Source organism: Luteococcus sanguinis (assembly GCF_039527675.1).
In the GTDB taxonomy this organism is placed as follows: Bacteria; Actinomycetota; Actinomycetes; order Propionibacteriales; family Propionibacteriaceae; genus Luteococcus; species Luteococcus sanguinis.
Genome location: NZ_BAAAKI010000003.1, coordinates 148,928 through 206,598, shown reverse-complemented (window position 1 = coordinate 206,598; position 57,671 = coordinate 148,928). Strand labels below are relative to the sequence as shown.

Annotated in this window: 45 protein-coding genes, 1 tRNA gene and 3 pseudogenes; 16 read left to right on the top strand and 33 right to left on the bottom strand. The window is 67.2% G+C overall.

Translation table 11 applies throughout. From position 1 onward, the window contains the following. Nucleotides 1–133: 133 nt before the first annotated feature. From ABD089_RS03240 to ABD089_RS03190, 11 genes are all read right to left on the bottom strand, one after another. On the bottom strand, nt 134–1,786 hold the full coding sequence (locus tag ABD089_RS03240; protein WP_343884766.1) for an ABC-F family ATP-binding cassette domain-containing protein: 1,653 nt from the start codon (nt 1,784–1,786) through the stop codon (nt 134–136). Nucleotides 1,787–1,966: 180 nt separating this feature from the next. After that, nucleotides 1,967–2,140: a methionine/alanine import family NSS transporter small subunit gene (locus ABD089_RS03235; RefSeq protein ID WP_343884765.1), complete on the bottom strand. Its 174-nt coding sequence runs from the start codon at nt 2,138–2,140 to the stop codon at nt 1,967–1,969. Next, on the bottom strand, nt 2,137–3,828 hold the full coding sequence (locus tag ABD089_RS03230) for a sodium-dependent transporter (RefSeq protein WP_343884764.1): 1,692 nt from the start codon (nt 3,826–3,828) through the stop codon (nt 2,137–2,139). Before ABD089_RS03230 ends, ABD089_RS03235 begins: the two co-directional genes overlap by 4 nt. Nucleotides 3,829–3,900: 72 nt before the next feature. Beyond that, on the bottom strand, nt 3,901–4,272 hold the full coding sequence (locus ABD089_RS03225) for an RNA-binding S4 domain-containing protein (RefSeq protein ID WP_343884763.1): 372 nt from the start codon (nt 4,270–4,272) through the stop codon (nt 3,901–3,903). Then, on the bottom strand, nt 4,272–5,531 hold the full coding sequence (locus tag ABD089_RS03220) for a cytochrome P450 (protein WP_343884762.1): 1,260 nt from the start codon (nt 5,529–5,531) through the stop codon (nt 4,272–4,274). The genes ABD089_RS03225 and ABD089_RS03220 overlap by 1 nt, the downstream gene beginning before the upstream one ends. Then, nucleotides 5,528–6,643: a lycopene cyclase family protein gene (locus tag ABD089_RS03215; RefSeq protein WP_343884761.1), complete on the bottom strand. Its 1,116-nt coding sequence runs from the start codon at nt 6,641–6,643 to the stop codon at nt 5,528–5,530. The genes ABD089_RS03220 and ABD089_RS03215 overlap by 4 nt, the downstream gene beginning before the upstream one ends. Continuing rightward, on the bottom strand, nt 6,640–7,578 hold the full coding sequence (locus ABD089_RS03210; RefSeq protein WP_343884760.1) for a phytoene/squalene synthase family protein: 939 nt from the start codon (nt 7,576–7,578) through the stop codon (nt 6,640–6,642). The genes ABD089_RS03215 and ABD089_RS03210 overlap by 4 nt, the downstream gene beginning before the upstream one ends. Beyond that, a complete protein-coding gene (locus ABD089_RS03205; RefSeq protein ID WP_343884759.1) occupies nt 7,575–9,041 on the bottom strand; it encodes a phytoene desaturase family protein in 1,467 nt (488 codons plus the stop codon). Before ABD089_RS03205 ends, ABD089_RS03210 begins: the two co-directional genes overlap by 4 nt. Next, nucleotides 9,038–10,108: a polyprenyl synthetase family protein gene (locus ABD089_RS03200; protein WP_343884758.1), complete on the bottom strand. Its 1,071-nt coding sequence runs from the start codon at nt 10,106–10,108 to the stop codon at nt 9,038–9,040. Before ABD089_RS03200 ends, ABD089_RS03205 begins: the two co-directional genes overlap by 4 nt. An 11-nt stretch (nt 10,109–10,119) precedes the next feature. Beyond that, nucleotides 10,120–11,121 carry an isopentenyl-diphosphate Delta-isomerase gene (idi, locus tag ABD089_RS13785; protein WP_386769392.1) on the bottom strand — a complete coding sequence of 334 codons (1,002 nt, stop codon included), beginning with the start codon at nt 11,119–11,121 and terminating at the stop codon, nt 10,120–10,122. A 13-nt stretch (nt 11,122–11,134) separates the two neighbouring features. Beyond that, nucleotides 11,135–12,730 (bottom strand): FAD-dependent oxidoreductase, encoded by a 1,596-nt coding sequence (locus ABD089_RS03190; protein ID WP_343884757.1) that lies wholly within the window; start codon nt 12,728–12,730, stop codon nt 11,135–11,137. Nucleotides 12,731–12,767: 37 nt separating this feature from the next. Between ABD089_RS03190 and ABD089_RS03185 the strand changes: the two genes are divergently transcribed. The 4 genes from ABD089_RS03185 to ABD089_RS03170 all read left to right on the top strand — a co-directional run bounded on the left by ABD089_RS03185 (nt 12,768) and on the right by ABD089_RS03170 (nt 15,442). Then, a complete protein-coding gene (locus ABD089_RS03185) occupies nt 12,768–13,544 on the top strand; it encodes a class I SAM-dependent methyltransferase (protein ID WP_343884756.1) in 777 nt (258 codons plus the stop codon). Between the two features lie 73 nt (nt 13,545–13,617). Continuing rightward, nucleotides 13,618–14,241 carry a hypothetical protein gene (locus ABD089_RS03180; protein WP_343884755.1) on the top strand — a complete coding sequence of 208 codons (624 nt, stop codon included), beginning with the start codon at nt 13,618–13,620 and terminating at the stop codon, nt 14,239–14,241. Nucleotides 14,242–14,254: 13 nt separating this feature from the next. Further along, nucleotides 14,255–14,776: an OmpA family protein gene (locus ABD089_RS03175; protein ID WP_343884754.1), complete on the top strand. Its 522-nt coding sequence runs from the start codon at nt 14,255–14,257 to the stop codon at nt 14,774–14,776. 111 nt (nt 14,777–14,887) lie between these two features. Beyond that, complete coding sequence (locus tag ABD089_RS03170; protein WP_343884753.1) at nt 14,888–15,442, top strand: DUF2231 domain-containing protein; 555 nt, start codon at nt 14,888–14,890, stop codon at nt 15,440–15,442. A 95-nt stretch (nt 15,443–15,537) separates the two neighbouring features. Here ABD089_RS03170 and ABD089_RS03165 read toward each other — a convergent pair whose 3' ends face one another. The 5 genes from ABD089_RS03165 to ABD089_RS03145 all read right to left on the bottom strand — a co-directional run bounded on the left by ABD089_RS03165 (nt 15,538) and on the right by ABD089_RS03145 (nt 22,986). Beyond that, nucleotides 15,538–18,627: a glycoside hydrolase family 2 TIM barrel-domain containing protein gene (locus tag ABD089_RS03165; protein ID WP_343884752.1), complete on the bottom strand. Its 3,090-nt coding sequence runs from the start codon at nt 18,625–18,627 to the stop codon at nt 15,538–15,540. Nucleotides 18,628–18,719: 92 nt separating this feature from the next. Further along, nucleotides 18,720–19,697: a carbohydrate ABC transporter permease gene (locus tag ABD089_RS03160; protein ID WP_343884751.1), complete on the bottom strand. Its 978-nt coding sequence runs from the start codon at nt 19,695–19,697 to the stop codon at nt 18,720–18,722. Continuing rightward, a complete protein-coding gene (locus ABD089_RS03155; RefSeq protein WP_343884750.1) occupies nt 19,694–20,602 on the bottom strand; it encodes a carbohydrate ABC transporter permease in 909 nt (302 codons plus the stop codon). The genes ABD089_RS03160 and ABD089_RS03155 overlap by 4 nt, the downstream gene beginning before the upstream one ends. Continuing rightward, nucleotides 20,599–21,924, bottom strand: a complete 1,326-nt coding sequence (locus ABD089_RS03150; protein WP_343884749.1) for an ABC transporter substrate-binding protein — start codon at nt 21,922–21,924, stop codon at nt 20,599–20,601. Before ABD089_RS03150 ends, ABD089_RS03155 begins: the two co-directional genes overlap by 4 nt. A 93-nt stretch (nt 21,925–22,017) precedes the next feature. After that, on the bottom strand, nt 22,018–22,986 hold the full coding sequence (locus ABD089_RS03145; RefSeq protein ID WP_343884748.1) for a LacI family DNA-binding transcriptional regulator: 969 nt from the start codon (nt 22,984–22,986) through the stop codon (nt 22,018–22,020). A 453-nt stretch (nt 22,987–23,439) separates the two neighbouring features. Between ABD089_RS03145 and ABD089_RS13895 the strand changes: the two are divergent. The 5 genes and pseudogenes from ABD089_RS13895 to ABD089_RS03125 form a co-directional block, all read left to right on the top strand. Then, nucleotides 23,440–23,592 (top strand): annotated as a pseudogene (locus tag ABD089_RS13895) (hypothetical protein); the annotation flags it as partial. Nucleotides 23,593–23,718: 126 nt separating this feature from the next. Beyond that, nucleotides 23,719–24,482 (top strand): annotated as a pseudogene (locus ABD089_RS03140) (IS256 family transposase); the annotation flags it as partial. Nucleotides 24,483–24,645: 163 nt separating this feature from the next. Then, nucleotides 24,646–25,719: an IS630 family transposase gene (locus ABD089_RS03135; RefSeq protein WP_343884747.1), complete on the top strand. Its 1,074-nt coding sequence runs from the start codon at nt 24,646–24,648 to the stop codon at nt 25,717–25,719. Nucleotides 25,720–25,729: 10 nt separating this feature from the next. After that, nucleotides 25,730–25,999, top strand: coding sequence for a ubiquitin family protein (locus tag ABD089_RS03130; protein WP_343884746.1), 270 nt, complete (start codon nt 25,730–25,732; stop codon nt 25,997–25,999). Nucleotides 26,000–26,344: 345 nt separating this feature from the next. Beyond that, a pseudogene (locus ABD089_RS03125) lies at nt 26,345–26,563 on the top strand (transposase); the annotation flags it as partial. On the opposite strand, the gene ABD089_RS03120 reads toward ABD089_RS03125, so the two are convergent. Both ABD089_RS03120 and ABD089_RS03115 read right to left on the bottom strand, forming a co-directional pair. Then, nucleotides 26,548–26,739 carry a hypothetical protein gene (locus ABD089_RS03120; RefSeq protein WP_343884745.1) on the bottom strand — a complete coding sequence of 64 codons (192 nt, stop codon included), beginning with the start codon at nt 26,737–26,739 and terminating at the stop codon, nt 26,548–26,550. The pseudogene ABD089_RS03125 and the gene ABD089_RS03120 overlap by 16 nt on opposite strands. Nucleotides 26,740–28,293: 1,554 nt before the next feature. Further along, entirely contained in the window at nt 28,294–28,824 is a 531-nt protein-coding gene (locus tag ABD089_RS03115) for a sensor histidine kinase (protein ID WP_343884856.1), read from the bottom strand. A 1,277-nt stretch (nt 28,825–30,101) separates the two neighbouring features. Between ABD089_RS03115 and ABD089_RS03110 the strand changes: the two genes are divergently transcribed. Together ABD089_RS03110 and ABD089_RS03105 are read left to right on the top strand one after the other, a co-directional pair. Next, nucleotides 30,102–30,716, top strand: coding sequence for a hypothetical protein (locus ABD089_RS03110; protein WP_343884744.1), 615 nt, complete (start codon nt 30,102–30,104; stop codon nt 30,714–30,716). Between the two features lie 399 nt (nt 30,717–31,115). Then, on the top strand, nt 31,116–31,394 hold the full coding sequence (locus ABD089_RS03105; protein ID WP_386769402.1) for a hypothetical protein: 279 nt from the start codon (nt 31,116–31,118) through the stop codon (nt 31,392–31,394). A gap of 842 nt (nt 31,395–32,236) precedes the next feature. Here ABD089_RS03105 and ABD089_RS03100 read toward each other — a convergent pair. Beyond that, complete coding sequence (locus ABD089_RS03100; protein WP_343884742.1) at nt 32,237–32,374, bottom strand: hypothetical protein; 138 nt, start codon at nt 32,372–32,374, stop codon at nt 32,237–32,239. 164 nt (nt 32,375–32,538) lie between these two features. Next, nucleotides 32,539–32,748 (bottom strand): hypothetical protein, encoded by a 210-nt coding sequence (locus ABD089_RS03095; protein ID WP_343884741.1) that lies wholly within the window; start codon nt 32,746–32,748, stop codon nt 32,539–32,541. 134 nt (nt 32,749–32,882) lie between these two features. On the opposite strand from ABD089_RS03095, the gene ABD089_RS03090 reads away from it, so the two are divergent. Next, nucleotides 32,883–33,128, top strand: coding sequence for a hypothetical protein (locus tag ABD089_RS03090; protein ID WP_343884740.1), 246 nt, complete (start codon nt 32,883–32,885; stop codon nt 33,126–33,128). A 257-nt stretch (nt 33,129–33,385) separates the two neighbouring features. Here the strand turns inward: ABD089_RS03090 and ABD089_RS13780 are convergent, their stop codons facing one another. The 5 genes from ABD089_RS13780 to dnaG all read right to left on the bottom strand — a co-directional run bounded on the left by ABD089_RS13780 (nt 33,386) and on the right by dnaG (nt 37,474). After that, on the bottom strand, nt 33,386–33,724 hold the full coding sequence (locus tag ABD089_RS13780; RefSeq protein WP_386769404.1) for an excisionase family DNA-binding protein: 339 nt from the start codon (nt 33,722–33,724) through the stop codon (nt 33,386–33,388). A 233-nt stretch (nt 33,725–33,957) separates the two neighbouring features. Then, nucleotides 33,958–34,033 (bottom strand) — tRNA-Asn (locus ABD089_RS03085). A gap of 40 nt (nt 34,034–34,073) precedes the next feature. Further along, a complete protein-coding gene (locus ABD089_RS03080) occupies nt 34,074–34,583 on the bottom strand; it encodes a hypothetical protein (RefSeq protein WP_343884739.1) in 510 nt (169 codons plus the stop codon). A gap of 57 nt (nt 34,584–34,640) precedes the next feature. Then, on the bottom strand, nt 34,641–35,465 hold the full coding sequence (locus ABD089_RS03075; protein ID WP_343884738.1) for a sigma-70 family RNA polymerase sigma factor: 825 nt from the start codon (nt 35,463–35,465) through the stop codon (nt 34,641–34,643). A gap of 140 nt (nt 35,466–35,605) precedes the next feature. Beyond that, nucleotides 35,606–37,474, bottom strand: a complete 1,869-nt coding sequence (gene dnaG / locus ABD089_RS03070; protein ID WP_343884737.1) for a DNA primase — start codon at nt 37,472–37,474, stop codon at nt 35,606–35,608. A 56-nt stretch (nt 37,475–37,530) separates the two neighbouring features. On the opposite strand from dnaG, the gene ABD089_RS03065 reads away from it, so the two are divergent. Beyond that, nucleotides 37,531–38,289 (top strand): ABC transporter permease, encoded by a 759-nt coding sequence (locus ABD089_RS03065; protein WP_343884736.1) that lies wholly within the window; start codon nt 37,531–37,533, stop codon nt 38,287–38,289. Nucleotides 38,290–38,479: 190 nt separating this feature from the next. On the opposite strand, the gene ABD089_RS03060 is transcribed toward ABD089_RS03065, so the two are convergent. Both ABD089_RS03060 and dusB read right to left on the bottom strand, forming a co-directional pair. Beyond that, complete coding sequence (locus ABD089_RS03060; RefSeq protein WP_343884855.1) at nt 38,480–39,547, bottom strand: HD domain-containing protein; 1,068 nt, start codon at nt 39,545–39,547, stop codon at nt 38,480–38,482. A gap of 82 nt (nt 39,548–39,629) precedes the next feature. Beyond that, complete coding sequence (gene dusB, locus ABD089_RS03055; RefSeq protein WP_386769408.1) at nt 39,630–40,820, bottom strand: tRNA dihydrouridine synthase DusB; 1,191 nt, start codon at nt 40,818–40,820, stop codon at nt 39,630–39,632. A 36-nt stretch (nt 40,821–40,856) separates the two neighbouring features. On the opposite strand from dusB, the gene ABD089_RS03050 reads away from it, so the two are divergent. Both ABD089_RS03050 and ABD089_RS03045 read left to right on the top strand, forming a co-directional pair. Continuing rightward, nucleotides 40,857–41,420: an LURP-one-related/scramblase family protein gene (locus ABD089_RS03050; protein WP_343884734.1), complete on the top strand. Its 564-nt coding sequence runs from the start codon at nt 40,857–40,859 to the stop codon at nt 41,418–41,420. Between the two features lie 132 nt (nt 41,421–41,552). Continuing rightward, entirely contained in the window at nt 41,553–47,057 is a 5,505-nt protein-coding gene (locus ABD089_RS03045) for an ATP-binding protein (RefSeq protein WP_343884733.1), read from the top strand. An 826-nt stretch (nt 47,058–47,883) separates the two neighbouring features. Here ABD089_RS03045 and ABD089_RS03040 read toward each other — a convergent pair. The 6 genes from ABD089_RS03040 to ABD089_RS03015 all read right to left on the bottom strand — a co-directional run bounded on the left by ABD089_RS03040 (nt 47,884) and on the right by ABD089_RS03015 (nt 56,218). Continuing rightward, a complete protein-coding gene (locus ABD089_RS03040) occupies nt 47,884–49,347 on the bottom strand; it encodes a hypothetical protein (protein ID WP_343884732.1) in 1,464 nt (487 codons plus the stop codon). A 62-nt stretch (nt 49,348–49,409) separates the two neighbouring features. Then, complete coding sequence (locus ABD089_RS03035) at nt 49,410–50,144, bottom strand: RCC1 domain-containing protein (RefSeq protein WP_343884731.1); 735 nt, start codon at nt 50,142–50,144, stop codon at nt 49,410–49,412. A gap of 143 nt (nt 50,145–50,287) precedes the next feature. Then, the gene (locus ABD089_RS03030) at nt 50,288–51,658 is read right to left on the bottom strand and encodes a UTP--glucose-1-phosphate uridylyltransferase (protein WP_343884730.1); all 1,371 of its coding nucleotides are present in this window, start codon (nt 51,656–51,658) and stop codon (nt 50,288–50,290) included. A 47-nt stretch (nt 51,659–51,705) separates the two neighbouring features. Then, the gene (gene galK / locus ABD089_RS03025; protein ID WP_343884729.1) at nt 51,706–52,911 is read right to left on the bottom strand and encodes a galactokinase; all 1,206 of its coding nucleotides are present in this window, start codon (nt 52,909–52,911) and stop codon (nt 51,706–51,708) included. A gap of 68 nt (nt 52,912–52,979) precedes the next feature. Then, on the bottom strand, nt 52,980–54,086 hold the full coding sequence (locus ABD089_RS03020; protein ID WP_343884728.1) for an ROK family protein: 1,107 nt from the start codon (nt 54,084–54,086) through the stop codon (nt 52,980–52,982). Next, the gene (locus ABD089_RS03015) at nt 54,083–56,218 is read right to left on the bottom strand and encodes an alpha-galactosidase (protein WP_343884727.1); all 2,136 of its coding nucleotides are present in this window, start codon (nt 56,216–56,218) and stop codon (nt 54,083–54,085) included. The genes ABD089_RS03020 and ABD089_RS03015 overlap by 4 nt, the downstream gene beginning before the upstream one ends. A gap of 193 nt (nt 56,219–56,411) precedes the next feature. Here ABD089_RS03015 and ABD089_RS03010 point away from each other — a divergent pair, with 193 nt between their 5' ends. Next, the gene (locus ABD089_RS03010) at nt 56,412–57,668 is read left to right on the top strand and encodes a carboxylesterase family protein (protein WP_343884726.1); all 1,257 of its coding nucleotides are present in this window, start codon (nt 56,412–56,414) and stop codon (nt 57,666–57,668) included. Nucleotides 57,669–57,671: the final 3 nt, after the last annotated feature.

Below are 57,671 nucleotides of genomic sequence, written 5' to 3'. Positions count from 1 at the left end.
CCTGTGCTCTCGCCCACTAGATCGAGCGGGAGTTCCCGGACGTCCGTCGGCTGAACGCTCCCGACAGGTCATCAACGCACCCGGTGCACGGGTGGCGTTGGTCAGCCAACGGGCGCGTTGGCGTCGGGCTGGGTCAGCGGGAGACCTGGACGGACGCATGGTCACCGTCGCGGACGAAGGTCCAGCGGACGTTTGCACCGACGGCATCGAGCAGCGCCCGGTCGTGGCTGACCAGCAGGATCGTCCCACCGAAGGCCGCCAGCGCTGATTGGAGCTGCTCGATCGCCTCGACGTCGGCATGGTTGGTTGGCTCGTCCAGCACCAGGACGTTGACCGCGCGTCCCTGGAGCACCGCCAGCGCGGCCCGCGTCCGCTCCCCCAGGCTCAGCGAGTCGCAGGGACGCAGGACGTGCTCGGCACCCAACCCGAACTTCGCCAGCAGGGTGCGCACCTCGGCGCGATCAGCCTCGCCCAGTGCGTCGGCCACCACCTCACACAAGGGGTCGGGCCCGGCGATGATGGACCGGTCCTGGTCGAGCACCCCGACGTGGGTCCGGGAGCCCCAGGAGATCCGTCCGGACAACGGCGACGAGGTCAGCAGCGCCCGCAACAGCGTCGTCTTGCCCGAGCCATTCGGCCCCAGCAACGCCACCCGGTCGCCCCGGGCGACGTGCGTCGAGACCGGACCGACGGCGAAGCCACCCGCCCGGGCGACCACCTCGTCCAGCGTCAGCGCGACGTCCGCGGATGGCTGCGCCTCATTGATGGTGTAGCGGAGCTGCCACTGCTTGCGGAGCGCATCCGGGGCCTCCAGCCGGTCGACCGCTGCCCGCACCCGCGCGGCCTTCTGGTCAGCCTTGCCCGCCTTGTCCTCAATCATCTTCTTCAGCCCGCGGCCACCGGCATTGTTGGCCAGCTTGTCCTTAACCCCCGCACGACCGGCCTCGGCCCACTCGTTCTGCCGCTGCGCCCGTTCGACCAGCGCCTGTCGCTGCTTGTCGTAGGCCTCCTCGGCCTCCTGGGACTGCCGGATCGCCAACTCCTTGGCCGCCCGGTAGTCCGACCAGCCACCCGCGTAGTGGACGACCTTCTGCTGCGCCAGGTCCAGCTCGCAGACCCGGTTCGCCACCTCGTCGAGGGAGCGCCGGTCGTGGGAGGCGAGCAGCACCGGCGCGTCCGTGCTCTTCACGAAGTCGACCAGCAACGCCAACCCGTCCACGTCCAGGTTGTTCGTCGGCTCGTCCAGCAGCAGGACGTCGTACTGGCTGACCAGCACCGATGCCAGCGAGACACGCGCCGCCTGCCCGCCCGACAGACTGCCCAACGGGCGGTCGAGATGGACGTCCAGCCCCAGCGCCGACAGCGTGGTCGCCAACCGGACGTCCAGGTCGGCACCGCCCAGCGCGAGCCAGCGGTCGAGAGCGCGCGAGAACTCCACGTCGGCTCCGGGACACCCGTCAGCCAACGCGACCGACGCTCGTTCGTAGCGCTCGTGGGCGGCAGTGACCGACGTCCGGCGGCCGGCGTAGGCCAGCACGGTCTCGTCCGGACGCGGTGGTGACTGGGGCATCCAGCCGATCGTCGCATCGGGTGGGCTGGTCGCGATCGTCCCCGCCTCGATGGGGTGTGCGCCGGCGATCATCCGCAGCAGCGTGGACTTGCCGGCGCCATTGGGCCCGACGAGGGCGACCACGTCACCGGCGCCGACGACGAGGTCGAGCCCGGCGAACAGCGGGCGCGCGCCGAAGGACGCGGCGACGCCGGACAGGTGGAGGGATGTGGACATGGGTGGACCTCGATCGCTGGTGATGGGCATCGCGACAGGTCAGGTCCACATGCCGACGAGTGTGTCGGTCACGGCAAGCCGCAGTCAACCGGGTTTCTGCCGAAAGACACACGGAGCGCGGACGGGAGGCAATCTCCCGTCCGCGCCCCGTGGTGCGTCGTGCTCGTGGTGTTGGTGCGCTCAGGCAGTGCGGACGCGCACTGTGTCGGGCTGGACCTCCAGCGGACGACCGTCGTCGTCCAGGAGCTCCACCGAGCCCTCGGGGTTCTGCATCAGACGGACGCAGGCCCAGACCAGGCCGCCCCAGATGACGGCGATGGCCAGGACCATCATGATGATTGCGGACGTGCTCATCGCTGGACCTCCCGGAGGTCGATGGTGGTGCGGGCGTGGGTGTCGGCGACCGAGCCGGTGACGATGTTCTGCTGGGCGCGCATGTCGTCCAGGCGGTGGCGGTCGACGATCGGGTCGAGGACGGGGCCGGGGATCGGGTCGCCGTCGGAGTCGAGTGAACCCAGGTTGGAGCGCGTCGACCAGGGCAGCATGGACAGCAGGAAGGCGAGCACGATGCATCCGATCGTGACGCCGAAGCCCCAGATCCACACGAAACTCTTCGGCATGCCACCGTAGCCCTCGGTCAGGCGGGTCTGGATCTCGCCGAGCAGTGTGTAGCCCAGCACGACCGGGGCGACCGCACCGACCAGCAACTGCCAGCCGCGACCGACCTTGAAGGAGCCGGACTTGTTGAGGTGGCGACGCAGCGTTGGCAGGGCGGTGAAGCCTGCGGTCAGGGTCAGCGCACACACCAGCGAGGCACCGACGATGCCGAAGTTGTTCACGAAGGCGTCGGTGACGTCGAGCAGGTTCAGGCCGGTGGTGGTCGGGAACAGCAGCATCGAGATGAGCGCCAGCGGGATGCCGACCATCATGGTGGAGGCGACGCGGCCGGTGCCGAACTTGTCCTCGAAGGCGGCGATGATGACCTCGATGATGGAGATCATCGAGGTGAAACCGGCGAACACCAGGGATCCGAAGAACAGGACGCCGATCAGAGTGCCCATCGGGGCCTGGTTGATGATGGTCGGGAATGCGATGAAGGCCAGGCCGATGCCGGATGAGGCGACCTCGCTGACGGGTTTGCCGGCGTTCTGGGCCATGAAGCCCAGCGCCGCAAACACGCCGATGCCGCACAACAGCTCGAAGGAGCTGTTGGCGAAGCCCACGACCAGGCCGGAGCCGGTCATGTCGGCGTTCTTCTTCACGTAGGAGGCGTAGGTGACCATGATGCCGAAGCCCACCGACAGCGAGAAGAAGATCTGACCGAAGGCAGCGACCCACACGCCCGAGTTGGTCAGGGCCGACCAGTCGGGGGTGAACAGCGCGTCCAGGCCGTTCATCGCGCCCGGCAGCGTCAAGGAGACGACGACCAAGGTCAGGAACATGACGACCAGCAGCGGGATGAAGACGATCGAGGTGCCGGCGATGCCCTTCTGGACGCCGAGCGCCAGCGCGCCGATGCAGGCCACCCAGACGGCGACCAGCGGGACGACGATGCCGGGTACGAAGTGGAAGGCGACGTGCGCCTGCTCGGCCGGGATCGATTGCACGAAGGTGGTCATGAAGAAGGTGCCCGGGTCATCCCCCCACGCCTTCGAGAAGGAGTAGAAGAAGTACCGGATCGCCCACGCCAGCACCACCGCGTAGTACACGGCGATGACGCAGGAGATGAGCACGTGCCACCAGCCGATCGGCTCGGTGAGGCGGTGCAGGCGTCGCAGTGAAAGCGGCGACGACCCACGCCAGCGGTGACCGATGGCGTAGTCGAGGAAGAGCAGCGGGATGCCGGCGCACAGCAGCGCGATGACGTACGGCAGCATGAAGGCACCGCCGCCGTTGGAGTAGGCGACGTAGGGAAAGCGCCAGATGTTGCCGAGGCCGACCGCGGATCCGATGGCGGCCATGATGAACGCCATGCGACCGCTGAATGCTCCTCGGTTCGCGGCGGACGGCTCGGTTCCGGCCGCGGGTGGAGTGGTGCTCATGGAAAATCCCTTCAAGGCGTTGGGACGAACGGCGACATGCTATGACATCCGTCCACATCGTGGAATCCATGATCAGAGTTCGGTCTGGAATCCGATCAGCCGGTCGATCTCGCGGCGGTCCTTCTTCGTCGGACGTCCGGCGCCGCGGTCGCGTCGGGCGAGGGGTCCGGCGAGCAGGTACTCAGGCTTCGGCGGGGACTGATCGATGTAGCAGGTGCGCGCCACGGGCGGCCCGACGCGTTTGGCGATCACCTGGGTCACCTCGTACTTGCGCTCCCAGCCCGGTTCACGGACGGTCACGACATCACCGGGGACGATGACGTGCGCCGGCTTGACCGGGGATCCGTTGAGCCGTACGTGTCCACCGACGACCGCCTTGTTGGCCGCCGAGCGAGTCTTGAACAGCCGCACGGCCCACAGCCACGCGTCCAGTCGGGTGCTCATCACTCGACCCTACCCACGTCATGGGGCGCGCGGTCTGGCGAGTCCAACTCGACCAGCAACCCGCGCAGTTCGTAGCCGGCCACCAGTTCGTCCCAACCCAGCGTCGGTTCGGTGACCAGACGCGGTGCACGGGCCATCAGTTCGGTGAGCAGGATCTCGGCCTCGAGCAGGGCCAGAGGTTCACCGGGACACTTGTGGGCCCCGTCCCCGAAGGCCAGTCCGGTGGGTCGGACGCCGGACGGCATCGTCCGCGCCGGGCAGAGCCGCAGCGGGTCGTCGTCCAGGTCGGCATTGGTGGCGCGCACCTGGACGTCCACCAGTTCACCGGCGCCGATGACGTGCAGGGTCTGGCCGTCGGTGACGACGATCTGCTGGGTGGTGCGGCGGTAGAGGTGGCCCACGACGGGTTCCAGCCGGATCACCTCCTGCAGGATCGCCCGTCGCTCGTCCCTGCCGCCCGCGCGGTACCTGTCGGCCAAGTCGGGCGTGGTGAGCAGGTGCCAGGCGGCCATCGCGATGAATTCGCGGGTGGTCACCATGCCGGCCGTGCCGTAGGTGAGCGCCTCGATCAGGATCTCGGTGCCGGACCAGCCCTGGCCAACCAGGTGACTGATCACGTCGTCCTGGGGGTGGCGGCGCCGTTCCCGAACGGCTGGGCGGACGTCGGCGGCCCAGAAGGTCGCCAGCGGCCACAGTGCTCGGCGCGCGGCCTGCGCCCACTGGGAGCGCGTGCGCCCCAGATCCCGTCGCGAGAGGTCGAAGGGTGGCTGGTCGAAGAAGGAGACCAGCCGATGCGCCATCGCCCGCACCTGACGCTCCCGCTCGTCGGCCGTGCCGTGGCGGGTGGTATGGGTCAGGCCGACGATCTCGGCGGTGACGTCGACGGTGAAGTTGAGCGCCAGGTCATCCAGACTGAAGGGTCGGGCGCCGGTCTCGTCCAGCCACCGACGGGCTGCGCCCCGGATCTGGTCGCCGTAGCGCTCCTCGATCACGGCGGGGGCGAAGAAGCGGGCCACCTCGCTGCGCTGTTGGTCGTGCACTGCTCCATCGCTGATCAGGATCGGACGGTGCTCGAGCCGTCCCTTGGGGATGTACTCGGCGGTGAACCCCGCCTGGGTGGTCTGGTGACGCGCGCGCAGCACCTGGCGGGCGGCATCCAGGGAACGGATCCGCCACAGTCCACCCTCACGGGCGACGCGGGGTTCGATGGTCTCGTCCTCCCGAGTGGCGCGTCGGTCACCCTGGGCGGGGCAGCTCATCGTCGCTGCCCCAGTGTTGGCATCCATCCTCGGGCGGTGGCGGTGACCAGGGCGAGTCGTCCGCGCGGTGTCATCAGCGCCCATTGGCGTCCCAGCGCCGCGAGCAGGTCTGGCTGGGATGAGTGCGGGTCGAGCACGGCGCGCTGGGCCCGCTGCGGCAGGCGTCCGTAGGCGTCGAAGAGGTCGACGGTCCCCCGCCCGTCCAACTGGAGCAGGGCCTCCAAGGCAATCCTGCGCCAAGGTCGGGGGACGTCGGGCAAAGATCCGGTGGCCAGCAGGGAGCGGGCAGCGTCGTCGACTGCCGCGAGGGACGCGAAGACGCTGTATCCGGTGATCGGGTTCACCTCGGCGCCCGCGGCCCCAAACCGGTTCGGCACCTCCGCCGGGGGTGGAAGCATCGGGATGTGGACCCTTTCCACCTCTGCCCCGCGCCAGTGGCGGGCATCGACGCCGGCCCGGCTCAGCCGCACGCCCAAGCGGTGCGCGAGTTCCGTCCGCTCGATCGGCGGTCGTCCGGCCAGGCAGGTCTCCTCGGCGAGCACCCGTCCGTCCGGCAGCGGGATGACATAACAAAAGCTGGGACGCCGACCGCCCCAGCCCGATGTTCCGTCAAACGGACGCCAGTCCATCAGCACCGCATCGGCCTCGCCCTCGCCCTCCCCCAACAGCGTCCGTCCGACATCAGCGGGCAGCTTCAGGCCGTGGGCGGTCTGGATCGGGACACCAGAGGCTGCCCCGCGCAGGTTGCCCCGGCAGTCGACGACGACGCGGGCATCGAGGGTCCTCGCCTGCTCTGCGCTCAGGTGTTCGGCGCGGACGGTGGCCCCACCCAGCCCTAGCCGTGTCTGCAGCGCCTCGTTGTCCAGCACCACATAGGTTCCCGGCAATCGGTGCCGGCTGCGGGCGATCAGGTCGGTGCGGTCGCTGGACGCCCCGATCACCTCGGTACCCAACCAGCCCGGGATCTGCTCCCGCCAGCCGCCATAGGTCGGCCGCCACGGACGCTGCGGGCTGGGGTCGATCGCGAGCACCGACGCCCCTGCCGCGACCAGCCGGTGGGCCAGCGCCCGTCCGGCCGGGCCCAGCCCCAGCACCGCCACGTCGTGGGTCACGGCACCTCGCTCCCAGCGGGTTCAGCGACCACCCACGGCGCAGGCGTCGGGACGCGCACGGCACCCCCGAGCGCGGTGGCGGCCTTGCGCCAGGTGGGCAGCCGCAGCCGGCCATCGAAGACGTCGTAGTCGTTGCGCTCGATCAGGTCCAGGATCTGCGAGTAGAGCCGGTGCGCCGTCCCGACGCACCGCCGTGACGGTCCGGGCAGGTACTGCAGCCCGGTCCAGGCCGTCCGGTAGAGCTCCCGGTTGCGGGCCACCTGGAAGGCCATCATCGAGCGCCAGGCGTCGTCCACCTCGCGCCGGGACGGGTCGGCACCGAAGCGGCGCAGGTCCTCCTGCGGCAGGTAGACCCGGCCACGGTCGAGGTCCTCGTCCACATCGCGCAGGAAGTTCGTGAGCTGGAAGGCAAAGCCCAGCGCCCTGGCCGGTTCCCGGGCGGCGTCGGAGGTGGGCTGCAGCACGGGCAACATCATCTCGCCGATGACCGCGGCGGAACCCTCCATGTAGGAGCACAGGTCGTCCCAGGTCTCGTAGCGCTCAGTGTCGAGGTCCATCGACATCGCGTCGAAGAAGCGGTCGAAGCATTCCATCTCGATCCCGCTGTTCCGCACGCTCGTCCCCACCGCCGCGAGCACCGGCTCTGCGGACGCGGGGTCGGCGACCGCGGTGACGAAGCGCTCCCGGAAGTCGGAAAGCGCTGCCCGGGTCGCCGGGACGCGTTCGACGTCGCTGGTGGCCGAAGGGGCGTCGACGATGTCGTCGGCGAGCCGACACAGGGCATAGACGGCGAAGACGTGGCGCCGCTGCGCCTTGGGCAGGAGCGCGGCTCCCCAGAAGTAGGTGGTGCCGTGCTGCCAGGTGAGGCGGGCGCATTCGGCGTAGCCCTCGCGCAGCCGCCGCTCGGGGGTGGTGGTGAGGTTGGTCGTGGTCATCGCGGCCCCAACCAGTCGTGGACGCGTTCCGCGGCGAGCTTGCCGCTGATCAGCACCATCGGCACCCCGACGCCCGGCACGGTGGACGAGCCGGCGAAGAAGAGCCCGGGCACGCGCTTCTCCCGGTTGGACGGACGGAAGGGTCCGGTCTGACGGAACAGGTGGGCCAGCCCGAACGGCGTCCCGGCGGCCATCCCCAGCTCCTGCCATTCCATCGGGGTGACGAGTCGTTCGGTGACGATGTCGGTCGGGTAGCCCTCGCGGACGAGGAAGTCGAACAGCCGGGCACGCATCGGTTCGCGTTCCCGGCCCCAGTCGACCGTCCCGTCCAGGTTCGGCACCGGTTCGAGGACGTAGAGGGTGTGCGCACCATCGGCCGCGAGCTGCGGCTCCCCCAGCGACGAGATGGTGACCAGCCGCGCGGGGTCGCTCATCAACCGTCCGGCCGCCAGGTCGTCGAAACAGCCGTCCCAGGCCTGGCCGAAATGAATGTTGTGGTGCGCGACGCCCTCGGGCAGGTCGCCGCGGACACCGAGGTGCCAGACCACGGCGGACGGTGAGTAGACGGGCCTGCGCAGCACCTTGGGCAGCGGGAGGTCGGGCAGGAACTGGCGGTAGGCGGTGGGCAGGTCGAGGGTGCACACGACCGCGTCGGCAGCAACCGGTCCGTCGGTGGTCTGCACGCCGGCGATCGCACCGTCGGCGCGACGCAGCAGTTCGGTGACGGTGGTGTGGTAGCGGATCGTCGCCTGCCGGGAGACGACGTCGGCCATCCCCTGCGGGATGGCGCCCATCCCTCCCTCGGGCAGGAAGACGCCATGCATGGTGTCCATGTAGGTGATCACGGAGTAGACGCCGAGCGCCTCGACCGGGGAGAGCCCGGCGTAGAGCGCCTGGAAGGACAGCATCCGGCGCAACCGCTCGTCCGAGACGCGGGAGTTGACGATTTTCTCCAGCCGTCCGAAGGCGCCCATCCGCAACAGCTTCACCGCGGCGACGGGATGCCTTGCGAGGTCGAGGGGTGAGTCGAAGTTGGCGTCGATGAAGTTGGGCATCTCCAGCTCGTAGAGCTCGCGCAGGAAGACGGCCATCTCGCGGATCGCGGTGGCATCGTCCTCCCCCGCCAACCGGGCGACCTCGGCGGCCGTGCCTTCGACGGAGTCACGGACCAGCAACTGGGAACCGTCGGCGAACAGGCCGCGGTAGGCGGGGTCGAGGCGACGCATCGGCACCGCCTCGACCTGCGAGGAGCCAGCGGCGCGCAGAGGCGCGTCCAGCAGCTCGGGCATGGTCATCACGGTGGGTCCGAGGTCGAAGGTGAAACCGTCCTGTTCGACGCGCAACCCGCGCCCGCCGGGCCCGGACTCTCGTTCCAGGACGACGACCTGGTGCCCCTGCCCGATCAGGTGGCAGGCAGCAGACAGGCCGGACAGCCCGGCCCCGATGACGACGACGGTGCTCATGACTGCCTCCAGGCGAGACGGTGGGCGATATCGGTGAGGCCGGTCACTGCCTCGGCGGACACGATGTTCGAGTCGAGCGCGGTGCAGGCCTGCTCCACCTCGCGGGTGATCAGGTCTTCGACGGCCTCACGGACCCCGCATCCGGCCATCTCGTCGCGCAGTCTGGTCTCCTCGTCCGGGCTGAGGGATCCGGCGCAGGCGAGAAGTTGCTGTCCGTCGGTCGTGAGCCGGTCATGGGCCAGGGCGAGAAGGACGGTCGCCTTGCCGGCGGCGAGGTCGTCGTGGTCGGACTTGCCGGTGTGCTCAGGGTCGCCCCACATGCCGAGCAGGTCGTCGCGCAGCCCGAAGGCCTCTCCGGCGTGGTGGGCGTAGCGGCTCAGGGAGTCGAGCAGTTCCGGCGAAGCGTCGCCGAGCATCGCGCCCATCCGCAGTGGACCCGACACTGTGTAGGAGCCTGACTTCATTCTTGCGACTTCCAGAGCATGTTCTTGGTCGCGGCGTCCGAGCGCTGCGCCGGTGAGGTCGCGGCGCTGGCCGAGCACCAGCTCGACCATCATCTGCCGCCAGGCGGTGCGCACTTGAGCTGGCAACTCGGCCACCAACAGGGTCGCCTCGGAGTGCACCAGGTCGCCGACCAGCACCGCGATCGAGTCGCCGAAGGCCACCGGGTCGCCCTGGGCGTTGGCCGCGATGTGCGCCTCCCGGGCGATGGCGTGACTGGTGAATTGACCGCGCCGCAGTTCGGAGCGGTCCATCACGTCGTCGTGGACCAGCGCAAACAGGTGCAGGAGTTCAAAAGCGGCGCCCAGGTCGACCACCTGCTCGCGTGCCGACTCGGGGGCGCCGGCCGCGACCCAGCCCCAGTGGACCATCTCGGGACGAATGCGCTTGCCACCCCCGGACGCATGGCGGATCAGCCACGGCAGGTCACGGTCCCCGAGCACGTCGGCGTGGCGGCCGGCGAGGCCGTCCCACATCTGGGTGAGCTCGCCCAGCGCACGCTCCACGCGCTCGTCCACGGCGCGCAGGGTGTCGCCGGGAAGCACCCCCTCGTGCAGTGGGCTCATCTGCACTGGCGTCACCACGGCTGACTCCCCAGCTGTGGCACCTGCAGGACGGCCCAGGGGCTGAGCAGGAAGGGTGCAGTGCGGACGAGGCGTTGGACGTCGGACCATTCCACCCAGTCGTGCTCGGCGACCTCGTCCGGGTTGAGGTCCAGGGCATCCGGGTCGATGTCGCCCACCATCACCGGGCAGAGCTCGTGCTCGACGATGCCGGAGGCATCCACGGCGCGGTAGCGGAAGTCGGGCAGCACGACCCGTAGGTTCGTCGGGGTGGCGCCGATCTCCTGGGGGACGCGACGCAACGCCGCCTCGACGGGGGTCTCGCCGGGCAACAGGTGGCCGCAGGCGGAGTTCGTCCACACGCCGGGCCAGGTCTTCTTGTGGACGGCGCGGCGAGTCAGCAGCACCTTCCCGTCCGGTCGGCGCAGGTGGGTGGAGAAGGCGCGGTGCAGCGGGGTTTCGGCAGTGTGCACCTCCAGCCGTTGGGCGGTGCCGGCGTCGTTCCCTTCTTCGTCCACCAGGACGACGACGTCATCGGCGCGCGAAGTGCTGCCGCGCAGCTGGTCGAGCAGAGCCTGCAGGCTGCGGTGCTGCTGCTCGGTGAGGCGGTCCGCGCCGGCGCCTTGGACGATCGGCCAGCCCGCCAGCAACAGCTCGATGCCGGCGTCGGTGAGGACGACCTGGGTGGGACGTCCCCGCCCCCGCTCGCCAAGCCGGGTGACCAGGCCGCGTTCCTCGGCGGAATCGAGGACACCGGCCAGGTGCTGCGGCGACAGCGCGCAGCGGCGGGCCAGCTCGGCCGGGATCTCACCAGGGTGCGCGAACACCTGCCCCAGGACGAGGTACAGCGTGTCGGTCAGCTGGAGCCGGGACAGCTCGGGCGCGATCTCCTGGCCGAGTTGGTGGGAGGCATGGACCATCGCGCAGAAACTGGACGAACGGATCAGGTCGTCCGGGTCGAGGTCAGCCAGACCGAATCGTGCCAGGTCGGCTGCCTCGGGGGTGGTGGGGCACATGGCGGCGACAGTATCAACTTCTTGATAGATCGGCGGCCTTCTTCGCCAATGGACGAATCGCGCGCCGTGCAAGGCTGACTCCGGCCAACCTCGGGCGCGTCGGAGCTGTCCAGACCGGGGAGCCTGCCACCCCCCAGCCGCCCAGCAGTTCGTTGGCCGCCAGCACACCGGTGGTGGCCGCGCGCTCCATCAGTGCCACTGGGTAGTCACACCGAATACCGTCACCCGCCAGCACCACCCGCTGCGATGGGGTCGTGACGCCGGGACGCTCGGCCCACGGTGAGGTGCCGACCAGCGGGCAGTCTTCGCGGACCAACCACTGCTCCCCCACCACCGGTGCGTCCGCCAGCTCAGGATGCAACACGTCCTGGTGCGCCGAGAGTTCCGCCCGTAGCGCGTCGTGGTTCGCGGCCTGGTCGATTGCATAGGCGTGCAACTCCACGACGGCGCCGTCGTGCGCGTCGGCCCATTCGCGGGCGGAGCGCTCCATCTGGTGCACCATCGAGACATTGTCCAGCGGCCCGTAGCCGCTGGTGCCCAGGAAGTCGGGCGATCGGTTCGCCGGGCGACGCTCGTACCACCGGCGCCACACGGCAAAGGGCGGGCTGGTGCGCAGGCCGGCGATGCTGTCACGCCACTGTTCGTCCCCCAGCGATGGGTTGGCGGCAATGATCTTCTTCAGCGGCGCGAGGTCGGTTGCCAGCACGACGGCATCGGCGCGCAGCTCCGCTGCATCGGTGCTCACGCGCACCTGGTCGTCGTCCTCATGGACGGCCTGCACTCGAGTTCCGAGCTGGAACTCGACTCCCAAGCGTCGCAGGCGATCGGCCAGCGGGTTCCACAAGGCGGTGGTGAAGTCGTCCGCGGCGACGTCGAACAAAAGTCCCTCGGCGGAACCGACGAAGTAGGTGTGGAACATCGCCACCAACTCGCCGCCGGAGAACTCGCGCGGGTCGGCGAAGAAGCTGCGCGCGAAGACCTCCAGGGCGAGGTGGCGGGCCGCGTCCGGAAAGCGCAGTCGGTCCAGCACCTCGGCGGCCGAGACCCCGTCGAACTCCTCGAAGGTGTCGGGGAAGCGCACATCCAAAAGCCCCATCGCCGCGTCCAGGTCGACCCTGCCCAGTGCGGTCACCGGGAAGCTCGGGGAGGTCGCGACAAAGCCGACCAGGTTGAACGGCGGGGTACGAGGGATTCGGGCGAAGGAGTCGCGGGGCCCGTCCTTGAGGACGAGCGGGTAGTCGTCCACCGGCCTCAGGCATGACAGCGTCGGGTCGGCGCGGCGCAGCAGGGCACGCAGTTGGTAGTACTGGCGGAAGAAGGCGTGGAAGCCCCGGCTCATCGTGGTGCGGTCGCCGTTGGCGAGGTCGACGGCCCAGGACGATGCGCGCCCGCCAAGCTGTGGTTGGGCCTCGACGACGGTGACGCGCACTCCGCGTTCGGCCAGTTCGGTCGCAGCCGACAAGCCGGCGATGCCGCCCCCGACGACGACCACGCGCTGCCCGGACGCGCGACCCGCACCTCTGGGGCCGGGGTGGCACTCCGCGCGACGGTCGCGTCCGGGTCGCCAACCGACGGATGAGGGCTTCGGCCCCGTGAGCTTCGCTGCCATGACCGGAACCCTAGCGGGCGCGGGCAAGGAGTAGGCCATGGCAGGCTGTTCCCGCACCGTGGCACTGGCCAGAACAACAGGAGGTTCGATGGAAGCCCAGCAGGGACTGTTTGCGGGTTTTGACAAGGCGGCAGCCCGCTACGACCTGATGGTGGCGATGAACCCCGGTTACCGGCGGCACCTGCGGGCGGCGGCAGAACAGGTTCTGACCACTGTCGAGCCGACCGGCCGGGGCGGCGCCGAGCCGGTGCTGCTCGACCTGGGCTGCGGGTCGGGGTTGTCGACCCGCGAGCTGCTCAAGGCAGCCCGACGCCGGGGCCTGGCGCCTCGGATCATCGGTGTGGACGCCTCTCCCGGCATGCTCGAGCGGGCGCGCGCGAAGGACTGGCCGGCCGGGGTGGAGTTCGTCCACGGCTTTGGCGAGCGCCTGGGCGAGCTCGGACTGCCTGCCGCCGATGGTGCGTTGGCCTGTTACCTGCTGCGCAATGTGCCCGACCTGCCCGCGACGCTGTCCGGAATCCACGCCGCGCTCAAGCCAGGGGCGCGGCTGGTGGCAGAGGACTTCTCCGTCCGCGACGATCCGGGCGCTGCGCGCCGCTGGCGAATGGTGAACCGGGCGATCATCGAGCCCTTGGCAAGGGTCGTGGGCGGTGAGGTGGCGCTGTATCGCTACCTGCACTCCTCGGTGGACGAGTTCATCGGCATCGAGGAGCTGGCAGGTGAGTTCGAGCGGGCCGGGTTCGGGGAGGTCAGTTCGCGAACGGTGGACGGCTGGCAGCGCGGCATCCTGCACCTGGTGCGTGGGACGGCCTGAATCTTCCTGGTTGTCCACAGATCCGCGCCGACCCCCTGTTGGGCGCCCATCGCGGATTGGTTGTGTGGACGACATGAGACGACCTACACCCTTGGCGGCCACCGCCCTGCTGGCGCTGGCCCTTCCCCTGTCGGCCTGCGCTGCGTCGGCGCCGACGTCCGCTCCCGAACCCAGCCAGACGAGCACGAGCGCTGCTGGTGACCCAGCCGACGGCCTGGCCGAAGAGGCGAGCGCAGCACCTTCCAAGGTCAGCACCGCGTCGCCAGAACTCGGGGAGCCCGTGGTTACCCGGTCGATCACCTACCAGGGCGGGGACTTCACACTTGCCATGTACCCACTCAAGCGGATTGGGTCAACCATCGTGATGACGGCCGACCTGGGCTATGCGAAAGTCAATGAGGATTCCGCCCTGACCAATCGGGACATCCTCTCGGATTCGACCGATCGGAACTGGTCGAGATACGAGGCGCCAGACGGTTTCGCGCTCCTGGACGGATCCGGGTCGGTCATGTACCTGCCAGCTCGCTCGGGTGAGGAGGAGATGGCTGCCTTGTGTTCGCCAATGCCCTCTGGCCATGCCGAGGTTGGGGACGTCGAGACAGTGACCTGTACCTTTGCTGGCACCCCCGAGAACGTGACGATGATGTCGGTCCAGACCGAGCGCTTCGGCACCTTCAGCAATGTTCCGGTCAAGTAGACGCAACGCGGTTGTGGCACTCGGCTGCACCGCCCTGGTGCTGTGGAATGGCGCGGCCAGGGGCACCGCCGAGGAACCATCCGACGGCGCCGCCAAGGCGCACGTGATCCAGTTGAAGCCGCGCATCGTCATCTTGCAGCAGCGCAGCCGCGACGTGGCAGGTGCCGCAACGGTCACTGAAGGAACCACCTCCGTGGACGTGACATTGAACAGCAATGTGCTCTTCGCCAAGGACTCGGCGGCCATCCGGCCCGCCGCGAGAAGGCGTCTCGAAGAGATCGGCACCAAGCTCGCCGCCCGGTCCCCGGGCGCCCTGACCATCACGGGTTACACCGACGACCTGGGCACCGCCGAACACGGGCTCAAGCTCTCGAAGCAACGGGCGGAAGCTGTGCGCGCTGAGCTGGCCGACCACTTGAAGGGCATCCGGGTCACGGCGACGGGCAAGGGTGAGGCCGACCCGGTCGTCCCCAACGACCAGGAGAAGAACCGCGCCAAGAACCGGCGAGTGGAACTGCACTTCACGAAGCGGTAGGCCATGAGCAATGCCGCGCCGGCGCCACGCTCCACCCATTGGAGCGTGGCGCTCGACGTCCGCATCCGGCTGGACTGACAGGTAACCGTCCCGTGATCGAAAGGACCTCCGATGTCACTGACCAAGAAGACCGAATCTCCGCTGAGCCCGCTGCTGCTCGACCTCGAGCAGAACACCGCATTGGACGGGGGCGTCGCACTGCTCCAGCCCGCGCTGGACTCCCTGTCGTCCAAGGACGGCATCGGCGGAGTGCTTCGCGGCAAGCAGATGGGACATGCGCTGCACCCGGTCATGGTCCAGCTGCCGCTCGGCACCTTCATGAGCGCGGCACCGCTCGACGTCACCGGGGCAGACCGCTCGGGACGCTCGGCGCAGCTGCTGACCGGCGTGGGCCTGGCCAGCGTCCTCCCGTCGATCCTGACCGGACTGGCCGAGCTGGCAACCGCCTCCAGCGAGGAGAAGCGGGTGGGCATCGTCCACGCCGGCGCGAATGCCATCGGAGCCGTGCTGCAGGTCGGCGCCCTGCGACAGCGGGCACGTGGTCGTCGTCGGACCGCCGCCGCCTGTTCACTCGCGTCCGTGACGGCACTGTCAGTTGGTGGCTACCTGGGCGGCCACCTGTCGGTCGCCCGCAAGGTCGGTAGCCACGACCCGGTCTTCGGCTGAGCATGGAGGTGTGCAAGAGCTGAGCTGGCACCACCGCGCGTCGTCCTTCCGCCGCATCACAGTTGGCCCACGCGTCCATGGGTGGACAAAGGCATTCACCCAAGGGCGTGCCACTGGAGGAGCTCGTGCGCACTGGGAAACAGAGTCAGATCCACGCTGTAGACCTCGTCGTCGACTCGGTACTGCGGAAGCAGTTCGGGACCACAACTGTTGGAACCGACACCAGCGATGGCGTGGTCAAGACACAGCACCGTCTGGGCGCCCGCGACCAGGTCCGTGTAGTGGGCCACGCTTGTCAGCGCCTCTTGGTCGTGACGGGAGGCGTTGAAAGAGAAGGGCTGGCCCGCTGAGGCGTGGAGCGTGAGCCTCCCATTTGAGATCGCCATCCAGTCGCAATCGCCCCTGCTGCCGCTCTCCTGGGGTTTGATGTAGTCAACCTGAAGGTCGTCCACACTCGCCTGATAGGTACCGTGTCTGCTTGCCTGCCGCTTGTCGGGGTAGTTCTCGTGCGGCCCCAAACCGGTCCAGGTGACGTGCTCCATGTTCTGAGGCAGGAACAGGCGCAGACCAAGGCGCGGCAGTGGCGGGAAGCCCTCGGCTCGATGCGCCTCCATGAGGAAGCGAAGCCGACCCGCGGAATCGACGATCCAGGTGGCGCGTATACGCAAGATCGGTTGCACAACGGGTGCCACCAAAGACATCGAGACATTGATGACCAGCGTCGAGCCGTCCGTGTGCGCGTCACAGCTGTATACCCGTGAACTCGTCTGGTGGTAGCGAGCTCGTTCCCATTCCTGTCGGATGCGGCGGTCATTGTCGGTGGGGGCGCGCCAGATGTTGACCTCCACCGCGCGGCTGAGCAACTCGATTCCGGCCACGTCGAGCGAGCTGGGCATCCCAGTCGCCTTGTCGAAGACGTACCGGAAGTTCTCACCGGTGACCACGAACCGGCGGCCGTCCTGGGTCAGAGTTGGCGCGGGGCCGCCAGCTGTGGTTTCCAGCTGGACCGTTCGTTGGTTCCTGGGGTGGGGGGTCGCAAGTTCCATCTCTTCAAAGCCGAGCTCCTGCCCTGCCTCACGCAAGGAATCGTCGTGACGCAGGCGGTAGACGAGGCGTAGCTGACAACGTCCCGACTCTGGCACTTCGGGACGGCAGACAATCTCCGCGACCTCATGCGGTTCGAGGGGAGCGGACAGGTCGACGCTCTGTTCGGCGACGACCAGCCCGTCGCAGACCAGTTGCCAGGTGACATCGACCAGTCGCTCCAAGGACGTGAAGTCGAGATCATTACGGAGCCTCAGTGCTCCAGTTTCCTGGTCGTAGGAGACGACCCTGGCCGGACGTTGGACATTCTTGAGTTCCAGCAGGCCCACGTGGGGGCGGCGATCGGGCCAGACAAGCCCGTCGACACAGAAGTTCCCATCGTGGACTGACTCCCCGAAGTCCCCTCCGTAGAGGTACCGGGGACGCCCATCGTCGGTGTAGCCGTCGAGTACCGCGTGGTCGCACCACTCCCAGACAAAACCGCCGCACAGCTGCGGCTCGCGCAAGATGAGTTGCCAGTAGTCCTCGAGGTCCCCTGGACCGTTGCCCATGGCGTGGCAATATTCGACCAGAATCATTGGCTTGTCGGGTCGGGGATGCAGATAGGCGTCGATCTCTTCGAGCGAGGGATACATGCGGCTGAACAGGTCGATGTTCTCGTATTCGTAGCGGCGCTTGCTGTCGCGATAGTAGGCGCCTTCGTAGTGGGTCAGCCGCGTGGGATCGAAGGTCTTCATCCAGCGCAGCGCCACCTCGAAGGTACGGCCGTATGCGCATTCATTCCCGGCGGACCACGCGATGACGCTGGGTCGGTTCTTCTCGCGATGCACGCAAAGTTGCACGCGGTCGAGAGTGGCTTCGATCCACTGGGGATCGTCGGCGATGAGTTCGTTCCAGTGTTCAACGACGTTTTCCCAGTCGGGATCTGCCAGGTACCGGGACTGGGTACCGTGGCTCTCGTTGTCCGCCTCCGACATCACGATGAATCCGTACTGGTCGCAGAGCTGGTAGAAGCGTGGATCGGCGGGATAGTGAGAGGTGCGAATGGCATTGATGTTGTGCTGCTTCATCAGTTTCAGGTCCCGCAGCATGTGTTTGACGTCGACAACGGGTCCTGTCGCGGGGTCGAAGTCGTGGCGGTTCACGCCGCGGATCGTGATCGGTGAACCGTTGAGGGTGACCACGCCGTCATGGACTGCGATCTCGCGCACGCCCACCTTGTCGGTGATGACCTCGTCGGGCGTTTCGATGAGCAGCGTGTAGAGGTATGGGTTCTCTGGGTTCCACAGCTGGGCTCTTTGAATCTCCAAATCGGCGCGGTGGTCATAGCCATTGCCCGCGGCATTGCCCACCAGCCGCCCGGAGGCCACTTCGACTCCGCCTGCGTCGATGAGGCGCAGTGAGGTAGGGACCGGCTCGTTGCGATAGGCGCCCCGAACGTGCACCGTGGCACCACCCCCGTTGTCGCAAGTCGTCGTGGTGAAGTAGTCGAGCAGGACGTTTCGAGGTCGATCGAGCAGATAGACATCTCGGAAGATGCCACTGGTGCGGAACTTGTCCTGATCCTCGAGGTAGGTGCCGTCACACCACTTGAAGACGAGCACCTGCAGCCTGTTGTGACCGCGTTCCAAGTGCTGCGAAACGTCGAACTCGCTGGTGGCGTGGCTCACCTGGCTGTACCCCACGTACCGTCCGTTCAGCCACACGTAGAAGCATGAATCGACGCCCTCGAAGACCAAGGTGGTGCACGGCACTGTCGGGTCGGTCATGTGCTCGAAGTCGAGAACATAGGCGCCGCACGGGTTGTCGTGCGGCACGTGGGGCGGATCCAGCGGGATCGGGTAGCGCACGTTCGTGTACTGGTGCCGGTCGTACCCACTGTGCTGCCACGTGCCTGGTACTCGGATGGGTTCGAACGCCGAGGGCTCGTAGGTGGACTCGCCGAAGGACTCGCCCAGTTCCTCGACATTGCTGAAGTACCGGAAGAGCCAGTCGCCGTTGAGCATCTGCACTCGATCGGACTCGTGGCGGGCTGCCAGGACGTCAGTCAAAGGGCTTGAGGCCGGGACATAGTAGGCCCGCTGCGGAAGGGTGTGCTCGTGCAGGACTGAGAGGCTCTGATGGTGGCTCGGGATGCGCATGGTCCTTCTTCGGTGAAAGGGATCCGTCGGCCACGCTGCTGCTGAACAGGGCAGCGTGGCCGACGGATGGATGTGTAGATGCCGATGGCTGGTCAGCCCTTGGTGGCACCCATGGTCAAACCTGAGACGAAGTGCTTCTGCAGGGCGAAGTAGATGATCAGCGTGGGTAGCGCGATGATCAGCGACCCGGCAGCCACCAGATTGTTGTCGGTGAAGAATGTGCCCGCAAGGTTGGTCAACGAGCTCGTGATCGGGAACTTGTCACCGCTCTGCAGCAGCACGGTCGCCCAGAAGAACTCGTTGTAGATCCACGTCGTCTCCAAGGTGGCCAGAGCTGCCAAGGAAGGCCGGCACAGGGGAAGCGTGAGGCGCCAGAACTGCCCCCACAAGCTGGTTCCATCCACTTGGGCCGATTCGTAGATCTCCTTCGGCAGTGCCTTCATGAAGTTGCTCAGGACGAAGGTGCAGAACCCGAGCTGGAAGGCCACGTTGACCAGGATCAACCCGAAGTGCGTGTTCAACAGCGTGCCGGACTCGGACAGCCAGAACGGCACCTCGATCTTTTGGAAAATTTTGAAGACCGGGATCAGCAGTGCCTGCGGTGGAAGCAAATTGCCCACCAGGAACAGCGCCAGCATGATGGTGTTGAACTTCCAGTTGAAACGGGCAATGACGAAGGCGACCATGCACGCCAAGAACAGCGTGATCGCCACGGCCGGGATCGTGATGATGGCCGAATTCACGAACTTGTGCCCAAAAGCTCCGGCCTCCCAGGCCTTGGTGTAGTTCGAGAAGGTGAATCCCCCGAAGCTCAGGTAGCCATGGGTTGACGTGTAGTCATAGCTCCGCATCGAGGCCAGCACGGCGTAGAGCAAGGGGAACAGCCACAGGACGGCCATGGTGCCCAGGAATGCGTGGGTCAGAACCCGTCCCTTGGTCCAGGGACGATGACGCTCGGCACCTGGATCGACGCTGCTCGCCTGGCTGGCCGCTTCTTGCGCTTCGTGAACTCGACCAACAGGCCGCGAAGCGGTCAGGTCGGGCAGGTTGACAGGACTCTCCTGGCTCATCGGTCCTCCTTCAGGACGATCCTCAGATAGATGACGATGAACACGCTGGAGATGATCAGCATGATGGTGGCCAGTGCCGAGCCGAAACCGATGCGCTGTGCCTCACCGACGATGTTGCGGGTCACCTCGCTGGCCAGGAGTTCGAGGCCGTTGCGTCCACGGTTGATGACCCAAACCAGGTCGAAGGCGCGTAGCGAGTCGATGAATGTGATCACCAGGACCACGACGTTGATGGGGAACATCACCGGGAACACGACCTGGAAGAAGGTCCTGACCTCGGAGGCGCCGTCGATCGATGCGGCTTCCTTCAGCGCCGGGTCGACACCCTTCAATCCCGCCAGGTAGAGCAGCATGACGTAGCCGACATGTCGCCAACTGGTGGCGATGAGCGCCGCCCACAGGTTGTAGCGAGAATCGCCGTACCAGTCGATGGACGTCCCGAGGATGGTGTTGAGCAGGCCCTGGTCGCGGCTGAACACCAGTTGCCACACGAAACCGATCAGCGCCATCGAGAGCACGACTGGGAGATAGAGGGCGGTTTGGTAGAACTTGGTGTGCTGGGTCTCCCGGTCGATGAGAACGGCGCACAAGATGCCGATGGGAGTGGCGATGAGGAACAGCGCCGCGAGCCAGATCAAGTTGTGCCGAATGGCTGGCCAGAACGCTGGGTAGATGGTGGCCGCCTCTTGGTACCACCTGAATCCGACGGGTTGGGCTTCGGTGACCGGGCCGAACCCGTCCCAGTTGAAGAACGACAGCATGACCGACGCAATGGCTGGCAACCACACCAGCGTTGCGGCGAACAGAGTCGGGATGAGCATCATCAGCACGACCGTGACACGGTCACGGCCCGAGAGTTTGAGACCTTTGCCGCGTCGCGGCTTCGCAACGGCCTGGGTGGTCATGATGCGAAGATCGACTTCCGCTGGGACTCCACCTTGGACAACATCGAAGCAACGTCGTTGGGGTTCTTCAGGAAGCCCTGGAGGGCCGGGCCCATGACCGTCGAGGCAAAATCAGGGCGAGAGTCACGATCAAGGAATTGCGCCACATCGGTCGCGCCCTTCATCACCTCAAGCATGCGCTTCTGGAGCGAGGTGTACTTGGTCGTGTCCGCCTTCTCGTTCACCGCGATGGCGGACGGATCGGCCTGCACATTCGTCATCTGCGCCTCGGCGCTGCCCATGTAGGACAGGAAGGTCTTGGCACCCTTCTCGTTCTTGGGTCGTCGGCTCAGCATGAAGCCGTCGGTCGGCGCTTCGATCGCGCCAGCTCCGATTGTGCTGTCGATCTCCGGGAAGACGAAGAAGTCGAGGTCCTCCTGCTCCTTGCCGGCCGGGAACTGCTGGGCCATGAAGGTGCCGAGGTAGTACATGCCCGTCGTGCCCTTCTGCAGCGAGCGCGCGGCCTCCTGCCAGCTACGCCCGAGCGCGTCCGGCTGGTGGAGGGGCAGCAGCCCACGCCACAGGTCGAACACGTCCTGCACCTTCTTCTGGGACCAGTCCTGCTTGCCCGACATCAACTCGATGTGGAACGGATAGCCGTTCAGTCGCATGTTCAGGATGTCGAACAGGCCCATGGCCTCCCAACCGTCCTTGTCGGCCATGGCGAACGGGACCAGGCCATCCTTCTCCATCTCAGCCCCCAACGCCTTGAGTTCGTCGAGGGTCTTGGGCACCTCGTATCCGCGCTTCTCCCAGACGCTCTTGCGGTACTGGACGACCCACGGGTAGTAGGTGGCTGGCATCACGACCTGACGGCCGTCTGCAGTGGAGCAAGCGTTCTTCAAAGAGGCAGGGATTCCCTCGGTGGCAGCGAACACATCAGAGATGTCGCTCACGAGCCCCTTGTCGGCGAAGAACCGGGCCCGGTAGCCGGCGAACCACGCGAACACGTCATCGGGCGAGCCCTGCAAATAGTTGTTGATGTTCTCCTGGAAGGTGGTGTGGGCGACCGTGTTCATCTTGATCTTGATGTCCGGATGCTTCTGCTGGAAGGCATCGACGTTCGCCTGGATCGCCTTCAGGGGCACCTCGTCGGCCTGGTTGTTGCCGTAGGTCACCTCGCCAGCGCCGGTACCGTTGCCTGACCCGTTGCCGCCACAGCCAACCAAGGCCATGGATCCCAGGGACATCGTCCCCAGCAGGAGTGAGCGCCGGGAGAGCCCGCTCACGGGGGCTGTGCGCAAGGTGGCGAGGTATTCGCCTTCAGTCTGTGGACGTGCCATGGTAAGCCTTCTTCCGCCATTGGATCGCTTGGTGTTACCGATAACACCAGAGGGTAGACCATTTGTGGTACCGGTAACAAGAGCGTCGTGGGATCAGGCAGGTGGCGCGGTGGACGCTCGCGGCACCAGTTCCCCGTCAAATGGATATTGATCGAGCGAGGGCCCGCTGCCCACACCCTCACCCGCCAGGAGGGCTTGCACGGCTCTGCGGCCCATCGCCTCGAAGTCGATGGACACCGTGGTCAGGGGCGGGGAATAGAAGGCTGCGTCCCGCAGGCCGTCGTAGCCCGTGATGCTGAGCGAGCCGGGGATGGAGATCTCGCGCTCATGCATCCACGCCATTGCCCCCAGCGCGATCTGGTCGCTGGCCGCGACAAGGGCGGTCGGGCGGAGGTCATGCGGGAAGCTCTGCATCGATTGGTATCCATTTTGCGCGCCCCATGGCCCACGTGTGACGCCGCAGTTCTCCAACCCCAAGGAGGCGACCGTGGCACGGTAAGCCGTCTCTCGGTTACGCCCAGACGCCCACTCAGACGGCCCGCCAAGGAAGAAGAACCTCTCGTGCCCCAAGCGAGCCAAGTGTTCAACAGCCTGTGAGATCGGATGCTGCAGCGCCTGCGGGTGCCCCTCCGGGATGTGGGGCTCGACCTCGATCATCCAGGGCGTCTGGAGCGACCCCAGATCCATACGCTTGAGCACTGGGTCGGGGGGAGACAGAATGACGACGCCCGCCAGCGAAGCTCGGTTCATCATCAGCAGGGCCGTGTCGAAGGAAGCGGGGTCGCGGACATCGGCGCGAATCATCTCAAGAATGTGGCCCGTCTCACGTGCGGCCTCGGCAGCGCCCGCCAAGAGACGTTGCGGCGCCCAGTCGTCCACCTCGAAGACCAAGGCACCGATTCGGCTGGGCTGCCGGGACGCGAGCTCGCTGGCGGTGTCATTGAATCGATAACCGAGTTCCGCGATCGCTCGCTCGATCTTCTCGTGGTTCTCGGGCCGCACCCGATCACCGCGCAGGAACCTGGCCACCGTCATGTGGCTCACCCCGGCACGGCCTGCCACGGTCCAGATGGTCGGAGAAGATCCCTCCATCTGGTTGGGTTGGGACACGAGACACCTCTTCGATTGGCAAGCGGCCGCATGTTGTCACTTTGGCTGTGCCAGCAGCTGTGCGAGGCGACCTGTCGGCTTCCACATCACCGTATCCCACGGCCACCCGAGGCAACCCCATCGGCCTGTCCGTTGCCCCGGCCGAGCGGCGGCAAGACGGCGATCACAGGTGAAGGCCCGCTCCCCGGCGTTTCCGCTGGGCAATGGGCCTTCAGGTGGCTCCCCCGACTGGACTCGAAACCAACCCCATGCCCTTTGGGGAGAACTCGGGGAAACGCCTAGGCATTCGTCCCCACTAGGAAGTTCACTCTCTCACACCCCTTGGAGTCTCCGTCCACAAGTGAGCACTAAGGGTCACAACTGTCGCTTATAATTGCACGGTAGTTGCACGAGACGGAGGCACCAGTGGGCGAGATCAGGCGAGAGTGGGGCACGTTCCGCAAGCTTTCGTCAGGCAAGTACCAAGCAAGCTACCTGGGGCCCGACGGGAAACGGCATCGAGGCCGGACAACCTTCGATGACAAGGACGCCGCCCGCATCTGGCTGCGTCGCGAGAAACGACTCATCGACGACGGGGAGTGGATTTCCCCCGCCGATCAACAAGCAAAGAAGGTCCAGGCTCCCTCGATCATCTTCGGCGACTACTCCAGCGAGTGGCTCGATCGCCGCCGCACCAGGAAGGGTCCGTTGGAGCCGATCTACGCCGCTGTCTTCATCGACGCGATCGTGATCAAGGTCCGCGACGGGCAGGTGCGCAACCAGCCCTACTACGCGAACGAATCGGTGTTAACCTCGACGGCCACAAGGACATTCTGGGGATCTGGCCCGGCGACGGCGAGTCGGCGAAGTTCTGGTTCGCCTGCCTCACAGAACTCAAGAACCGGGGTGTGAAGGACGTGTTCTTCGTCGTCTGTGACGGGTTGAAGGGCCTCCCGGACATCATCGGCAACGTGTTCGGCGAGGCGAAGGTGCAGACCTGTCTGATCCACTTGTTGCGCAACAGTTTCGGCTATGCGTCGAAGAAGCACTGGCCCGAGATCGCCGCGAACCTCAGGCCTGTCTACGAGGCTCCAAGCGTGGAGGCGGCCGAGACCGCGTTTGAGGAGTTCGCGGAGACGTGGGGGAAGGCCTATCCGGCGATGATCCGGCTGTGGCGCAATGCCTGGACCGAGTTCGTACCGTTCCTGGACTACGACCTGGAGATCCGCAAGGTCGTGTGCTCCACGAACGCGATCGAGAGCCTCAATGCCCGGTTCCGAAGGGCTGTCCGCGCCAGGGGACATTTCCCGAACGAGCAGGCCGCGCTGAAGACGCTCTATCTGACCGTGAGATCGTTGGACCCGAAGGGAACCGGTCAGACCCGCTGGGGCATGCGCTGGAAGCCCGCGCTCAACGCGTTCGCCACCACCTTCGCTGACCGCATGCCCGCGGCCAGCACCCACCAGTAGAAACCGCCACTTACACTGTTAATCGGATAGTCCCGCATCGGCTCGTGCGGCACCCCATGGGTTCAGTATCTCTTCCCAGATTCAATGGCTAATCTGATGGAGTCTGGGGCCCTAGTGCGGCGTGTCGTTACTTATTGAATGGTTAGGGTTGGGAGAATTGGTCATGGCTGATCCTCCTGCCCCGGCGCTGGGTTTGCGTGAGGGTGATCGTGCACGGTTGGAGTCGATGACGCGGTCGCGGACTGCTGAGGCGGGTGCGGTGTTGCGGGCACGGATCGTGCTGGCGGCCGCGGACGGTGGCGCGAACGAGCGGATCGCCGAGCAGCTGCAGGTGTCGAAGAACACGGTGCTGACGTGGCGCAGGCGCTACGCCGAGCGGGGCATGGCCGGCCTGGCTGATGCTCCCCGATCTGGTCGGCCACGTCGCCTAGATCATCGAGCGATCGTGGCCACGACGTTGAAGCCGCCGCCGAAGAAGTATGGCGTGACGCACTGGTCGAGCAGGCTTCTGGCCGCGCATCTCGGGGTGGGGAACGCGACGATCGTGCGGGCGTGGCGTGAGTACGGCGTGCAGCCGTGGCGCAGTGGGACGTTCGAGTTCTCCACCGATCCCGAGCTGGTCGCCAAGGTCACCGACGCCGTCGGGTTGTACCTGGCGACGCCGGACAAGGCCGTGGTGTTGTGCGTGGATGAGAAGTCGCAGATCCCAGCTCTGGACCGCACGCAGAAGACGTTGCCGATGCAGCCCACCCAGATCGAGCGCCGTACCCATGACTACGTGCGCCATGGGACCACGACTTTGTTCGCGGCCTCGGACATCGCCACCGGGCACGTGACCGGCGCGTGCAAGCCCCGACATCGGCATCAGGAGTTCTTGGCCTTCCTCAAGCAGGTCGCCCGCGCGTACCCCTACCAGGAGCTGCACTTGGTGATGGACAACTACGCCACGCACAAACGGGTCGAGGTCCGTGACTGGCTCGAAGCCAACCCGAGGATCCACGTCCATTTCACCCCCACCAGCGGGTCGTGGCTGAACCTGGTGGAAGTCTGGTTCGGGATCATCGACAAGCAGGCCATCAAACGCGGTGCCTTCGGATCAGTGAAGGATCTCAACCAGAAGATCCGCGCCTTCGTCAACGGCTGGAACGATCGCTGCCATCCCTTCGTCTGGACTAAGACCGCCGACGAAATCCTCACCAAAGCCAACCGTTCTACAGCCTCAAACACGGCGCACTAGTGAGGGTTTCATGAATCTCGATACTGCCATTGACGCGTGGGCAGTTGAACATGGTGTTGACCCGGACTCCTTTACGATAGATGGCGATCGGAACGAAACCTACTGCCTTCTTGAGCTAGGAAATGGGGATTGCGAGGTGTTCTACAGCGAGCGCGGGTATCATCGTTCAGCCCGCATCTTCGTGAGCAGAGACGCGGCGTTAGCATTCCTGAAGCAATGGCTATTGGGGGACCCGACCACCCGCAAGTCGTTCCGGGCTCAACATCAAGGGCCGGGCTGAATTGGGTTGAGGGCACCGTGTGTTTGGGGTGCCAGGACCTCCCTCGGGATCTCTTCGCGCCAAGTACGCGCGGAGTTCCAGGCGGGCCATGGGGCGACTGACGTGGTGAATGTAGTCGTTGAGTGTCTCCGCGAGGAGATCGACTGGCGACCTACTCTGTGGCGTCCGGTACCGCGTCGGCGGTCGGCGGTGCGCTTCGTGACCTCCTTGCCAGTTCGGACGTGGACAAGGCGTCAGCGGCGTGGGCCCAGATCGAGGAGCAGGTTTTCTCGCAGGGCACCATCTACTCAGCAGCCGAGCCGGCAGTTTCCGTGATGCTGGCGGCGCTGACCGAGAGCAGCCACCCTGGGGATCTGGCCCGGCAACGGGGACGGGGAGTCGGCGAAGTTCTGGTCCGCCTGCCTGACCGAGTTGAAGAACCGCGGCGTCACCGACGTGTTCTTCATGGTCTGCGACGGGCTCAAGGGGCTGCCCGACAGTATCGGGCAGGTCTTCCCAGCAGCGAAGGTCCAGACCTGTCTGATCCATTTGCTGCGCAACAGCTTCGGCTACGCGTCGAAGCGGCACTTGGCGATGTTCTCGCGATCGAGGCGCAGCCGTGTGAGGCGGTCGGTGGCCTGGCCGTAGTCGCGGCTTTGCCAGGTGAACTTGCCGACGACGGGTCCGGAGGTGATCCGGGTGAAGTTGTCGCTGACGCTGTAGATGGAGTCGTTGACGTAGGCGCTGTTGCCGGTGAGCACGGTGGGGCGGTCGACGGCGTCGTAGGAGTAGAGGAGATCTTCGGCAGCCAGGTTGCCCGCTACGGGCAGGGCCCCGCGCCAGCAGGTAAAGCGTGGAGACGGGGACCGCGAAAGCTGCAGAAGTGAGGATGGTGGCGGTGGCTGTCACGGCCAAGGCGCGCTGGTGCCGGACAAAGGAGATGGTGTTCACGAGAGTTCCTGAAGTGCAGGGACCGTCGAGTCGCATGGTCAGTGCCGTCGAACTCAACTCGACGGCCGGATCGGACATGCTGACAACGCTCCCCGGCAAACGCGACGTTGGAGGGAAGCTGGTCGGATCCGGCTGGCCACCTCGCCAGATGGCGAAGCGGTCAGCCTAGTTACCTCATGAACTCACACGTCCACCTTATCGATGACCGCCCCTCGCCGAGCATCGAGGCATTAGCGGCTCGGCTCGGCCGGTACACTCCCCGTTATGGTCCTTACCCGGCGCAAGAACAGTTCTGGCAGGAGGACCTCGCCGGTCTGGGCCCTGGTGGCCGCCCGACGGGCGCGTTGATCGCTGCGGGCCCGCGTAGTCCGGAAATCCCCGACGCGCTGACCGCTGAGCAAGACATCGCAGCCCGCCCTGAGCCGGCTGGGAAGCAAATGGATCAGCGCTGCCCCACAACGCCCGCTGAGCTCTCTGCAGGGGTACCTGCCTGTGCTCCGAGCCACGTATCCGCACCATCTGCATCTCGGCAGCTTGCCGCCGACATAGCTTCCGACAGCAGCAGACCAGGAACAAGCAGCCCCCGTTCAGCATCCAAGATGACCCAACGTGCGGATCGAGGGACTGTTGTGTCGACATCGGTCTGGTGCGGCGTGAAGACACAAGAGGTGACCCGGGTCGGCGCGCTGGCATCCGGTCGACGCCTCCGCATCTCCTCGAATTCGCCGACACCACCGGACCCACCACCTGGTCAGTAGCAGCGTTCTACGCGACCCGAGCCCAGTGCTTCGCCGCCTTTATCGAGATCATCAAACATGCCGTCCCGAGCGGAGCCGAGGTCGGACTCGGTGTGGGTGCGGGTAAGGCCCTTGCTTCAGGCCAAGCGCGCGGAGACCGCCCGCACGAGCGTGTCTGTGTACTCGAGCAGTAGGACCAAGGTGGTCATAGCCGTGCCCGCTCGCTCCTCTAGTTCGGGTGGGTATCGCCCGTGTGGATGGGACGGTTGCTACTGAGGGCAAGCTCGCTGTGTGCGGGCTCTGGGATTGTTGCCGTAGGGGAGGTTGTTGCGACGCGGGGGAAGCTCTCCCATGATGGTCGCCTTGATGATCCAGCCGGCGGGTCGTGCATCGTGAGTTTCGGGTTGCCAGTGTCCTCTTCCCAGCGCTTCATGCCGCGGATGGGAGCGAGCCGTAGGGATCGGGGGTCGAGGTGGTAGCCGTCGTTTGTGGTTGGGGCTTCCCACAGATTGTCGATGTGCACGGAGTGGCACGTATCGAGTGGCTGGCTGTGGTGGCCAGCGATCAGGGTTATGGGCTCTTCTATTGCCGTATGCCAGTGTTCGGATTCTGGGAGGTTGGTGACGGTCAGGTCAGCAACCTCAACCCCACCGCGCCGCTGGTCGGAAGGTCCACCCGTTCCCGCATCCCAACCAGCCCGAAGCCGGGCGTGTGCGGTTGCTCGTCCGAACGTAGACAGTTGTTGACCCGCACCACAACACAGCGACCATCAGCCTCCAGCGCGAGGACGGCCCGCTGCCCGCCATGGCGCAGCACATTCGTCAGGGACTCCTGCACGATACGCACCACCGCCAACCGGGTCGCGACCGGCCACTGTTGCTGCCAGCGATCCAGCTCGGCCGAATCCGGCACGTGGCACTCCAACTGCAGCCCTGCTGCCTGGATTTGACCCACCACCTCGGGGATAGCACGTAGATCCCCGGAGACGTCCATCGTCTCTGTGGTGCGCAACATGTGCACCACAGACCGAGTCTCGGCCAGCGCCTGGCGGCTCACGACGCGGATCGTCTCAAGCGCCGACCGGTCCCCGGCTGGGTCACCTACCGCCAACGCCGTCGCGGCCTGCACATTGACCACGTTAAGACTGTGAGCCATCACGTCATGCAACTTGGCGCATGGCCTGGCGGATCTATTCACCACCGCGGTGGCGGCCCCGGCGACGGTGCCCGAACCAGTCGTGGAGGTCGCGCAGGCCTTGGCCCGTCTCGCGCCGGATGCTGCCGGCCCGCTGGAGGTACGGGTCCTTCGCGGGGGAATGGACTGCCGCCCGGAAGGGCCGCGTCACCCGGCGGCCGCGACGGTGCTGGTCGGCACGATCGACCTGGTCGGTTCCCGGCTGTTGTGGCGCGGCTATGGCGTCAGCCGGGGCCGTCGCCCTATCGACGCCGCGATAGAAATGCAGGACGATGGAAGTACTTTGGTGGGGTTGCAGCGAACGCACGGAGCACGTGGGGTCAGACTGGTGGGCGGCGATGGTCCAGGTACTCTTGGTAGGGGGTTCAAATGGAGTTTCTTACGTTCCTTCCCGTCGGATTGATTATTTCGGGAGTTTGCCTCTCGAGACTCTCGGATATGAACGAGTATGAGCATTCGGGACGAATATTCATTATTCAAATGGTCCTGCTGCTGTTCTCAATGATGCTGTCGGCTCAGGGTTCGGTTGGCAGTCTAGCGGCATCCTTGGCCTTGGGCTTGGTGGCCTTCGCTATGGGGTTGGGAGCATTTCTATTGTCGAGGGGGCGCTGAGCCTACGGAGCACCGGCTGGTCCTGGTCGACGCGTCATGGTCGCCCCGGTGGGGCCGTAGTTGGAGCCGTGGTGGTCGAAGAAGGCGAGGATGGTCTCGCGCGTACGCGCGCACCACGTCACCTTGGTGCAGCCAGAGAGAGAACCCACTGCATCTGTGTCCTGGCCCTGACCTCGATACCGGTGCCGTCGTGGAGGACCAGCCGTGGTTTGGTTGGTCGGCGACTTCGGATGCTGCGGTTCGGACGGTGAGGGAGTGGTCCACTGATGGTGGGTCCGCGTACACCGCCACGACGGGTATGCAGGCGGTGCGGTCGGACCGGTACTACCGCTACGACAAGGCCGGCCGTCTGGTCGGGGTGGATGACATCACGGGCAACCCCGGCCCTGACGGCGCCGTGGCGTGTGTGCGGCGCGGGTACGGGTTCGACGGGACGGGAACCGCACCAGCCAGACCCGGGCGACCAATCCGGCGTGTGGTGACACTGGCGCGGTCACCACGACTAGTACAACGGGGCTGACCAGCCGGTCACCGGCGCGAACGGTCAAGGGTCTTACGCCTATGACCCGCTCGGCCGGCAGACCAGCATCCCCGCGGCGGACACGGCGAACCCGGGCCGTGGTGACATGGTGCTCGGCTACTTCGACACCGATGCTGCCCAGTCGACCAGGCAGGGTGATGTGCGGGCGACGTTCACCTTGGACAGGGCTGGTCGCAGGGTGGTGCAGGACACCACCGTCGGTGTGGTGGTCGTGCCCGGTGCCGTCACGGGCACCATGGTGCGGCACTACACCGACAGCTCCGACAACCCCGCCTGGACCGTCGAGGTCCGCGACGGCACCCAAACCACCACCAGGTTTGGGTCGTTGACCGGCGACGGACTTGGCATCACCTTCACCACGCGCGGTACCACCACCGCCGAGTTGGCCTTGGCCGGGCTGCGTGGGGACATCAACGCCACCATCACCCTCGACGGCACCAACCCCGCCAACGGGATAGACGCCGGGAGGGACTGGACCAAATACGGCCACCCACACCACCCACACCGGCTGGACGGCAGGGACCGGCTACGGATGGCTCGGACAACACGAACGCGCCACCCTCGAAGCCCTTGGCATCACCCTCATGGGCGCCCGCCTCTACAACCAAACCACCGCCCTGTTCACAAAGTTTCGATCCCGTCTTCTGGGGCAATGAGACTACCTATGCGTACCCCAATGATCCGATCAATCGTGTCGATCTGAATGGGAGGAACCAGAACGTCAGGGTGGGATACACGCAAGCTGGAATAGGCGCATACGAGCGTTTGCGAAAGGGATTGCCCTGCGATGCAAATTGTCGAAGGAACTATAGGAGTTACAAGAAGGAGGCGAAGACAAATGCCAAGGCGGACAAGGAGGCCAATAGGAGCAGCGCACGGGCAACGATAGGAAGGGCGGCAGACTGGGCAAGGGTACTCGGCGCATTGCTACCAGGATTCCTCGAGGCTGGGGCTACTCTTGGGGGTATTCCGGTGGAGCAGGTGGCGGGCAGGATATTCTCATCATGCTCTAGGTTTAGCTGGTTAGACGATGTCGCTAGATACAGGTCTGCGATAGAGGGGGGAAGGGGTGGCTTGGTTCTCAGTAAGAGGTGTGGTGCGAGTGGTATTCGATGACGGCACCGTGATGTATGAGGAGCGGATCACTTTATGGAAGGCGCGAGATTTTGAAGAAGCGATTGCGAAAGCTGAGCAGGAGTTGGACGAGTACTGCGATTCGAGCACATTTGTAAATTGCGGCATTTATCAGTGCTTCCAGCTGTTCGAGACACCCGAATCGGGGGCCGAGGTATTTTCGCTCATGAGAAGATCCGCTTTGAGTTCGGATGAATACGTGACTCGGTTCTTCGAGACAGGTGACGAGAGGGAAGAGGGAATCTGACGCGTTACCACTCACAGGCCTCTGTCCCGGGCGAGCTCCGGCGCCGAACCGGGGTGTCATTGTTGCTCGTCATGTGGCACATCCTCACTTTCCAGGGTCGTGTCCCGCACCGCAGCGGAGTGGAGCGGGAAACCCTCGACCCAGACGGCCAGTTTCGCCGGCACGCTGGGTGTCCGGCTGCAACTCGCCCCATGCGACAACACCCTCATCGGAGGGCACCAGCGCTGCTGGGCCCACCGCCCAGACCACAGGGTGGTGCGTGTGCGATGTGCCAGATCCGTCGTCGTGGTTGGAGGGCCACGACGGGCGAGCCGATCCCGCCGACGCTGGACGTCTACGAGGCGCCTCGACCAGCCAGATCTCGTCCTGGAACGCCATCTGGGCACCCGGGGTCAGGTTCTGAAGGGCGCGACTGCGGGTGCCCGAGGCAGCTTCTATCGGGTAGGCGACATCCCCGGAAGCTCCCGGACCGCCGACCGGTACGTGAGCACGCGCAGCAGCTCATGGCTCGGGGCATGGGGTGGAAGACCATCGCGAGGTCGGCCGGTGTGAGTACCTCGAGGAGGATCAATCTGGTCGGTCTCTCGCGTTTGACTAGGGATTATGCGCGCGACATTATCGGGATTCGAACACTAGTGCGTCCATAGTTTCGGGATGCATCGATTTGTGTCGCCACGTGTCAGGTTCGCCGTGCAGACCAGCTGGTTGCTGGTTGGACCGCTGTGGGTCACCTTGGCGGTGACGAGCAGGATGCCCTCCTGGACCGGGCTTCCCTTCTTGGTGGCCCGCGCGATCCGGGACCGTTCCTCCGCCCTAGCCCGATCCTGCGCCGCTGCGGCCTCCTAGGCCACCACGTCGCGCTGCTCCGCCAACCGCCGGTCGTAGTCCAGCGACACCCGACGGCGACCGGTGCACCACACATAGGTCCCGGCCATCACCAACACCATCAACGCGTCCAGCCCGTACGAGGGGGCTGGCATCCTGTGGGTCGGCGCGATCAAAACCCCCAGCAGTCCCATCAGCAGGGCCGTCGCACCCCAAGCAGTCGACTCCCTCCGGGCCACCACCGCCGGGGACAACGGTGCGCACACGATCAGCGGGCTCACCCCCAGGTTTACGGGCGCCGACCAGACGACGATGCCCATCAACGCCACAAGGCATAGGAGGTGCAGAACATCGAACGACGACGGAGCCGCCGCAAGGCCAGCGCCACCGACAAACACAGACACACGGCCACGTACGCCAGCACGAACCACGTCTGGCCGTACTGAGGGAGGAGAGCCCCTGCCTCTACGGCAGTCAGCACCCCGGCAGCCGACGCCAAGACCAGATCCAGCGAAGGAGGATGCTTCACCCCGCCACGCTAAACGACTGCTGCACTCCAGCCATCCACCCCCAGCAGGATCCAGCGACGAGACGGGCAACGGCGGTTACTACTCGTGATCTTCGCCTGCCAAGCTCGACCGGGGCGCTGGCGTGTCGACCAGAATGCGCACCAACACCCAGGGCGGAGCCGTCGACGTTCCGATGGGTGACTGCTACCTGGAGCTGGGCAGGCAGGGCCTCGACCTCTTCGACCCTGAAGAAGTGGGCTCCATGATGCGACGCGGCATCCAAGACCCAGTCGACGACGTCCAGTCCTGGCCCGCATGGGGAGCCCTGGTGACAGAGACCGCGATCCAACTCGCCGAACACCATGGCACCGACATCGTCTGCCCCGTGACCCTGCTTTAAGCAGGCGTGAGCGCGCGAGATCTTCCTGAGCATCGAGGTCGCCGGCATCCGACAGCGGCACATCGTCCTGCACGCCGACCCCGAAACCCTGCGTCACCGGATCATCACCGACAACATCGAGATCGGGACCGTCGAACGGTGGTTCCAAGCCATAGACCGGTACGAAGCCGCACGTCCATGGCTGGCTGGGGCAGCCGAGCAAATCCACTCCACGAACCTGAACCCGGAGCAAGTACTGCACTTGGTCGAGGCCCTCATCAACCAGGGCTGAAGAGACCTCGTCTGCCGGATTCGCCTCCTTGCGCTGACAGGTAGGCAGCCTGAGCCACCGCACGCAGGAGTCCGATGGCCAGCAGATGGACAGCAACCAGCCGTCGGTCAGCTGACGACCCGGGCCGAAGGGACCGGTGCACGGCCGCCAAGTCTCCAGCACGCACTCGGATCAGGCGCGGCCCCACCCGGTTGGCCACCAGCCGACCGTCCGCGATGTAGCGCCGGACGGTCGCGACGCTCACGCCCAGGGCCAGGGCAGCCTCGTGCAGGCTCAACAGCGCCCCCGGCCTCCCATACTCAATCCCACTCTCCGCATGCTCCATGACACCCCAAGCCGACACCCACCCGTCCGTGCCCGAGGCGTGAGCCAGCACCGGGGAACGAGAGCCGGCTCCACGCACCGAAGTGTGGGAAAACTCGTAGCGGATCAGGGAGAACGCGCCCGATCCAGGCTTCGCAGCCGCCTCTCCATGCCGCTCTAAGGATGCGCTAAGGATGCAAGGGCAAGACAAAGGCCCGTCCGACCAGCATTCCTGCTTGTCAAACGGGCCTCTGATGGCTCCCCCGACTGGACTCGAACCAGTAACCCTCTGATTAACAGTCAGATGCTCTGCCAATTGAGCTACAGGGGATCAGCGCTCGGCGCGAGAAGAAACGTTAGCAGAGATCTACTCAGATGTCGTAATCGGCCTTCAGCTCCGCCAACGCATCGTCCACCTCGGACCGAACGGCCGGGTCGTCGAGGCTGGCGCCGCCCAGTGGCATCACGTCCCAGACCAGCTTGGTCTCCGTCGCAGCGGGGGCACGACGGGCGGCTACGACGACGGCCTCCCCACCACTGAGTTCGATCCGCCTCTGGAAGGCGATCGAGGCCTGCACCCGGTCCCGGAAGACCGTGGGGAAGGTGTTCTCCTCGTCCAACATCAACTGCTCGCTGCTGCCATCCACCAGACGCCACCACATCTGGCTGGACTCCTGTTTCCAGCCGCCGGTGCGCACCTGCTCCCACGCGACGACCCGCCACGGGTCCTCGCCCACCTGCCACGCAAAACCCTCGGGAAGCGCCACGACCCGCACCCTCGGCCCGCTCCCCCAGCCCAGAACACGCGGCTCATGCCCCAGCACCTCGGCCAGTCCATCGGTGGTGGCGGTATCAGGGCGGTTGCGTCGAAACAGCGGCATTCCCCCATTCTGCCGCAGGGCTCACCGCGTCCAACCCAGCGATGAGAGTTGAGCCGATCAGGCCACATCGCGGGCCTGGGACCAGCTGGCTGCGGTCCGTGCCGAACGCAGCGCCCGTTCCTCCAGCCGTCTGATGCTGGAGGCGGACGTGTTGAAGTGCCTCGCGCACCACGCGTAGCTTCGGGGTTCCCCGGCGAAGCCATTGCGCAGCAGAAGAATCTCCCGCTCGTCACGCTGCAGGCGGTAGATCCAGTCCGGCGCCGAGGTCTCCACCTCCTCGAACCGTGCGGCCGCGGACTCGTCGGCCAACTGGTCGGTCACATCACCCAGCGGGACGTGGCGGGCCTCCACCACCCGCAGCACGTGGAGCGGATCACGTCCCAACGAGCGCGCCACCTGCTCCACCGATCGGTCCTGCCCAGCCTGTCTGAAGCGCTCCTGCACCGCCAGCACCTCCGCCGCCGCCCGCAGGTCACCGCGCGTCCGGCGCGACTCCTGCTGGGCGATCACGGCGTTCTGCACGTGGTGGCGGATCCACTTCCAACCCACCACACTGAACCGCGTCCCCATCCGTTGGTCCCAGCGCCGGATGCCCTCCGCCAAGCCGATGCAACCCTCCTGGAAGAGCTCCTCGGGGTTGGTGGCGGTCCGGGCCGCGACCGGCCGCGCGATCGACCAGACCAGGCGCAGGTTGGCCAGGAACATCCTCTCCCAGGCCCGCTCCCCCTCGCGCACCAGTTGCACCAGCTCGTCGTGGCTGGCGTCCCCGCCGTCAAAACGTCCGGCCAGTGCGGCACCGGCCAGCACGCCCGCCTCGATCACCTTCGCCAGCTCGACCTCTTCGTCGGCGGCCAGCAGTTTCTCGTCCGAGATCATGTCCATGTCGCAGAGCCTGCCGCGGAGCCGGGGCCTCGCAAAGCGTCACCGGCCAACCTGTGGAGTCAGCACTCGGACAACACCAGTTGACCCGCTGCCCTTGACGAGTGACCTCTCGACGAAGCTGTGCTTCAGTCCGGTCCGTTTCAGTCGAGGGCGCCGACGGTGGCGCGCTGCAGGTCCTTGCGGCGCACCTCCAGGTCGAGCAGCTGGCTGAACATGGCCTTGTGCTCGTTGGCCTTCTCGACCGGGTTGGTGCGCTGCAGGCGCGACTTCAAGTCGGCGATGGTCCTGGTCGTGGACGCCAGTTGCAGCCGCGAGGTGTAGGCGGTGGCGTACTTCTCGTCCGGTTGCCGCAACACCGGCTCGACCAGCAGCGCGACCTCCAGCTGGCGGGCCACCTCGTCCGTCGTGGCTTCGCGCACCTGGTCGGCCCAACGCTCCGGCGACCATGGAACCTGGGTGATGGCCTCGAACACGGCGTGGTAGGCGGGGTGGGCGAAGTCGTCGGCCACCACGCCATTCCAGGCGGTGTCGAACAGCGTCGGGTACTGCAGCATCAGCTTCAACGTCCCGCGCTCGACCTGCAGGTTCCGGTCGGAGGGGTCTGGCCATGGCAGTCCGGTCGGCTTCTCGGCGGGCACTTCCGGCTCGGAAGACGCGACGACGTGTGACCGCGCGCCGCGCGGGTCATGGGCCTTGCGACGAGCCGCCCGTGAGACCTCCTGGCGCACCTCGTCGACGTCCATCCCGACCATCGTCGCCAGCTCGCGCAGGTAACCGCTGACCAGCGAGGTGTCCCGGATCGAACTGACCAGCGGCGCCGCGGCGCGCAAGGCCGCCAGACGACCGTCCGCGCGGTCGAGGTCGTAGCCCTTGAGCGTGTTCTGCATCACGAAGCGGTACAGCGGCACCCGGCGGCCGACCAGTTCCCGGACCGCCGCCTCGCCCTGGGCCAGACGCAGGTCACAGGGATCCATGCCGGAGGGCTCGATCGCCACATAGGTCTGAGAGATGAAGTTCTGGTCGCCGGAGAAGACCTTGAGCGCGGCGTTCTGGCCGGCCTGGTCACCGTCGAAGGTGAACACCACCTCGCCGGCCAGCGATCCCGAGCCCATCAGGCGGGTCAACAAGCGGGCGTGGTCGTCGCCGAAGGCGGTTCCGCAGCTCGCCACGGCGGTGTCGACGCCCGACAGGTGCGCGGCCATCACGTCGGTGTAGCCCTCGACGACGACGGCCTGCTGCTTCTTGCCGATGTTGCGCCGAGCCAGGTCCAGCCCGTAGAGCACGTGGGACTTCTTGTAGACCGGGGTTTCGGGGGTGTTGATGTATTTGGCGGGCATCCGGTCGTCGTCGAAGAGGCGGCGGGCGCCAAAACCCAGCACCGCCGACCCGGAGTCACGGATGGGCCACAGCACCCTTCCCTGGAAGAAGTCGTGGCCGTGATCGCGGATCAAGCCGGCCTTGACCAGCAGGTCGTCGCGGTAGCCCAGCCGGTTGAGGTGGTTCTTCAGCTCCCGTCCACCGCGAGGCGCGTAGCCGACGCCGAAGTGCTCGGCGGCGGCCTTGTCGAAACCGCGTCCGTCGAGCATCTGGCGGGCGGTCAGGGCGTCCGGGCTGAGCAGCATCTTCGAGTAGAACTCGGCGGTGGCGGCATTCGCCTCCATGATCTTGACCCGCAGGCCGGGTTCCTGGGCGGGCTGGCCGTCGTCGCTGATGCGCAACACGATGCCGACCTTGTCCGCGAGTTGCTGGACCGCCTCGGTGAAGGTCAGGTTGCTGATCTTCTGCAGGAAGGTGATTGCGTCGCCGCCCTCGCCGCAGCCGAAGCAGTAGAAGAAGCCGCGTGCCGGAGTGACTTGGAAGCTGGGCGTCTTCTCGTCGTGGAAGGGGCACAGGCCCTTCAGCGAGCCACCGCCGGCGGGTTTGAGGTTGACGTAGGCGCTGACTACGTCGTCGATGCGGGCCCGTTCCCGGACGAGTGCAATGTCCTCGTCGTTGATCCGGCCAGCCATGGGGCGATTCTACGGGCACGCCCGACTAGTCTGAACACGGACGTTGAGGAGGGCCCGTGACCGTCGAACCGACCTGGCATCTGGCGTTGGCGCTGGTCTTGCTGATGGCGCTGGCCGTCGTCGTCTCCCGAGTCGGCCGCCTTGGGCAGGAACGCGACATCGTCGTGGCCGGTCTGCGGGCGGTGATTCAGTTGGCCGTGGTCTCGACGATCATCGTCGCGGCCCTGCAACACCTGGCACTGGCGGCGCTGTTCGTCGCCTTGATGTTCGTGGTGGCGGTGCGGACGACGGTGCAGCGCACGGGCGTGGGACGCGCCTGGCCGTGGACGGCGCTGGCGATGGCCGGTGGGATCGTGCCGGTGCTGGCGATCGTCTTCGGTAGCGGGACGGTGCCGCCCAATGCGCTCTCGCTGATCCCGATCGCGGGGATCGTCGTGGGCAACATGATGACCGCCCACACCCTGTTCGGACGACGGCAGTTCGCGGCTCTGCGTGACGGCGTGGGCATCTTCGAAGCCGCGCTGGCCCTGGGCTTTGCCCGCGCCGCGGCGATCCGGCTGGTCAGCGAGGGAACTGCACGCGAGGCACTCGTCCCCAACCTCGACCAGACCCGCACCGTCGGCCTGGTGACCCTGCCCGGCGCCTTCATCGGCGTGCTGTTGGGCGGCGGGTCGGCGCTGCAGGCCGGTGCCGCGCAGGTCTTGGTGCTGGTGGCGATCATGGCCGGGCAGACGATCGTCGTCGTGGTCGCCAACTGGCTGATGTGCCAGGGGAAGCTCTTGCCACCGGACCTGGCGGGCGTGCTGCACCCCTAGAGCGTCGGACGTGAGTTGTCTTGATCTCACGGCCGGAGTGCAGCATCCCCGTTGCGGCGTTCGGATCGGCACGGGCATCGTCTTCTGCGCGACGATCTTGCCCGCGGCCGAGCGGACGATGTAGCGCACCTGGTCGTAGCTGTTGGCGCGGTCCTCGATGCCGACGGCTGGCTGCAACTGATGACGGAGCTCAGGCCCCGCGCCCGATGCCGACGGGCAGCCGGCTCGGATCCCAGCCCAGGAGCTGTTCTGCCTGGTCGAAGGCGAACCGGTCGGTCATCCCCCCGACATAGGTGACCGCGCCACGGGTCAGGTCGTCCAGACGGTAATCGGCGGGCATCAGCTCGGGGCGCTTCACGTACAGCCCCACCAGGCCGTGCAGCACCTCGACCACCGCGTGGCTCTGGGCCAGCGACTCCGGACGGGTGTAGATGCGCTCGTAGTTGAACCGGCGCAGCGCCGCCAGCGCGGCCGCGGTGTCGGCGTCCATGCCAACCCGTCCGGTCTGGTTCGTGGTGCGGATCACCGCGTGGATGAAGGTTCCGAGCTGGGCCCGACGCCCCACCCCGGCGATCCCGGCCACCTCGGGCGGCAGGTCGGCGGTCGTCACGATGCCGGCGTGGATCGCGTCCTCGAGGTCGTGGGCGCAGTAGGCGATCCGGTCGCTCCAGCTGACGATCTCGCCCTCGATCGTCCCCGGCGCGGGCCGGCTCCAGGAGTGGTTGCGGATGCCGTCCAGGGTCTCGGCGCACAGGTTCAGGTCGGTCAACACCACGTCCGCGCCCCACGGCCCGTGGTCGTAGCCCTCGGGGATGAAGGCGTCGAAGGCGTCCTCGGACGCGTGCCCGCCCGGCCCGTGACCGCAGTCGTGGCCCAGCGCGATCGCGTCGGCCAGCGCCACATTGGCCCCGATCCCGCGGGCGATGGACGTGGCCACCTGCGCCACCTCGATCGCGTGCGTCAGCCGGGTGCGCTGGTGGTCGGTCGGGTAGACGACGACCTGGGTCTTGCCGGCCAGCCGACGGAATGCCGGTGAGTGGACGATCCGGTCGCGGTCCCGCTCGAAGCAGGTGCGCTCGGCGTCGGGTTCCTCTTCGGTGGCACGGTTCCCGGCGCCGGACGAGAGGGTCGCCCCGGGCCGTAGCAGCAGGCGCTCCCGCTCCTGCCGCTGGATCCGTCCGATCGTCGTCCCCGGCTCGGCGAAGCTGGCGTGGGTGTCGGCGTGGGCGGTGACGAGGTCGTCACCGTGGCCGTGCATCGTCTTGGCCCACTCGACCGCGCGGGGCATCACCTCGGGGTGTCCCTCGACAGGCTCGGGGAGCGCATCCGTGCACATCGTCCTAACCTCCTGACCCGGCAGCGTCGTCGTCGACGAGCTCCAGGTCGAGCCCGGAGGTGTCGTCGTACCAACCGTAGGGAAGGATCACGTGCTTGCGCGGCGTCCCCTGACGTCCGCGGGGCTTTCCGAGCTCTATCTGGGGGAAGGGCGCATCGGCGTCCAGCTGGGCCAGCAGGACGTCCAGCTGCTCGAAGGAGCTGATCATCGCCAGCTCGTGACGCAGTTCGCCGCCCACCGGGAAGCCCTTGAAGTACCAGGCCATGTGCTTGCGCAGGTCGGTCAGCCCGTGCCGCTCCCCCATGATCTGCGCCAGCAGCTCACCGTGTCGCCGGACCATCTGCGCCACCTCACCCAGCGTGGGCAGGGTCTGCGTGGAGCGTCCGGCGAAGGCGTCGGCCAGGTCGCGGAACAACCACGGACGCCCCAGACAACCGCGCCCCACCTCGACGCCGGCAGCACCGGTCTGCTCCATCATCGCCAGCGCGTCGGCGGCCTCCCAGATGTCGCCATTGCCGAGCACCGGGATGTCCACATGCTCCACCAGCCTCGCGATCGCGTCCCAGTCGGCCTCGCCCGAGTAGGCGTCCCCGACGGTGCGGGCGTGCAGGCAGATCGCGGCAGCGCCCTCCTGCTGCGCGATGCGCCCCGCGTCCAGGTAGTAGAGGTGCTCGTCGTCGATGCCCTTGCGGGTCTTCATCGTCACCGGGACGCCGTAGGCGTCGGCCGCCTGGACGACCGCGCGGATGATCGCGCGGAACCGGTCCTGCTTCCACGGCAGCGCGCCGCCGCCGCCCTTGCGGGTGACCTTGGGGACGGGGCAGCCGAAGTTGAGGTCGACGTGGTTGACGTCATACTCCTCGCACAGCTTGCGGGTGGCGTCGGCAACGGTGGCCGGGTCGACGCCGTAGGTCTGGACGCTGCGGATCGTCTCGTTCGGCGCGAAGGTGAGCATCTGCCTGGTCTTGCGGTCGCCGATGACGATGCCGCGGCTGGTGAGCATCTCGCAGACGTAGAGACCGGCGCCCTGTTCGGCGCACAACTGCCGGTAGGCGGCGTTGGTGATGCCCGCCATCGGGGCGAGCACCACAGGGGTCTCGACCACGACGGCGTCGGTCTTGCTGGGAGCGCTCAGGCGCAGGGGTGCGTACTCGGTCACGGGCCAACTTCTGGGACGGATGCAGGGTCGGTCCATGGTAGTTGCTCGGCTGATCGAGGTCATGATGGAGCCATGAGCATCCTCGACCATGACCTGCTGGTCATCGACCAGGTCACCAGCTTCCTGAGCAATGACTTCGCGATCCGTGACCGGGACGGCGCCGTGGTCGGGCAGATCGTCACCGAGGGCTCCGCCCTGGGACGGATGTTCATGGGGTCGCGCCAGTTGACCGTCCTGGACGACGACCAGACGGTTCTGGTGCGCATCGACGACGTCCCCAACTTCGGTCGCGACCGCTTCCACCTGTCCGACGCGGCTGGCAACCAGGTCGGCGAGGTGGTCAAGCAGTTCACCTTCTTCAGCAAGCACCTGACGGTGCAGCTCACCAACGGCGAGGTCTACGAACTGTCCGGGCAACTGCTCGAGTTCGACTTCGAGGTCCAGGGCCCGACCGGACTGGTGTGCCGGGTCACCCGCGACTACGCCGGGCTCGGCTCCTGGTTCCTGGGCCACAACCGCTACGTCGCGCAGTTCGCACCTGGCTTGGCCGACCACGCCAAGGCGTCCATCATCGGCGCCGTCGTCGCCCTCGACCTGATCCGTGCCAAGGAACGGCGCTCCGCCAGTTCCAACTGAGCAGCACTCGCCCACCGACTGTGGGATTCCCACAAACCGGCGGGCGCAGCCTTGCGGGCGTCCCTACCGCGTCGCCGCTGGTCACGGCCATAGCTTGGATAGTCGTCAAGACTCCCAGCCCAGGACGGACCAGTGCCCCAGTCAACAACCATCAGCCGTGTCGCCATCGTCAACCGTGGAGAGGCGGCCATGCGCCTGGTCCACGCCGTGCGGGACCTGAACGCGGCCCGTCCCGGCGTCGACCCGATCCAGGTGATCGCGCTGCACACCAGTGGTGAGGCTGGCGCGATGTTCGTCCGCGAGTCGGACGTTGCCCATGACCTGGGCCCGGCCTCCGCTCGTCCCTACCTCGACCTGGCCGTGCTGGAGAAGGCGCTGGTCGAGACCGGCGCGGACGCTGCGTGGGTCGGTTGGGGCTTCGTCGCGGAAGACCCGGCCTTCGCCGACCTGTGCGCCCGCATCGGGGTCACCTTCATCGGCCCGAGCGCGGACGCGATGCGCCAGCTCGGGGACAAGATCGGCTCGAAGCTGATCGCCGAGGAGGTCGGCGTGCCGGTCGCCCCGTGGAGCCGTGGCGGGCTGGCCACGCTCGACAAGGCGTTGGCGAAGGCCAACGAGATCGGCTACCCCCTGATGCTGAAGGCCACCGCCGGCGGCGGTGGTCGTGGCATCACCAAGGTGTCCAACGACGCCGAGCTGACCGACGTCTTCGACCGCACCCGCGGCGAGGCCGAGCGCGCCTTCGGTTCCGGCGTCGTCTTCCTGGAGAGCCTGGTCACCGGCGCCCGCCACGTCGAGGTGCAGGTGATCGCGGACGGTCACGGCACCGCCTGGGCGCTGGGCGTGCGCGACTGCACCGTGCAGCGCCGCAACCAGAAGGTGATCGAGGAGTCCGCCTCCCCCCTGCTCAGCCCCGAACGCGTCGCCGAGGTGAAGGCGTCGGCTGAGCGGCTGGCCGTGCGTGTCGGCTACGTCGGCGCCTGCACCGTCGAGTTCCTGTACCAGCCCGAGGCCGACCTGTTCGCCTTCCTCGAGGTGAACACGCGCCTGCAGGTGGAGCACCCGATCACCGAAGTGACCACCCGCACCGACCTGGTGAAGCTCCAGTTCCACGTCGCCTCCGGTGGTGCCCTGACCGGTGAGAAGCCGGTCGAGATCGGGCACGCCATCGAGGCCCGGTTGAATGCCGAGGACGCCGACCGCGACTTCGCCCCCGCTCCCGGGCACATCGACCACCTGGCCCTGCCCCAGGGCCCCGGGATCCGTGTCGACACGGGTGTCGCCGAGGGCGACACCATCCCCGCCGACTTCGACTCGATGATCGCCAAGGTGATCGCCTTCGGTGCCGACCGGGACGAGGCGCTCGCCCGGCTGCGCCGCGCGATGGCCGAGACCGAGGTCGTCATCGACGGCGGCACCACCAACAAGTCGTTCATCCTCGAACTGCTGAACCAGCCCGAGGTCACCACCGGCGAGACCGGCTGGGCCGACACCGGCTGGATCGACCGCGTCCGCGCCGAGGGACGCCTGCAGCCCACCCGCAACTCCGGCGCCGCACTGGTCGTCGCCGGGATCGAGGCCCACCTCGCCGAAGAGCAGATCGAGCGCGCCCGCTTCTTCGACACCGCCCGTCGCGGACGTCCGCTGGCCGCCCACGAGCTGGGGCGCCCGGTCGAGCTGAAGCTGCGCGGCACCACCCACGCCGTCCGCGTGCTGCGCACCGGCGTCGACACCTTCGACGTCACCATCACCACCGCCGGCGTCACCGAGCAGGTGCAGGCCCGCTTCGACCGGCTGGACGAGTACACCGCCCGGCTGGTGATGGGCGGCAACAACCACCGCGTGCTGCTGGGCGCTCCCGGCCCGGTCCAGGTGATCGAGGTCGACGGACAGGGCCACCGCGTCTCCCGCGACGAGGGCGGCGTGCTGCGCTCGCAGGCGCCCGCGCTGGTTGTCGCCACCCCGGTCGCCGAGGGTGACCTCGTCGCCGCCGGCGACCGGATCCTCGTGTTGGAGAGCATGAAGATGGAGACCATCATCACCGCGCCGTTCGCGGCCCGGGTGAAGGAGGTCCCCGTCCGCGCCGGCACCCAGGTCGAGACCGGGGCGCCGATCGCGCGCCTGGAGCCGATCGGGGACGCGTCCGAGGCCACCGAGGAGGTCGCCGAGACCGTTGACCTGGACCTTCCCGAGCACGGCGCCACGTCCAACCCGGACGCCGAGCGGCAGTCGCTGCGGGCGGTCGTCCTCGGGTGGGACACCGACCCGGACAACCCGACCGGACCGCTGAAGCCCTACCTCGCCGACCGTGAGCCGTGGCCCACGCCGGTCGCCGCCGAGGCCGCGCTGCTGGAGACCTTCGCCGACCTGGCCGAGCTGCACCGCAACTCCCCCACCGGTTCAGTCGAGGACTCCGACACCCGTGTCCACACCACCCGCGAGTGGTTCCAGCGCTACCTGAAGTCCCTGGACGTGGAGCGTGAGCAGCTGCCCGCCGCCTTCGCCGAGCGCCTCACCCGTGTGCTGGGCCACTACGGCGTCGACTCGCTCGACCCCTCCGTCGAGCTGGAGGAGGCCGTCTTCCGGCTCTTCCTGGTGCAGCAGAACTGGTCGCCGGCGGTGGCCGTCGCGACCGGCATCTTGCAGGCCTGGCGTGCGCAGGACCGTCCCGCCGGTTCCGGCGCCGAGCTGCGCGCCGTCCTCGACCGGCTGATCGTCGCGACCCAGCGGCGTTTCCCCGCCATCGGCGACCTGGCCCGCTCGATCCGCTACCGCTGGTACGAGCGTCCCTCGATCGACGCCGAACAGTCCGTCGCGCTGGCGCAGGTTCCCGAGCTGCTCGGACACCTGGAGGCCCTGCCCGATGGTCCCGCCCGCCGGGCCGTCACCGAGGAACTGGTCGGTGCCCCCGACCGTCTCGTCGGCTTCCTGCGCGGACGCAGCGCTGCCGACGTTCCCGCCGAGGAGCCACTGCTGGAGGTGCTCACCCAGCGCCACTACCGCGGCAACCAGCTCGAGAACCTCGCCTCGCGCACCGTCGGTGGCCGCGCCGTCACCAGCGCTGACTACGTCATCGACGGACGCGACACCCACATCACCACGACCGTCGGGAACCTGGCCGAGTTCGTGCCCGGTTCGTCGCTGGTCCAGGTGCTGGACGAGCTGTGCACCCCTGAGCTGTCGGACGCGGCCAATGGCCGCCATCAGAGCGTCGACCTCTACCTGCTGTGCGACGAGGCGGTCGACGGGGACGCGATGGCCCAGCGCCTGTCGGAGGCGCTGGCCCAGATGGACTTCTTCTGCCGCCTGCGCCGGATCGCGATCGCGGTGCTGCCGCTGCAGAAGGGCACCGTCGGCTACTTCACCTTCCGCTGCGTGGACGGACGCCCGGTCGAGGACGCGGTGCGCCGCGGCTTCCACCCGATGGTCGGTCGCCAGCTGAACCTGAACCGGCTGTCGGGCTTCCAGCTCACTCGCCTGGAGTCCCCGCGCAACATCCTGCTGCTGGACGGGGTGGGCATCGACAACCCCGCGGACGAGCGGATCGTCGCCCTGGCACAGGTACGGCGGCTGTCGATCGTCCGGGACGAGGACGGCCAGGTCACCGGCGTCCCGCACCTGGAACGCGCCCTGATCACGGCATCGGACGCGGTGCGCCGCGCCCGGGCCGAGGCGGCGCCGGCCAAGAAGCTGGACCACAACCATGTCTGGATCCACGTCTGGGGCGAGTTCAACATCGACCTGCGGGCGCTGAAGGCCTTGGAGGCCCAGCTCGCACCGATCACCGCTGACGCAGGGATCTCGGAGGTGCGAATCCAGACCATGATCACCCGACCGGGCCAGGACGTGCCGGTGCCCACCGTGATCGTGTTCAGCCACCAGCCCGGCTTCGGCGTCCGCTTCCAGACCATCGACCCGACCGATGAGCCGCTGGCCACCCGGTCGCGCTACGACGAGATGGTGCTGCGGGCTCGCAGCCGCGGCCTGGTCTACCCCTACGAGCTCTTCGGACTGGTCGCCAGCTCCCGCGGACGGGTCGTCGAGCTGGACCTCGACGAGTCGGGTGCGCTGGTGGAGGTCGAGCGTGAGCACGGCCTGAACACCGCCGGCATCATCGTCGCCGACGTCTCGACGCCGACCGTGGCCCACCCCGAGGGCGTGCGACGCATCGTCCTGTTCGGTGACCCACTGCGCTCCCTCGGCTCGATCGGGGCCGCGGAGGCCGACCGCATCGTCGCCGCGCTGGACCGCGCTGACTCGCTGGGGCTGCCCGTCGACTGGTTCACCCTCAGCTCGGGTGCGCGCATCTCGATGGACTCGGGCACCGAGAACCTGGATGCGGTCGCCCACGCCCTGCGCCGGATCGTGCACTTCACGCAGGACGGTGGCGAGATCAACGTCATCGTCGCCGGCATCAACGTGGGCGCCCAGCCCTACTGGAATGCCGAGGCCACCATGCTGATGCACACCAAGGGCATCCTCGTGATGACGCCCGACTCGGCGATGGTGCTCACCGGCAAGCAGTCCCTGGACTTCTCCGGCGGAGTCTCGGCCGAGGACAACTTCGGCATCGGCGGCCACGACCGCATCATGGGCCCCAACGGCCAGGCGCAGTACTGGGCTCCCGACCTGGCCGGAGCGCAGCAGGTGCTGATGCGCCACTACGAGCACACCTACATCGCGCCGGGTGAGAGCCGTCCGCGCGAGCTGGCTACCACCGACGACGACGCGCGCGACGTCGGCCTCAGCCCGCACGAGATGGACGGTTCGGAGTTCGCAACCGTCGGCGAGATCTTCAGTGCCGAGAAGAATGCCGAGCGCAAGAAACCCTTCGACATCCGCGCCGTGATGCGCGCCGTCGCGGACGCCGATCACGAGCCCCTGGAACGGTGGGCGACGATGGCCGAGGCCGACACGGCGGTGGTGCACGACACCACCATTGGTGGCATGCCCATCACCCTGATCGGCATCGAGAGCAAACCGGTCCCCCGGGCCGGTCTGCTGCCGGCCGACGGACCTGACAGCTTCAGCGGTGGCACGTTGTTCCCGCGCTCGTCGAAGAAGGTCGCGCGGGCGATCAACGCGTCCAGCGCCAACCGGCCGGTGGTCGTGCTGGCGAACCTGTCCGGCTTCGACGGATCGCCCGAGTCGATGCGCAACCTGCAGCTGGAGTACGGCGCCGAGATTGGTCGCGCGATCGTCAACTTCTCCGGCCCGATCATTTTCGTCGTGATCAGCCGCTACCACGGCGGCGCCTATGTGGTCTTCTCGAAGTCGCTCAACGACAACATGACCGTGCTCGCGCTGGAAGGTTCCTACGCCTCGGTCATCGGCGGCGCCCCGGCCGCGGCCGTCGTCTTCGCCCGGGACGTCGCCAAGCGCGTCGAGGCCGATCCCAGGATCGTCGAGCTCAAGGCCCGGGTCGCCGAGGCGTCCGACGCCGACAAGGCAGGACTCAAGGCCGAGCTCAGCAACCTGCGCGAGACGGTCAAGGCCGAGACGATCAGCACGGTCGCCACCGAGTTCGACGGGGTCCACGACATCCACCGCGCGGTGCGCGTGGGGTCCGTGGACGAGGTGATCAGCGTCGCCCAGATGCGCCCGCGGATCATCGAGGTGCTGCGCAAGGCCCGCTGAGGCACGATTCCCACCAAGAAGGCCGAGATCTGCGCCCAACTTCTCCGATACGCGCCCACAGGGCCCGTCGGGGAAAGTTCGGCGCAGATCTCGGCCTTTCCAGTTGGTAAGCCCACCCCTCTTGCGCCACCCTCTTGCGCCGCCCCAAGGGTCTCGTGTTGGGGTTCTTCTCGTTCCCGAAAGGGACCACGGATCTGCGGGGCGTTGTTCAATGACCACGCCCGCACAGGCCTCGGTCGATGAGGGCTTGCCGCGCCAGTTCTGCGTCCCACTCCAGTGCCTGCGGCGATCGCCTGCATGCGGTCGCGTTGTCCGCGCTCAATGATGGTGGCGCATTGCACTTCCACCGGGACGACCGGGACGTCGTGTCCACGCCAGCCGACGGTGCGGCGATGGCGCCAGGTTTCGCGGCCCTGGTTCTCCAGCAGCCCGGCATCGAGCTGCTCGCGGACGCGGGCGACCTCCAGCTAGACACCTTCGAAATACCATCGCCCGAAAGTCCACGCTCCAGCCGTGGCCAGAGGATGCTCGGCCGTACTGCGGAAGAACCGAGGTCGTCACCCCCAGGAGTGGACAGTGGGATGAGGATGCACAGCTGGTGGTCCAAGTGCAGCAGTGGTTCTCCATCAAGCGCTCGGCAATGATCGGCGCAATCCAGTGACCTTGCTGGGAAGCCAACACGTGAATCGGCTCGCAGCTCTCCGGGCCAAGTAGTTCCAGGGCATGCCAAAGGGGCGACTCCCGTGGAGGGGCGTCGCCTCGTCGGCGGTGTGCTGGCCGTGTGGACTTCCTATGTCGGCAGGTGTAGGTCGTGAGATGTGAGTCGTCAGGCGGTGCTGGTGACGTCGGCCCACTTCAGCCGCATCACCGGGGGCGCTTGCGGCGGCCCGCCCTTGGTGGGGTCGTGGAGTTCCAGACTGAGGGACGGGGTGACCAAGTAGACGAATCCCTCCGGGGATCGCCACAGGTAACAGCCCGGCGCGACTTGCTCGACGCGCCACCTGCCGTGGGTCTTCGCCCGGTGAACACGTCGGCCGAGGGGTCCGAGGTTGTCGGGCCGAGTCTGGCCGGGTGTCCCGTCATGGTCGAAGGGGACGGTGTGGTCCAGGTCGCAGCGGATGGCCCGCTTGGACGACCACGGGAACACCTCGAAGGGATTCCGATGCTCCACGGTCTCGCGCATCCGATCAGGGACCTCGTAGGAGTCCACCGGGCACAGAGCGGCAGTGTCGAGGACGGGTCGGACGGTGATCCTCCGGTCACCCAGGAGGTCCTTCAACCAGCCACTCAACGCGGGGCCGATGCCCTCGATGCGAGCGATGCCCTGGCCGGTCTTGACGGTGGAGTCGGTGAGGTGGACCACGACCTTCGCCGTGGGGAGCAGCTTGTGGGGGTCGACGGTGATGGTTCCGCAGGTGTGACCCAGGCGGCCCTTGAGTTCGCACGCTGGACCCTCGACAAGCCCGGGGAACGTGCATTCGTCAAGCAGCGAGGCCTGGAGCATCTGCAGCGCCAGCGCCGGATTCGCCAACATGCCCAGCGCGCGGGCGCGGATCCCGTCCTCGGTGTCCTGCACCCCCGCCCGGCGCAGGATCAACGCCAACCGCGACACCTGCGCTTCAAGATCACGCTGGTCGAGCTTGTCCAAGACAGCGTCCACCCTGCCGAGCAACCCCTCGGAGTCGTCGTCCCGGAAATCCACGTGCCGACGCTCCCGCTCCGCCGCGCGACGCTCATCAGCCTGATCCGCGGGCAGGTGCTCCAACACCAGCCCCTTCGCCATCGCCTCCAACCGGGACGCCGGCATCCGCCCATAGACGTCCCGCAGGTCCGCATCGAACGCACGCGCTCCATCGAAGCCGAGATCACCACTCATGCTCGCGAGCTTCTTCGCCAACCACACCGGCAGGTCACCGGCCATCACCGCAGCCCACGCATACGGCAACCGGTGCAGACAATCAGTCGCCAACGACAACTCCACGTCGACAGCCTCGGGCCGCAGGTGCATCGCCGCCGCCAACTCCAACGACGCGAACTCCGCAACCAACGGTGTCCCGTCCGAACCCGCCGGAACCAGCTGCTCCAGACCCGGCACCACCGGACCCTCACCGCTGGCCGCCGACCACAACACGTCCACCTGCGCCAACAACTCGAACCGCCGCGCCTGGATCGCCCGAAAGGCCTTGTCCGACGCCCGCAACTCGGCCAGGAACTCACGCCGCGTCGCCGGGAAGGCCGACCCGGGAAGCGTCACCGCGTGACCTGCCGGAGGAGTCATCATCGAACTCATGTCCTAATTCTACATCCCGATACGGCGCGCACAAGGGGTTCGGCGATTTATGTTCGAGAGACTCATCCAGCAGCCAAGCAAGGCGCATCACACTGCTGATAGTCGTTGCACCCGGTCGCCAGAACGGTTCCGTCCGCGCGTAATCCCAGCGTGTGCAAGGACCCCGCTGCGACCGCGACCACGTCTCTCCAACCCTCGGTGTCGCACTGGCCGTGGCTGTTCGAGCCTGCCGCGATCACCCGTCCCGATCGATGAAGCCCGATGCTGTGGTGGCTGCCGGCCGACACGTGAGCGACATCCTGCCATGCGCCAACCTCACAGGCACCACTACCCCGGTCGCCTGCAGCCAGGACGCGTCCCTCATGCGTGAGACCCAGGGTGTGCAGGTATCCCGCGGACGTCTGGACGACCTCACGCCAGTCGCTGACGTCGAGCTGTCCCGCTCGTCCGACCCCAGCGCCGACCACGCGCCCGGCGGACGTGACACCGACGCTGTGCCAGTCACCGCAGGTGATCGCGACGATGTCGCGCCAGCCTTCGACGGCCAGCTGGCCCTCGACGCAACGGCCAGCGCCGAGCACGGTTCCGTCGCGAAGCAAGCCCAGAGTGAAGCGCCAACCCGCGGCCACCGCACGGACCGTGGTCCAGTCCCCGACATCGCACTGACCGTGCCCATTCCACCCTGCAGCGACGACGGTGCCGTCGCGGCACAGCCCGACCGTGTGCGACTTGCCGGTGTTAGAGAAGGTGTGGACGTTTCCCGCAGCCACGGCGACGATGTCACTCCACTCGGACACGCGGCACTCGCTGGCACCACCGTGTCCGAAGGCGGTGACCGTACCGTCGTTGCGTATGACGACCGAGTGGCGACGGCCTGCTGCCAACCCCACGACAGGCTCGGGGACCGGGGCCAGATCAGGCTCGGGAACCGTGGGCCGCATCAGCCCTCCAGGACCGTCCCGTCCGCGATCGTGGTCGGCTCCGAGGCCTCAATGGCAACGTCCCCGACGACCTGGACGTCACGTCCGAAGGCGACCTCCCCGTCAACAGCCAGCGAGCGTGCCTGACGCAGCGCCAGCGGATGCGGGACCAACCGCGCGAAGTCGCCCACGAGCTTGTACTGCTTGCCGAGCTTGACCGCGGGCGTCTCAGCGTGCGCCACCAGCCGGTAGTCGTTGTCGAGTTCGTAGAGATCGCTGCGCAACAGCAGCAGCTCATTGGTCGTCTTCACCGGCAGGAAACGGTCGCGCCCGACGCAGATCGCCGTGGCACCGGGGAAGACCTCGATCGCCGCCCCCATGGCGCTCTCCACCTGCACCACCGGCGTCGAGTCACCATCGGAGGGATCAACGGTCTTGTCGTTACGGATCAGCGGCAGCCCCAGCACCCCGCCCCGCTCGCCCAGCACCGACTGCAGCGCCCGCAGATCCACCCAGAGGTTGTTGGTGTGGAAGAAGGGGTGACGGTGCTCGTCGGTGAAGTAGTCCATCTCCTCGGCCGGGGTCTGCGCGGTGTCGCGCAGCACCAGTTGCCCGTCCGCCTTCCGGATCGCGAGGTGCCCGCCCTTGCGGTCGTTCGCAGTCCGGCGGCACAGCTCCGCGGCATAGGGCGCTCCGGTGGACGCGAACCACCCGGCCACCCGTTCGTCCGGTGCCGCGCCCAGGTTGTCGCCATTGCTCAGCGAGAGGTACCTGAAGCCGGCCTCGACCAACTGGTCCAACAGACCGGAGCTGTACAGCGCGCGATACACGTCCCCGTGCCCCGGTGGGCACCACTCCAGCGATGGGTCCTCTGGCCACGACACCGGCGTCAGGTCGTCGGCGCGCAGTTTGGGAACCTGGCCCTGCAGGAGGCTGATCGGCAACCCGTCGACGGCCAATTCGGGGTACTTCGCGAGCGCCTCGGCCGTGTCGGCCTGCGTCCGGAAGGAGTCCATGAAGACCAACGGCAGCCGGACGCCGTAGCGCTTGCGGGCGGCCAGCACCTGCCGGACCGTGATGTCGAGGAAGCTCAGGCCGTCGCGCACCTCGAGCAGGCTCTTGGCCCGGTCGAGCCCCATCGACGTTCCCAGCCCACCGTTCAGCCGCAGGACTACCGTGTGCGCCAGCGCATCGCGGGCCTGCTCCGGGTCGACCTGCACCTGGTCGAGCTGGTCGACCTCCAACAGCGGTGCAATCGTGGCTTCGGGGATCATCCCCGAGCCGCCCTGCTCCAGCAGGCGATAGCGGGACGCGAAGTCGGCGACCATCGCGTCGTCCTGCCCTGCCGCATTCATGGCCTTCGTGGCCAGTGCCAGTCCTTCGTCGCTCATCGCAGGCTCCTCAGATCGGGGTGTGGGTGGTCGGGGTTGGGGAGAGGTCAGTTGATCCGGCGTCCGCCGTCGGCGGCCGTGGCGAGGTGGAAGTCGGGACGCGCGAAGCCCGCCTCGACGGCCGCAGCGTCGATGGCCCCGGCGACCTGGTGGACGTCGTCGACCGACACCAGGACGACACAGCTGCCACCAAAACCGCCGCCGGTCATCCGGGCCCCGAGCGCGCCAGCGGACATCGCCGCCACCACGATCGAGTCCAGTTCCGGGACGGTCACCTCGTAGTCGTCACGCAGCGAGTCATGAGAGGCGACCATCAGCTCGCCCGCCTCCCCAGCCCGCTCGGCGGCCAGCGCCTCGACGAAGTCCAGCACCCGCCAGCTCTCGGTGACGACATGGCGGACGCGGCGAACCAACACATCCTCGTCCAGCTTGGCCAGCAGCTCCCCGAGCCCAGCGCGCGGGCCGTCGACCGGCTCGCGCAGCGAGCGCAGGCCCAACACCTCGGTGGCCCGCTCACAGTCCGCGCGACGCGACGCGTACTGGCCGTCGGCCAGCATGTGCGGCGCATTGCTGTTCACGACCAGCAGTTCCAGACCCTGCGACTGCAGGTTCAACAGCACCTGCTCGACCGAGTCCTGCTCGCAGTCCAGCAGCAGGCCGTGGTCGGCCTTCGACCGCAGCGACGCGGCCTGGTCCATGCCTCCGGTGCGTGCCCCGGCCACCTCGTTCTCGGCCCGGACGCCCAGCGCCGCCAGCTCCGCGCGACGCGCGTCCCCCTCGGTCGGCAATCCGGCCAGTTCCGCGGCGGCCAGCAGCACCGCCGACTCCACCGCAGCGGACGACGACAGCCCGGCGCCGGCAGGGACGCATGACACGATGGCCAGGTCGTAGCCGGGCAGTTCCGCACCGGTCTCCCGCAGCGCCCACAGCGGACCGGCCGAGTAGGCCACCCAGTCGCTGACCGCGCCGGGACCCACCTCGTCGAGCGTCCCCTCCCAACGCTGCACGTCCCCGAGTTCGGTCACCAGGCGCAACAGGCCGTCGTCGCGTTTCGCGGCCGCGACGTAGGTGGCGTGCGGCAACGCGATCGGCAGGCAGAACCCGCCGTTGTAGTCGACGTGCTCACCGATCAGGTTCACCCGCCCGGGAGACGCCCAGACGCCGTGAGGTTCGGCCTCGAAACTCGTGGTGAACAACTCCGTCGCGCGGCGCGCACCCTCGGCGTCGTCCCAGGCAGTGTGCAGTGTGGTCATCATGTCCTCCTGAGGGCAGTCTGCCCTGTCCCCTGAATTGTCGCGGTTGGTGGGTGCCGGTGTCTCGCTCAGCCGAGCAGAGTCTGCCGGATCGCGACGGCGGCCGCACCGCGGGCCCACTCGGTGAAGTCCAGGGCCTGCACGGCCAGTTCCGGACGCACCGTCCCGGCTCCCGCGAGGGAATCGAAGCCCTGCCACAACGCTTCTAGGTGGTCGTGCAGCGGGTCGGCGTTCTCCCCGGAAACCAGCACCCGTTTCGGCGCGACGACCATCGACGTGGTCGCCACCAACTCTCCCACGGCCGTGGCCATGGTGGCCCACAGGCCCTGACAGGCTGGCTCATGCCGCAACGCGGGGAGTTCATCGCGCGCGATCGTGCGTCCCAACAGCTCCCCCGCTGCTCGCGCCAGTGGCTTCGACTCGACCTGCTCGGTCAACAGGTCACCGGACAACGTCCGCAGTTTCCCGATCTGCCCGGCCGCTCCGCTGTGCCCACGCACCAGCTCGTCGTTGGTGACCAGACCCAGTCCGGTTCCCACCCCGACGGTGACCACGGCGAACTCCCCAACCCCGCGGCCATGGCCGAACCAGTGCTCGGCGACGGTGAAGGCGTTCACGTCATTGTCCACCACGCAAGGGATCCCCAGCGCCTGGGCGGCGACCTCACCCAAAGGTCCGGCCTCCCAGTCGAGGTACGCCGAGCGGGTGGTGATGCCCTCGGCGTCGACCGTCGCGGCGAGGCTGAGCCCCACGGCGAGCGGACGGATGTCCTCGCGGGCCAGCTCGTGAATCCAGGCACCCAGCGCAGCGATCGTTTCGTCCCTGCTCCCAGTCACACCCTCGGCGGTGTGGGTGCGCAGCACCTGCCCGTGCAGGTCAACCAGCACCAGGTGCAAGGCCTGGGTGGTGATCTTGCCCCCTACGAAACTGGCGGCAGCGGCGTCCACCGCTAGCGGCAACGACGGACGCCCGGTCGTCAACTGCGCCACCGGCTCACCCTCGATGATCAATCCCTGCTCCAGCAAGGACCTCGCCGCCCGAGTCACCGTCGGCGCCGACAGGTCAAGGGCGCGGGCCAGGTCGGCCCGCGCCACGGGGCCGTGGAGCAATACCTCGAGCAAGACCTGGCGGGTGGTTGCGTCGAGGTGCCGCCAAGCGGACGGCACTGTGCTCACTGTCCGCTGCGGACGCGGTCCACGACCAGGATCCGGGTGCGTTCCGGATTGACCCGTGGGGCGCGGATTCCGCGTTGTGCCAGCTGGCATCCGGTCAGTTCGACCGGCTCGGGCAGCGTCATGCCGTGGGCCGTCAGGTCGAGGTGGGTGACGCGGTAGGTCGCGTCGGCGACCAGACCGGGCAGGGGCACCATGCCGGGGCTCCAGACGGGGGCCAGTTCCAGCTCGGTGTAGGCGAAGACCGCCTGGCGCGGGGTGACGACGCCGTGCAGGAAGCTGCCCGGCTGGGGCAGGTCGACGCGGACGATCTGCCCACCGAGCAGCGTGGTGCGGTGCTCCTTGTACCAGGCGATCCAGGCGCTGAGCTGGGCGATCTCGTCGTCCGTCGCCTTCGCCAGGTCCCACTCGACGCCGAGGTGGCCGAAGACGGCGGTCGCGGCGCGGTAGCCGATGTCGTGCATGCGACCGGTGGTGTGCGAGGCACCGGACGCGATGTGCGAGCCCAGCAGCTCGGGCGGCAGCAGCTGCGCGGTCCAGCGCATCATCTGCTGGCGGTCGGTGGGGTCGATGTTGTCGCTCACCCAGACCCTGTCGCAGTGCTCCATCACGCCCAGGTCGATGCGGGCGCCGCCGGAGCTGCAGCTCTCGATCTCCAGGCCGGGGTGGGCGGCCTTGAGCTCGTCGACCATCCGGTAGAAGGCCAGCGTCTGCTCGTGGACGCCGGGACGTCCGTCCGGGGTGGTACCGCCATCGACGACGTCGCGGTTGTGGTCCCACTTGATGTAGCTGATCGCGTACTCGTCCAGCAACGCGTTGATCTGCGATTTGACGTGTTCGTAAGCACCGGGGATGCCGATGTTCAGCAGCCACTGGTGGCGCGACTCGAGCGGCATCCGGCCGGGGACCTGCATCACCCATTCGGGGTGCGAGCGGGCCAGGTCGGAGTCGGGGTTGACCATCTCGGGCTCGAACCACAGACCGAACTGCATGCCCAGACCGGTGACCTCATCGACCAGCGGGTGCAGTCCGTCGGGCCAGATGTCGTTCGACACCACCCAGTCGCCCAGCCCGGCGTGGTCATCGCGGCGGGCGCCGAACCAGCCGTCGTCCAACACATAGCGCTCGATGCCTACCTCCGCGGAGCGGTGCGCCAGGTCCTTGAGGCGGTCGGCGTCGTGGTCGAAATAGACAGCCTCCCAGACATTCAGCGTGACGGGACGCTCCCCCTGCAGCGGATGAGTGCGGCGCAGGAAGGCGTGGTGGTTGCGCGCGATCTGATCGAGGCCGGCGCCGTGATTGAAGACCACCCAGGGGCTTGTGTAGCTGGCCCCCTTGTCGAGCACGACCTCGCCGGGCAGCGGCAGCTCTCCCCCGCCGACGACCTGGTCGCCGGTGAGGATCTTCTCCGCGTAGTGGACATGGTTTCCGCTCCACGCGGTGTGGACGCTCCACACCTCGCCGCCCTGGAAGCCGAAGCCGGGCGTGCCCAGATGCAGTACGAACGCCGAGTCGGCGCCGGTGCGGCCATGGCGTCCCTCCCGCCAGTGGGTGCCGATGCCCAGGGTGGAGCGTTGCGGGTAGCGCTCCTTGCCCCAGCGCCCGGCGAAGTCGAGCACCTCGGTGGCGCGGGAGGGGACGGGCAGGCAGACGACCAACTGGTTGAGCTGGTAGCCGTCCGCGCCGGTGTTGGTCAGCTCGGTACGCACCCGCACCAGCCCTTCCGGGGTCAGCTCGATGGTCAGCCCGAGTGCGAGACCGGCGTCAGGGTCTTTCGCCTCGAAGACGACGGTGCCCTGCTCGGCGGTTGCGAAGCCGTTGACGATCTGTCCGTCGAGCGTGGTGCGGTGCAGCTGGAAGCGCGGCGCCCAGCCCGAGCCCTGACGCGAACCGCTGATGCCGGGGTGGCCGGTCCATGAAGCCCACTGTTCGGGCAGGATCGACAGCCGGTGGCCGTGCTCCTCGGGGATGCCGTTGCCAGCGACCGGGGGCTGCGCGACGGCGCGCAGGGTGGCGACGGCGTCGGCATCAAGTTCACCGAGCGGCGCACCCCAGTGCACCACCTCGGGCAGCCAGCCGTCGCTGAACAGCACCAGCGAGGTCGAGTCGTTCTGCAGCGCGATCGCGAGGGTCACGATGTCCTCCATTGGACGGGCTCGGGGAAGGAATGTTTGTTTCACGAAGAAAGTAACTTGCGGATATTCGACCAGTCAAGGAGTCTGCGAGAGGAAATTCCGCGTGACCGCACCGTTGACGGCGGCCCAGGGCGGTTCTAGCGTGGGGCGCGCATCTGCCCCACCCACCCCTGACAAGTGAAGAAGGATTTCGATGAAGAAGTCCCGTGCGGCCCTGATGGGCCTGCTCAGTGCCACCCTCGCGTTCCCGCTGGGCGCGGTTTCGCAGCCCGCCCACGCCGCCTCCAGCACCTCGTTCACCCTCAATGCCGCCGTGCTCGACGGTGGCCAGCAGGTGACCTCGATCACGTTGGAGACCACCAGGTACCGCATCAACCCGAAGGGCCTGTCGGTCAACACCTTCCAGGTGAGGGCCAAGGGCACGAACCCCTTTGCGGAACTCGGTTCGGCGGTGCTGGGCACCTACGACCAGTACCGGACCGTCACCGGCGTCTCCCTCAATTCCGACGGCGACGTTGTCATCGAGCTCCTCAGCGGCCCGGACGCGCCAGCGGCGTCCACCCTCGGCTATGCCTACGCTGCGGATGCCGCCACCAAGATGGCCGGGCGCAATGTCCAGCTCGACCTCGAATACACGCTCACCCAACGCCAGCCCTTGCGGGCAGCTGGGCGCCCGCTCACCTTCTCGTCCTTCACGCAGGGCGCGGTGGTTGACCCGGAGGTGGACGACTACTCCACCGGCACCTCGGACAGCGGCCTCAACTACCGCCTCTTCATCCCGCGCGAGGCCAAGAAGTCCAACCGCCGCCCCCTGATCGTCTGGCTCCACGGTGCAGGTGAGGGTGGCTGGTCGGCGGCGCAGGACTCCGCGCTCCCCCTGCTCGGGAACCGTGGCGCGCTCGGCTTCAGCACCCCCAAGGCCCAGCGAATCTTCGGCGGAGCCTATGTGGTGGCCCCGCAGGCGACGGACTTCTGGATGAACGACCCAGCAATGGGTTACTCGGCCAAGCTCAAGTCGTTGCTGGATGAGCTGGTGGCCCAGTACCCCGTCGACGCCGATCGCATCTACGTGGTGGGCGCCTCCAATGGTGGGTACCAGACCCTCGCGCTGGAGACCCGCTACCCCAAGTACTTCGCGGCGGCGGTCCCCATCTGCCCGCCGCTGAAGCTCGGGGACACGGACCTGGTCCCGGACGCCCAGCTGCTGGCCGCACGGCGCACCCCGACGTGGATCGTCCAGGCGAAGAATGATCCCGTGGTTCCCTTCGAGTCCAATGGTCAGCACGCGAGCGATGTCATCGGCAATGCACACCTCACCGCCTACCCCGACGTCGTATGGGACGGCACCACCTACAACGGGCACTGGTCGTGGATCTATGTCGCCCACAATGACCCCCAGCTGCCCAACGGCAAGCATCTGTTCCAGTGGATGGCCAGGCAGCACCGCTGAAGC

What these genes read in the sequence shown, in the direction of transcription:
- ABD089_RS03080 (WP_343884739.1), bottom strand. Translation starts at nt 34,583, where the DNA reads ATGCCGCTGTTTCGACGCAACCGCCCTGATACCGCCACCACCGATGGA.
- galK (WP_343884729.1), bottom strand. Translation starts at nt 52,911, where the DNA reads ATGACCACACTGCACACTGCCTGGGACGACGCCGAGGGTGCGCGCCGC.
- ABD089_RS03235 (WP_343884765.1), bottom strand. Translation starts at nt 2,140, where the DNA reads ATGAGCACGTCCGCAATCATCATGATGGTCCTGGCCATCGCCGTCATC.
- ABD089_RS03185 (WP_343884756.1), top strand. Translation starts at nt 12,768, where the DNA reads ATGGCAGGCTGTTCCCGCACCGTGGCACTGGCCAGAACAACAGGAGGT.
- ABD089_RS03050 (WP_343884734.1), top strand. Translation starts at nt 40,857, where the DNA reads ATGAGCATCCTCGACCATGACCTGCTGGTCATCGACCAGGTCACCAGC.
- dusB (WP_386769408.1), bottom strand. Translation starts at nt 40,820, where the DNA reads ATGGACCGACCCTGCATCCGTCCCAGAAGTTGGCCCGTGACCGAGTAC.
- ABD089_RS03210 (WP_343884760.1), bottom strand. Translation starts at nt 7,578, where the DNA reads ATGACCACGACCAACCTCACCACCACCCCCGAGCGGCGGCTGCGCGAG.
- ABD089_RS03155 (WP_343884750.1), bottom strand. Translation starts at nt 20,602, where the DNA reads ATGACCACCCAGGCCGTTGCGAAGCCGCGACGCGGCAAAGGTCTCAAA.
- ABD089_RS03170 (WP_343884753.1), top strand. Translation starts at nt 14,888, where the DNA reads ATGTCACTGACCAAGAAGACCGAATCTCCGCTGAGCCCGCTGCTGCTC.
- ABD089_RS03180 (WP_343884755.1), top strand. Translation starts at nt 13,618, where the DNA reads ATGAGACGACCTACACCCTTGGCGGCCACCGCCCTGCTGGCGCTGGCC.
- ABD089_RS03040 (WP_343884732.1), bottom strand. Translation starts at nt 49,347, where the DNA reads ATGAGTTCGATGATGACTCCTCCGGCAGGTCACGCGGTGACGCTTCCC.
- ABD089_RS03090 (WP_343884740.1), top strand. Translation starts at nt 32,883, where the DNA reads ATGCGCACCAACACCCAGGGCGGAGCCGTCGACGTTCCGATGGGTGAC.
- ABD089_RS03060 (WP_343884855.1), bottom strand. Translation starts at nt 39,547, where the DNA reads ATGCACGGCCACGGTGACGACCTCGTCACCGCCCACGCCGACACCCAC.
- ABD089_RS03135 (WP_343884747.1), top strand. Translation starts at nt 24,646, where the DNA reads ATGGCTGATCCTCCTGCCCCGGCGCTGGGTTTGCGTGAGGGTGATCGT.
- ABD089_RS03130 (WP_343884746.1), top strand. Translation starts at nt 25,730, where the DNA reads ATGAATCTCGATACTGCCATTGACGCGTGGGCAGTTGAACATGGTGTT.
- idi (WP_386769392.1), bottom strand. Translation starts at nt 11,121, where the DNA reads ATGTGCCCCACCACCCCCGAGGCAGCCGACCTGGCACGATTCGGTCTG.
- ABD089_RS03010 (WP_343884726.1), top strand. Translation starts at nt 56,412, where the DNA reads ATGAAGAAGTCCCGTGCGGCCCTGATGGGCCTGCTCAGTGCCACCCTC.
- ABD089_RS03165 (WP_343884752.1), bottom strand. Translation starts at nt 18,627, where the DNA reads ATGCGCATCCCGAGCCACCATCAGAGCCTCTCAGTCCTGCACGAGCAC.
- ABD089_RS13780 (WP_386769404.1), bottom strand. Translation starts at nt 33,724, where the DNA reads ATGGAGCATGCGGAGAGTGGGATTGAGTATGGGAGGCCGGGGGCGCTG.
- ABD089_RS03240 (WP_343884766.1), bottom strand. Translation starts at nt 1,786, where the DNA reads ATGTCCACATCCCTCCACCTGTCCGGCGTCGCCGCGTCCTTCGGCGCG.
- ABD089_RS03225 (WP_343884763.1), bottom strand. Translation starts at nt 4,272, where the DNA reads ATGAGCACCCGACTGGACGCGTGGCTGTGGGCCGTGCGGCTGTTCAAG.
- ABD089_RS03030 (WP_343884730.1), bottom strand. Translation starts at nt 51,658, where the DNA reads ATGAGCGACGAAGGACTGGCACTGGCCACGAAGGCCATGAATGCGGCA.
- ABD089_RS03205 (WP_343884759.1), bottom strand. Translation starts at nt 9,041, where the DNA reads ATGAGCACCGTCGTCGTCATCGGGGCCGGGCTGTCCGGCCTGTCTGCT.
- dnaG (WP_343884737.1), bottom strand. Translation starts at nt 37,474, where the DNA reads ATGGCTGGCCGGATCAACGACGAGGACATTGCACTCGTCCGGGAACGG.
- ABD089_RS03075 (WP_343884738.1), bottom strand. Translation starts at nt 35,465, where the DNA reads ATGGACATGATCTCGGACGAGAAACTGCTGGCCGCCGACGAAGAGGTC.
- ABD089_RS03230 (WP_343884764.1), bottom strand. Translation starts at nt 3,828, where the DNA reads ATGAGCACCACTCCACCCGCGGCCGGAACCGAGCCGTCCGCCGCGAAC.
- ABD089_RS03160 (WP_343884751.1), bottom strand. Translation starts at nt 19,697, where the DNA reads ATGAGCCAGGAGAGTCCTGTCAACCTGCCCGACCTGACCGCTTCGCGG.
- ABD089_RS03100 (WP_343884742.1), bottom strand. Translation starts at nt 32,374, where the DNA reads ATGCCAGCCCCCTCGTACGGGCTGGACGCGTTGATGGTGTTGGTGATG.
- ABD089_RS03150 (WP_343884749.1), bottom strand. Translation starts at nt 21,924, where the DNA reads ATGGCACGTCCACAGACTGAAGGCGAATACCTCGCCACCTTGCGCACA.
- ABD089_RS03220 (WP_343884762.1), bottom strand. Translation starts at nt 5,531, where the DNA reads ATGAGCTGCCCCGCCCAGGGTGACCGACGCGCCACTCGGGAGGACGAG.
- ABD089_RS03200 (WP_343884758.1), bottom strand. Translation starts at nt 10,108, where the DNA reads ATGAGCCCACTGCACGAGGGGGTGCTTCCCGGCGACACCCTGCGCGCC.
- ABD089_RS03190 (WP_343884757.1), bottom strand. Translation starts at nt 12,730, where the DNA reads ATGGCAGCGAAGCTCACGGGGCCGAAGCCCTCATCCGTCGGTTGGCGA.